The following is a 57,671-nucleotide window of genomic DNA, read 5'->3' on the forward strand; positions in this document are numbered from 1 at the left end:
GGGGGGGGGGGGGGAACCTGCCGCGACGTCGTCGGGCAAGGTGCCTCCGGACTGTTGTCGAGTGGGCGCATCGCAGACCCGGCCATCGCACCGAACGGCAGCGTAACCGAGCGCCGTCGACCTCCCGCCGGAAGAACGCACCACCCCGTTAGGCTGATCCCGTGACCGATCCCACGACCCGCGAGACGCTCGTCAACCGCCTCTTTCGCATCCCCACCAAGGTGACCACGGCGGCCTTCGTCGTGGCGATTCTCGTGGGGCTCGTCGTCGGTGGGCCGGTCGGATGGGTGTTGCTCGGAGCCTCGGTGATCGTCTTCGCCGCGATGCTCGCGCTCATGTGGCCTGATCTGTCGACGGTCGAACGCATGCTGCGCCTCGCGGTGCTCGTGTTCCTCGTCGCCGTCTCGGTCGTGCGTCTCGTCCCCGCGACCTGACCGGGCCGCAATCGCCTTCGGACGCGAGGGGCCGACCGCACGAATCGATCGTCGCGGTCGGCCCCTCGTCGCCGTCGACGGGATATCAGTCGTTGCCGGCCTCCATGGCGGCGTAGTCGAGGTGCAGGTCGTCCGACGGGGGCACGGAGGTCGCGATGGCCTTGGCCCCACCCGGCTCGAGCTCGCCCACGAGGTGGGTGCTCGCCCGGCCGACCTGGAACTCCTCGCCCGCGGTGCCGAGCATCCCCATGCCGACGTACTGCTCCAGACGGCTGCGGGAGTCGGCGATGTCGAGGTTGCGCATGGTGAGCTGGCCGATGCGATCGGTCGGGCCGAACGGCGCACCCTCGGTGCGCTCCATCGACAACTTGTCGGGATGGTAGCTGAAGTTCTCCCCCGTCGTGTCGAGGATCGAGTAGTCGTCGCCGCGACGCAGCCGCAGCGTGACCGTGCCTGTGACCGCGGTGCTCACCCACCGCTGCAGCGACTCGCGCAGCATGAGCGACTGCGGCTCGAGCCAGCGGCCTTCGTACAGCAGCCGACCCAGGCGGCGGCCCTCGTTGTGGTAGTTGGCGAGGGTGTCCTCGTTGTGAATCGCGTTGAGCAGCCGCTCGTAGGCGATGAAGAGCAGCATCATGCCCGGCGCCTCGTAGATGCCGCGGCTCTTGGCCTCGATGACGCGGTTCTCGATCTGGTCGGCCATGCCGAGCCCGTGGCGGCCACCGACGCGATTGGCCTCGAGCACGAGCCCCACCGGGTCCTGGTCATAGCGCACGCCGTTGATCGCGACGGGACGTCCGTACTCGAACGTCACGCTGACCACTTCGGGCGCGATCTCGACCTCGGGATCCCAGAACCGCACACCCATGATCGGATCGACGAGTTCGATGCCCGCGTCGAGGTGCTCGAGCTTCTTGGCCTCGTGGGTGGCGCCCCAGATGTTGGCGTCGGTGGAGTACGCCTTCTCCTTGCTCGCCCGGTAGGGCAGGTCGCGCTCGGTGAGCCACTGGCTCATCTCGTCGCGACCGCCGAGCTGCTCGACGAACTCCTCGTCGAGCCACGGCTTGTAGATGCGCAGCTTGGGGTTGGTGAGCAGGCCGTAACGGTAGAACCGCTCGATGTCGTTGCCCTTGAACGTGGAGCCGTCGCCCCAGATCTGGACGTCGTCCTCCATCATCGCGCGGATGAGCAGGGTGCCCGTGACCGCGCGACCGAGCGGGGTGGTGTTGAAGTAGGTCTTACCGCCGGAGCGCAGGTGGAACGCGCCACATCCGAGAGCGACGAAGCCCTCCTCGACCAGCGCTCGTCGGCAGTCGACGAGGCGCGCGATCTCGGCGCCGTACTCCTTGGCACGGCCCGGCACCGACTCGATGTCGGGCTCGTCGGCCTGACCGAGGTCGGCCGTGTACGTGCAGGGGATGGCGCCGTTCTCGCGCATCCACGCGACGGCCACGGAGGTGTCGAGGCCGCCGGAGAACGCGATACCGACTTTCTCGCCGGAGGGGAGGCTGGTGAGGACCTTGGACATGGCCCCACCTTATGCATGGTCATGCATGATCATGCATGACGTCTCAGGTCGTGGACATCGGATTCACCACTCCCCCACGCGCTCCGGCCGGTCGGGCGCGGGGCCACCTTTCACACTCGCGCTCCTACATCCCGTTCCCGTCCGCACGACCGTCGCGCCCGCCGCCGACACGGCGGCCTCACGCCTCCTGGGCCTCGGCGCTCCCCATCGCGAGTCCCCGGACGATCTGCCAGGCGCGCAGCCTCGCGAGCATGACCCACGGGACGAGCGGGCCGACGATTCGCCAGAGCGGGCCTCCCCACCGGCGATTCGCGACCGTCACCGTCACCTCCGCACCGCCGGGTGCGGGTGAGATCGAGATGTCGGTGTAACTGTTGAGAACCGCCTCCAGGCGCCGCTTCCCGCCGTCGAACCGGCACCCCCACAGCACGTGATGCCCCTCGGGCGTCGTCTCGGCGGCAAGGCGATCCGGCCAGTAGCGGTACCCCCTCTTCTCGCCTCGCCCGACGAACTCGGCAGCGAACTCCTCGCCGGCGGCGACGTCCGCGACGAGCTGCGGCGGGGCGGAGACGAACCGCTGAACCTGCACGCCCCTGCTCACCGGGCCGTCGCCCAGAAGGTCCCGCCGCACCGGCACGATCCGCCATCCACGGCGACGGTCGTCGGTGGCGTCGAGCACACGACTCAGCACCTCGACATCGGCACCGGTCTCGGCGAGGACCTCGCGGCCGCGACCGCTGGGCTCGTCGATCACCGCCCGCAGCAAGGCGGTTCCCGACGTGAACGCCGACCCCTTCGTCAGCACCTTGAACCGCTCGGACATCGGGATGTCGCCCGTCGCATCGTGGTGCAGGTCCTCGAGGGGCCGCGGAGACGCACTCGGCAGATCACGGGGATCCACCCCGAGCGTTGCCAGGTGCCGGTCGCGGACACGTCGAGTCGCGGCCCTGATTCCCGCCAGCGTGACGCCCGCCTGGCCGAGGATGCGCGCGGCCTCGCCACCGTTGGCGGCGATCCCGGCGAGCACATGCTCGACGTCGATCTGCGACGCCCGCGCCCGCGCGGCCTCCGACCACGACGCGTTCGACAGCGCCGCACCCTCCGACATCGATCCCCTACCCATCAACGTTCCCCTCTCGCGCGCAGCAGTTCCGGAGGCATGCGCTTGCGGAACTTCTTGTGGACGGCCTGTCGCGTCACCCCGAGCGCCTCGGCGATCTCGGACCAGGAGAGCCCGGCTCGCAGGCCGGCCTCGACCTGGGCGAGCTCGAGCTCGTCGGTGACGCGACGCAACGTCGCGACGGCACGCAGCCCGCTGACGGGATCGGTGACGTCGCTCGCTTTCTCGGCGAGTTCTCCGTAGGCCATGACAGCAACCTAGGTTGACGCGGGGTGCTTGTCAACCAGAGTTGCTCAAGTGCTCCCCGCACCGGCCCCCATTCCGTATCCCACCCCTGTTCCGTATCCCGCTCTCCAGTCCCGGACCCCACCCCGACACGGAAGATGGGATGGCAGCGAAACGGGGGTGATCACCCCACTTGCGCTGCCATCCCGTCTTCCACGTCGAATCCGAGGGGTGATCGACGAATCACCTACCTGTGGATGACGGGATCCAGGTCCTGCGCGTCGGTGCCACGATCGAGAGGTGAGCGCTCTCCAGACCCTTCCTCACGCCGCGCGTGACCTGCCACCTTCTCTTCATCGTCTCTACCGGGAGCAGCAGCGGCTGTTCACGCGAGAGCAGCTTCTCGACGCCGGGGTGACGCAGGAGCGTCTGCGATGGCGGCTCGGTCGCACGTGGAGCAGCCCGTTTCCCGGCGTCGTCCTCATCGGCGACGCCGAACTCGACGAGACCCAGCGGCTACGCGCCGCGCTCCTCTACGCCGGTCCCCGCGCGCTCCTCGCCGGGAGCACCGCCGCAGCGCTTCACGGGGTGAGGCGAGCCGCGTCGAGAACGGTGCACGTGCTCGTTCCGCGCGACTGCTCCGCCCGGAGACACCGGTGGGTGCACGTCCATCGCTCCGCCGTCGCCGATCTGCGCGCCACCACACGGGACTCACTCGCGGTGACGTCGGTGCGACGCGCGGTCGTCGACGCGGCCCGCTGGTGCGGCGACGACCGCGAGGCCGAGGCTCTCGTCATCGAGGCGTGCCAGCGGCGTCTCACCACGACCGATCGCGCTCCTGCCCCCGCCGATGCTCAACCCCGAGGTGCGCACCGCCACCGGCGGACGCCTCACCTCTCCCGACCTGTGGTTCGACGACGTCGCCCTCGCGGTGATGGTGCACTCCAAGGAGCACCACCTGATCGGTGACGACTGGGAGCGCACGATCACCTCCGACGCCGATCTCAGCATCGCCGGCGCGGCGGTCATCGGTATCGCACCGACGACGATCTCCCGCGATCCGGCTTCTGCGCTCCGCCGCGTCGAGCAGGCGTACGCCGCGGCCCGAAGTCGCCCACGCACCACGAACATCGTCGTCACCCCGCGCCGGTTCTGAGGTCTCCGGCCCCGACGCGTGGCACGCCGCTCATCCCACCGAGCTCGGCGTCCGGGTGCCGGGCCTCAGGTGGCCGTCGGGGTGTCGACGGCGCCTCCGTAGCGGCGATCGCGCCGGGCGTAGGTGTCGAGGGCCTGCCAGAGGTGGCGGCGGTCGAAGTCGGGCCACAGCGTGTCGAGGAACACCATCTCGGCGTAGGCGCTCTGCCAGAGCAGGAAATTGGAGGTGCGCTGCTCCCCGGAGCTGCGCACGAACAGGTCGACGTCGGGCATGTCGGACTCGGGCAGGTAGCGGGCGACGGTCTTCTCGTCGACCGATCCCGGTTTGAGTCGCCCGGCCGCCACGGCCTCGGCGATGGCGCGAGCCGCGTCGCCGATCTCGGCGCGTCCGCCGTAGTTGACGCAGAAGTACAGCGTGAGGCGGTCGTTGTCCTTCGTCAGTTCCTGGGCGATCTCGAGCTCGTCGATGACCGACTTCCACAGCCGCGGGCGCCGCCCCACCCACCGCATCCGGACTCCCCACGAGTGCAGCTGATCGCGTCGTCGCCGGATGACGTCGCGGTTGAACCCCATGAGGAACCGCACCTCGGCGGGCGAACGCTTCCAATTCTCCGTGGAGAACGCGTACGCCGACAGGTTGGGCACGCCCGCCTCGATCGCACCCGCGACGACGTCGAGCAGCGCCGCCTCTCCCGCCTCGTGGCCCTTGGTGCGTGGCAGGCCCCGCTGGTTGGCCCAGCGGCCGTTGCCGTCCATGACGATCGCGACATGCTCGGGCCTCAGCGCCGCCGGGATCGGGGGCGGGGTCGCCCCGCTCGGGTGCGGGAACGGATCGTCGTATCGGGAGGTCACGGCCACGCGTCGAGCCTACCGGCGCAGCCTGCGCCCGAGCTGGGGTCAGGCGCGTTCGACGAGCCGGAGCGAGCGCACACCGCGTTCGAGATGCCACTGGAGGAACGCGGTGACCAGACCGCTGCCCTCGCGGCGATGCTGCGGTTCGCTCGCGTCGGCCACGGGCCAGTCACCCTCCATGAGCGCCCCGAGCAGGAGGAAGGTCGCGGGCGCGGGCGCGACCGACCCCGGAGTGCGGCACGCCGGGCACACGCATCCGCCGGAGGCGAGGTTGAACGCCCGGTGCGGCCCGGGTTCACCGCAACGCGCGCAGTCGTGGAAGCTCGGAGCCCATCCCGCGGTCGCGACGGCCCGCAACAGATAGGCGTCGAGCACGAGAGAGGCATCGTGCTCCCGCCCGGCGAGGCTCGCGAGCGCACCGGCCAACAGCGTGAACTGGGACGATCCGGTGTCCTGCCCCTCGGTGAGACGTTCGGCGGTCTCGAGCATCGCGACCATCGCCGTCCACGCGACGTAGTCGCGGGTGATCTGCTCACCGTAGGGGGCGAGTACGTCGACCTGGGTCACGGTGTCGAGCGAGCGGCCCTCGTAGAGCTGGGCGTCGATGACCATGCCCGGCTCGAGTCGTGCCCCGAACTTGCTCTTCGTGCGCCGGACCCCCTTGCCGACGGCACGAACGATGCCCCGGCCGCGCGTGAGCAGGGTGATGATGCGGTCGGCCTCCCCCAGCTTCTGGGTGCGCAGCACGATGGCGGCGTCGCGATAGAGAGGCATTGCGCCATTCTGCGCCATGCCGGTGACAGGGCCTCATCGCCCCGCCGGGTGGCGGTCGCCGGTGTCACCCGGCGACGACGAGATCGACGACGTCGGACGCGCACCCCCACGACAACGTCATCCCGGAGCCACCGTGGCCGTAGCAATGGACGACGCGCACCCCGTCCACCACCTCCTCGTCGAGACGCACCGACGGCCGTTCGGGCCGCAGACCCACGCGGTGGGCGACGATCCGCGCCCGTCGCAGCCGGTCCGCCATCGCGGGGGCTCCCGTACGCAGCAGCAGATCGTGCGCGCGGTCCAGCAGACCGGCCGAGAGCTCGGCGTCGGGTTGCACCGACCACTCGTCCTCCTCCGCCGTGCCGCCGACGACGACCGTGTGCTCACGGGGCACGACGTAGGTCGGCACGGAGTCGTCGAGCGACCATTCGGTGAGTCCGAACTGTTCGACGACGACGACCTGCCCCCGCAACGGCCGCACCGTGGCGTCGGCCGCCAGGAGCCTCGCCCCGAGGCCGGAGGTGTCGACGACCACCCCGTCCTGCGGCGCAGGGAGTTGCGCGAGGGCCATGCGCGTGAGGGTGCCGCTGAGCTCGTGCAGACGATGCCGCAACCACGGCAGGTAGATGCCCATGTCGGCGACGGGAGTGCGGAACCGCCGCCCCGCGACGTACGGCTCGGGCACGTCGTCGAGGCGGGCGTACTCGAGCACGTCGGCGAGCCACTCCGGGTTGCCGGTGTCGACGCGCATGAGCTCGGTGCCGCTGCGCAGCCGCACGCCGGCCTCCTCGTGCTGCGCGGCGATGTCGACGTAGTCGAGGAACGAGCGTCGTGCCCACGCGCGCACCCGATCGGGCGGCGCCGCTCGGTACGGGTACCACATGGCGGCGGAGACGGCCGAGGTCGTCTCGTCGGGGAGATCTCGCGCGAGGACGTGCACCTCGCACCCGGCTTCGAGCAGGCGGACGGCGCAGGAGAGTCCGATGACACCGGCGCCGACGACGATGACGCGTTCCATGGCCCCAGCTTGCCCGAGCCCGACACCCGTTGCCCGGGAACACGGCGACGAATGCCCTGGTCGTCTCGCGGACGGCGGCGCCCTCGCCCGCCGGTCAGCGCTGGACGGTGACGTTCTCGCCCGTGGCGTGGACGGCGAACCCCGCGTCGGTCACCGCCACCCGGGTGAGTGACATGCCGGCCGGCAGACCCGGCACCGGGCGACGGATGGCGGGCAGCCGCTCCACGGCACCGCCGACGAGGTCGCCGCCCCCGACGACCCGGACCGGGTCGACGGCGATCCGGTCACCCTCGGCGGTCACCCGGGCGACGGCCGAGAGGTCGATCGTGCGGCCGAGCACGCCCAACGGCATCGTCACGGCGACCATGCCGTCCGCCGCCGGCGCGAGCCGGAGCCCGCGCCCCACCTCCTGCTCGACGGCGGCGAACGGCACGACGGCGTCGAGCTCGAGACGGTCGGCGGTGATCGTGCCGTCCTTCGCGACGCGCGCACCGTTGCCGGTCACGTGGACGTCGCGCAGATCCCGACCGTCGGAGAACAGCCGGGCCGATCTCAGGTCGACCCCGGGCAGCCACGCCTCCCCGCTCGCGAGGTCGCTCGGAGGCGCGGCGTTCTGGGCGTCGGTGGTTCCGGGTGCCGCGGTGGACGTGGCGGGAGACGGGGCCGCGGGCGTGACCTCCCCGGAGCCGGGCCGGGAGAGCAGGAGGAACGCGACGAGACCTGCGACGAGCACGACGACGAACAGTCCACCGAGGATCGCCAGTGCGCGCACGAGGCAGCCTGGTCGCCGCGTCGCGGCATTCTCCGGAGTCCTCACCCCGGCAGTGTCGCATCCCGCTGGTCTCGCGCCGATCCGCGCCGATCCGCGCCGGTCGCCCCGTCAATCCGATCAGTCGACCGGTACCCGTTGTCCGTGCGCGCGCCTAGGCTCGAGCAGGACGGCCCGGCCCCGTGCCGGACGATGCACTCGCCCAGGGGGAGACATGGCCACCGACCTGCCCGGACGCCCCATCTGGATGGACCTCATGACGGACGACGTCGAGGGGGCGAAGGCCTTCCACGGCGAGCTGTTCGATTGGACCCTCGACGACCAGGGCGAGGAGTTCGGCCATTACACGATCATCTCCAAGGGCGACATGGTCGTCGCCGGGCTCATGTCCACACTCATGTCTCCGGAGGGCCCCACGACCGAGCCGACGCCTCCGACGACGTGGAGCGTGTACCTGCACACCCTGGATCTCGACGATGCGCTCTCGGCCGCGCCCGCCACGGGTGCCAAGGTCGTCTTCGGCCCAATGGACGTCGCCGACCAGGGGCGGCAGGGGTTCGTCGTCGATCCCGCGGGCGCGGCGGTCGGTCTCTGGCAGCCCGTGAAGATGCACGGGTTCGACGTGCGCCCCGGCGCTCTCGGCGTTGCGGTGTGGTTCGAGTGCCTCCGCCCCTCCGATCCGGGTGTGCACGCACGAACACCCGTGCGATACTCGTACGCATGTTCGGTATGCAGGGCTCACTCCTCGACGACATCGACGAGATCGGCCTGCGACCTCTCGAACCGACTCGGACGCCGCTGGCCGACGGGGCATGGGTCGACGTCTGTCCCGGTTGGCTCACGGGCGTCGGCGACGTCTTCGCCCACCTGTCGCAGGCGGTGGAATGGCGAGCCGAGCGGCGGTGGATGTACGAGCGCGAGGTCGATACCCCACGCCTGCTGCGATTCTACGCCGAGGGCGAGGCACTCCCCCATCCGGTCCTCGAACACGCGCGCGACGCGCTGAGTCGCCACTACACCCGCGAGCTCGGCGAACCCTTCACCACCGCCGGCATGTGCCTCTACCGCGACGGCAACGACTCCGTCGCCTGGCACGGTGACACCCTCGGTCGCTCCTCGACCCACGACACGATGGTCGCCATCGTCTCGCTCGGCGCTCCCCGCCCCCTCCTGCTGCGACCGGCCTCCGAACGGGCCAAGCGTGAACACCAGAGGTCCGGGCACGGCGGCAGCCTGCGATTCCACGTCGGCCACGGTGACCTCGTCGTCATGGGCGGCTCGTGCCAACGCACCTGGCAGCACGCGGTGCCCAAGCTCACCGGGTCGGTGGGTCCGCGCATCAGCGTGCAGTTCCGTCCGCACGACGTGCGTTGAGCGCCCGTCCGCGCGCCCGAGCCCCGCCGTGGATGCGTCGGCTCGGGGTGGCGGCGGCGCGGGGCGCGGGCGCGTCAGCGCGGGTGCACCGAGAACGCGTAGTCGGCTGTGCTCGTCGAGGTGACCATCGGCGGGTGCAGGTCACGCATCCCGAAGCGCTGCTTGCGGTGGACGAGCGTGACGATGATCGCGAGGGAGACCGCGAGGATGCCCGCGAGCACGCCCAGCGCGGCCCAGTAGTGGGAGGCCTGACCGCCGGAGATCGCGACGCGGAAGGCATCGACGCTGTACTTCATCGGCGAGACCACCGACAACGCCTGATAGAAGTCGTTGAGCATCGTCACCGGGAAGATCCCACCGCACGCGGGGAGCTGGAGGATGAGCACGACCAGGAACACCGCGGTCTGTGGCGAGCCGAGGATGAGCCTCACCCAGTACCCGAGTGCCATGAAGGCGAGCGCCGCGACGACGAGCAGCAGCGCGAACTTCCACGGGTGCACGGGGTCGAGACCGAGGAAGAGCCACACGCCCCCACCCATGAGCAGGGCCCCGAGGGTGCCCACGAGTCCCGGCGGGCCGAACCCGAGCAGGGCGCGCCGCCACGGCCCCGCCCGCCCGGTGATAGCGCGCCCGGAGATCGTGCGGAGGACGAGGAACGTCGACACGCACGCGATCCACAGGGCGATGGAGAAGAACATCGGCGCGAGACCGCGACCGTAGTACTTGGCGTCGTGGTCGACCCGCTGGTGGATGTCCACCGGCTGCGCCATGACCGAGCTGAGATCCGCGCGTTGCTCGTCGGACAGTTCGGGCACCTGCGCGACGCCCTTGGCGAGCCCGTTCGAGAGTTCGTGGGCGCCGCTGGAGAGCTGCGGCATCGCCGTGTCGAGCCGGCCGAGCGCATCGCTCAGCTCGACGAGACCCGACAGCGCGTTCGTCGCCTTGTCGGTCATCCCTCGTCCCGCGGCCGCGAGCTCCCGGCCACCGGCGCGGAGGTCGTCGATCCCGTCCTGCGACTGGGACAGCCCGGTCTGCACCTGGGCGAGACCGGAGTCGAGCTGCCCCGCCCGCTGGTCCGCCGCGTTGACGGCGGACCTCACCGCGGCGCCAGCGGCCTGCAGCCCCTTGGGATCCAGCTGGGCGTTGATGCCACCGGAGAGGCGGGCGACGACTCCGAGGTTGCTCTCGACGGTCGTCGTCGAGGTGGCGGCGCCCTCGAGGGAGCGGGTGAGGGCGACGAAGTCGGCGTCGTCGGCGAGTTCGGGGTGGGCGGCCAGCAGGCTCCGCATGGCGTCGCGGCTCGTGTCGAGCTGCCGGCGGACCGTGAGGATCGAGCCGTCGCCCGGCCCGGTGATCGAACCGGTGACGTTGACGAGGTCCTTGCTCTGCTTGAGCAGCGCAGGGATGTCGCGCTCGGCGAAGTCGACAAGCGGGACGGCGGCCTCGTTGACGCGACGGACGTCGGCGATCGCGCCACGCGCCGCGCCGGTGAGCGCCTCGGCGCCCTTCCCGGCGGTCCCCACCCCGGCGGCGATGCGGTCACTGCCCTTCTGCACGTCGGCCAGACCGCGCTCGGCCTCGGCCACCGAGCTCTGGACTCCCTTGTTGTCCGAGACCGCAGCCTTGACCGAGGTGTCGATCTGGTGCACGCCGTCTTTGGCCTTGGCGAGGTTGACGTCGAGCTTCTTCGCCCCGTCGGCGGCCGAGACGAGCCCCTCCCGCATCTTGTCGACGTTGAGGAACAGCGCCTCGAAGTAGGTCTCCGACACCGTGGAGTCGAGGGTCTTGCCCAGGGCGTCGTCGGCCTTGCCCGTGAGCGTGCCGATGATGAAGCCGTTCGCGTCGTCGCGGCGCAGTTCGAGGCCGGCGCGCTTGGGTGTGAGGTCGCCGGCGCTCACGAGGTTGGCGGAGAAATCCTCCGGGATGGTGATGACCATGTAGTACTCACCGCTGCGGAGGCCGTCGAGTGCCCGCTCGTCGTCCTCGCCGAGGAACTGCCAGTCGAACGTCGGCCGATCCTTGAGGGCTTGGACGAAGTCCTTGCCGCCGGTGACCTTCTTGTCGCCGAACGTCGCATCACGGTCATGGTTGACGACCGCGACCTTGATGTCCTCGATGTGACCGTAGAGGTCCCAGTTGGCGTGCAGGTAGATCCCGCCGTACAGCAGCGGGATGAGCAGCACGAAGATCAGCGCCAGCCGGGATCGGCCACGAAATCTCGTGAACTCGTGTCGGACGAGGATGAGGAAGCGCTTCAGAAGCATGGACGGTTCCTCACTGTTCCGAGCGGGTGGAGGTGTCGGTCTGGGCGGGGGTCTCGGGGGGCGCACCGCCCTCGTCGGCCGTCGGTGGCGAGGTGGAGACGGGCGGCCCCGCGTCGGCGTCCGGCGCGGGGCCTTCGGGTTCGACCTCCCTAAGCCGACCGGGGGCATGACGTCGGTGACCGCCCTGGGCGGCTGCCGTGTGGAGATGGGGCTCGGGATCGGTGAAGCTCGCCGTCTCGGGTCCGCTCTCCTCCTCGGTCGGGCTGTCAGGGTCGGTCTCGACGGGGGCGGTGTCGAGGTTCCGCTCGAGATGGAGGACCACGGACCCCTCGGGGACGAAGTCGTCATCGGCGACGGACATGACGAGCGCGGCCCCGTCGATCGCGAGGAGGCGCCGCAGCGCCGAGTAGAGCCGCGGGAGGTCGCGGTGGCGGATGCGCAGGTCCGCGTCGTCGAGCGCGATGACGCTCGCGGGCCGGACCAGCGCGAGCGCGACGGCGACGACGGCCCGATCGAGGCTGTCCATCTTCTCGAGCTGGGCCTTGACGTCGACACGGACGCCGAGCTCCTCGGCCATGAGGTCCGCGCGCTTAAGCGCCGTGTCGGGGGAGATGCCTTCGATGTAGGCACGGTCGAGGATCGACTCCCGCAGGGTGAGGCGGTCCTCAGGCCCCACGTATTCACCGAGCCGCGCGATGCTCGTGTGCTTGAGCGCGTCGTAGGGGTTCGCCGTCGCGTCGATCCCGCACAGTTCGAGGGAGCCCCTCGCCGGCCTGAACCGACCGCAGAGCGCGAGGAGGAGGGAGGACTTCCCCGAGCCCGCAGGCCCGGCCACGACACACATCTGCTCCGGATACAACGTGACGTCGACTGGGCCGAAGATCCTCCCCTGGGATCCGTCGGCCACCAGGTCGCGAGCAATGAGAATCGGGTCGCCCATCACACCTCCATGCCGAGTCGCCGCTCACCCTACCGCCCGGCAACGACACCGGGACGGCAGGTCGAAGCGGGCGAACCGGTCGCAGGGGCCTGACCGCAACACCGTCGGCGCCGCATCAGGGGCCACCGCCGGGGCGGCTGATCCGCTCCCCCGGCTCCGCACTCCCGGCGCGGTCGCGCTCGGCTCTGTTGACTGCCGAGAGGATCGCCGAGATCGACGCCCGCACGATGGAGTTGTGGATGCCCACGCCCCACAGCACACGATCGCCGATGGCGCACTCGACGTAGGCGGCCGCGCGAGAATCCTGACCGGTCGTCATCGCGTGCTCGGCGTAGTCGAGCACCCGCACATCGACGCCGATCCGCTCGAGCCCGTCGACGAACGCCGCGATCGGGCCGTTGCCGGTGCCCTCGATCTCGATCTCTCGGTCACCGTCGAGAACCGTGGCCCACAGGTGGTCCTGCCCGTCGGAGTCGCTCGTGCTGCGCGCCGACAGCGGGGTGAACCGACCCCAGGCCCTCTCGCCCTCGCCGGTGCCGGGCAGGTACTCGTCGCTGAAGACCTCCCACAGCGCGGCCGCGCCCATCTCGCCGCCCTCGCTGTCGGTGCGACGCTGGACGACGCCCGAGAGCTCGATCTGCAGGCGACGTGGCAGGTCGAGCTGGTGCTCGTTGCGCATGAGGTAGGCGACGCCGCCCTTGCCGGACTGGCTGTTGACGCGGACGACGGCCTCGTAGGAACGGCCGAGGTCGTGTGGGTCGACCGGCAGGTAGGGCACGCCCCAGACGAGTTCGTCGACGGTCTTGCCGGTGGCCGCCGCCTGGCGGTCCATGTCGTCGAAGCCCTTCTTGATCGCGTCCTGGTGCGAGCCGGAGAACGCCGTGAACACGAGGTCGCCGCCGTACGGGTGACGCTCGTGCACGGGCAGCTGGTTGCAGTACTCGACCGTGCGTCGTACCTCGTCGATGTCGGAGAAGTCGATCATCGGGTCGACGCCCTGGCTGAACAGGTTGAGGCCCAGGGTGACGAGGCAGACGTTGCCGGTGCGCTCGCCGTTGCCGAACAGGCAGCCCTCGATGCGGTCGGCGCCCGCCATGTATCCGAGTTCGGCCGCAGCAACGCCGGTGCCACGGTCGTTGTGCGGGTGCAGCGACAGGACGATCGAGTCGCGTCGCGTGAGGTAGCGGCCCATCCACTCGATCGAGTCCGCGTAGACGTTCGGCGTCGCCATCTCGACGGTGGCCGGCAGGTTGACGATCATCGGGTTGTCGGGCGTCGGGTCGAAGACCTCGGCGACCTCGTTGCACACTCGCACGGCGAACTCGAGCTCGGTCCCGGTGTAGGACTCCGGCGAGTACTCGTAGGTGATGTGCGTGTCGGGGATGGTCTCCTCGAGCTTCTTGCACAGCTTGGCGCCCTGCAGGGCGATGTCGAGGATGCCGTCCTGGTCCTTGTCGAACACGACGCGCCGCTGCAGCACGGAGGTCGAGTTGTAGAGGTGCACGATCGCGCTCTTCGCGCCGTCGATCGCGTCGTAGGTGCGCTCGATGAGGTGGTCGCGGGCCTGGGTGAGCACCTGGATCGTCACGTCGTCGGGGATGTGGCCCTCGTCGATGAGCTGGCGGCAGAAGTCGTAGTCGGTCTGGCTCGCGCTGGGGAACCCGACCTCGATCTCCTTGTAGCCCATCTTGACGAGCAGTTGGAACATGCGCAGTTTGCGCTCGGCGTTCATCGGGTCGATGAGGGCCTGGTTTCCGTCGCGCAGATCGACCGCGCACCAGCGCGGCGCCTTGGTGATGACTTTCTCGGGCCAGGTGCGGTCGGGCAGCTCGACGTGGATCTGTTCGTGGAACGGCACATACTTGCCGATCGGCATGCCCGAGGGCTTCTGGTTGTCCTGCGCGTAGGGAACTTTCGCCATGGTGGTCTCCTGCAGACTCGTCGCGGCTGGAAGGTCAGGCCGAGCAGCACGGACTCCGCGACGGGGGAGGCCTGTCAGTGGGCCCCGTCGCGGCGGCTAAGGAGTCGACCGGGCCGGGCGGCCCGACGGATCGCACCAGTCATGCCCGACATCGTAACCCCCTCGCTCGCCTGGCTGCTCGGGCACTCCGGCGCCGGACCTCGCAGTCGGCGCGGTCGCCGAAGTCGCCCGGGCCCTCCTCAGAATCCGAGGCGGCGCAGCTGCTTGGGATCGCGCTGCCAGTCCTTGGCGACCTTGACGTGCAGGTCGAGGAACACGCGCTGACCGAGGAGCGCCTCGATGCCGGCGCGGGCGCGGCTGCCGACGTCGCGCAGACGCGAGCCGCCCTTGCCGATGACGATCGCCTTCTGGCTGTCGCGTTCGACGAAGACGTTGACCCGCACGTCGAGCAGCGGGGAGTCCTCGGGCCGGTCCTCGCGCGGCACGATCTCCTCGACGACCACGGCGAGGCTGTGCGGCAGCTCGTCACGCACGCCCTCCAACGCGGCCTCGCGCACGAGCTCGGCGATCATGACGATCTCGGGCTCGTCGGTGACGACGTCGTCGGGGTAGAGCTTGGGCGAGGGCGGCAGCAGCCGGGTGAGCTCGTCGGCGACGACGTCGACCTGGTCACCTCGGGTGGCCGAGCACGGCACGATCGAGTCCCACTCCCCCAGCCGGTCGATGGCGAGGAGGTGTTCGGCGAGGCGCTGCTTGTCGACGAGATCGCTCTTGGTGGCGATCGCGACGACGGGCGTACGGCGGGCCCGACGCAGGTCGGCGAGTTCGGTCGCGATGAACGTGTCGCCGGGGCCTACGCGCTGGTCGGCGGGCAGGCAGAACCCGACGACGTCGACGTCGAGCAGCGTCTCGCGCACGAGGTCGTTGAGCCGTTGCCCGAGCAGGGTGCGGGGCTTGTGCAGGCCCGGGGTGTCGACGAGCACGAGCTGGGAGTGCTCGGCGGTGCGGATCCCGCGGATCGTGTGCCGCGTGGTCTGCGGTTTGCTCGAGGTGATGGCGACCTTGTCGCCGACGAGGGCGTTGGTCAGCGTCGACTTGCCCGCGTTGGGTCGGCCGACGAGGCAGGCGAACCCGGCTCGGAACTCGGGGACGTCCACGTCCTGCTCGCTCATGGGGTCTCCTGCTGCTCGGATTCGACGTGGGCGTGTGACCCGTGGGCCTGGGGGATGTGCTGAACGGCGGCGGGCTCGTGGGGCTCCTCGTTCTCCTCGTCGTCGCCGTCCTCGACGCGCGAGACGATGACGCTCGCGAGGCGGTGTCGGCGCCCGGCCATGCGTTCGGCCGTGAGGGTGAGGCCCTCGACCGTGCCGCTCGAGCCGAGGATGGGGACGCGCCCGAGCGCCTTGGTCAGCAGCCCACCGACGGTGTCGACGTCGTCGTCGTCGAGTTCGATGCCGAACAGCTCGCCGAGGTCGTCGACGTGCATCGTCGCCGGCACCCGCACCGAGCCGTCCTCGAGCGGCTCGACGCCCGGCAGCTCGGGGTCGTACTCGTCGGAGATCTCGCCGACGATCTCCTCGAGGATGTCCTCGATCGTCACGAGGCCGGCCGTGCCGCCGTACTCGTCGACGACGATCGCGATGTGCGTGGCCTGGGCCTGCATCTCGCGCATGAGAGCGTCGACGGGTTTGCTGTCGGGCACGAACGTGACCGGGCGCATGATCGACTCGACGTCGGACAGCGACGTGCGAGGGTTGCCGTGGATCTGCGCGGCGACGTCCTTGAAGTAGAGGATGCCGATGGGGTCGTCGGCCCCCTCGCCGACCACGGGGAGCCGGGAGAATCCGCTGCGCAGGAACAGCGACATCGCCTGACGCAGCGAGCGGTCGCGTTCGATCGAGATCATGTCGGGGCGCGGCACCATGACCTCACGGGCCACGGTGTCGCCGAGCTCGAACACCGAGTGGATCATCTCGCGTTCGTCGGCCTCGATGACGCGGGACTCCCCGGCGAGGTCGACGAGGTCGCGCAGTTCGGCCTCGGAGGCGAACGGCCCGTCGCGGTATCCCTTGCCGGGCGTGACGGCGTTGCCGACGAGGATGAGCAGGTAGGCGACGGGACCGAGGATGCGCCGCAGCAGCACGAGAGCCGGTGCGGCCTGCAATGCGATCGACTCGGCGTGCTGGCGGCCGAGGGTGCGGGGGCTGACGCCGACGATGACGAACGAGGCGAGGATCATCACGCCGATCGCGATGAGCATGGGCTGGGTCGTGCCAGGGATGAGTTCGTCGGCCGCCACGGCCGCGAGCACCGCGGCCGTGGTCTCGGCCGCGACTCGCAGGAACGTCGTGACGGCGATGTAGCCGGAGGTGTCCTGAACGACCTTGACGAGGGCCTTCGATCCGCGCCGGCCGGCCTCGAGGCATTCGGCCGCCCCCGAGTGCGAGATGCGCGAGATCGCCGCCTCGCCGGCAGTCAACAGGAATGCGATGACGAGGCAGAGCGCGAAGCCCACCCCGAGTTGGACCATCACGTGCGCGGTCGCCCCCGACCGGCGAGGAAGGTCAGCAGCAGCGTGCGCTGACGCTCGAACATGTCCTTCTCGTCCTCGGGCTCGGCGTGGTCGAAGCCGAGAAGGTGCAGGATGCCGTGAGTGACGAGGAGCAGCATCTCCTCGGCGGGCGTGTGCCCGGCGCCCGCGGCCTGACGCTGCGCCACCTGCGGGCAGATCACGACGTCACCGAGCACCCCCTCCAGGCTCGTCGAGCCCTCGCTGCCGGGGCGCAGCTCGTCCATGGGGAAGCTCATGACGTCGGTGGGGCCGGGCAGGTCCATCCACTTGACGTGGAGCACCTCCATCGCGGCCTCGTCGACGCACGTGACGCAGAGCTCGGCGCGCGGGTGCACGCGCATCTCCGTCATGACGTACCGCGCGCAGTCGAGCAACTCCTCGGTGTCGACCTCGGTGCCGGACTCGTTGAGGACCTCGATGCTCACGTCTCGTCCCTTTCGCCGTTCTCGTGCGCGCGGCGTGCCGGGCGCGGGTGCCGTCCGCCCGGCGCGTCAGGCCGGCGGTGGCGCGCCTCGTCCCAGCGCCCATAGGCGTCGACGATGTCGCCGACGAGCCGGTGCCGGACGACGTCGTCGCTGGTCAGGTAGGAGAAGTGGATGTCGTCGACGCCGCCGAGGATGTCCTGCACCACGCGCAGACCCGACTGGGTGCCCCCGGGCAGGTCGACCTGGGTCACGTCACCGGTGACGACGATCGTGCTGCCGAACCCGAGGCGGGTGAGGAACATCTTCATCTGCTCGGGCGAGGTGTTCTGCGCCTCGTCGAGAATGATGAACGCGTCGTTGAGGGTGTTGTGGGTGACGAGGAAGTCGTCGGTGACGTAGAGCGAGTCGGCGGCCGCCACCTGGATGCACATCGTCTCGGCCTCCCCGGCCGGCTCGATGGACTCGATGTGCCGTACCGGGGCGGCGCCGTCGTTCGGCAGGCGCAGGTCGACGACGAAACCGTCTCCGTCGGGGTGAGGACGCGACGATGCGAGGCCGCCCAGGGACCGCACGAGGAACAGCACGTCGTCGCGCAGACGGGCCGACGACGTGCCGAAGCCGATCGGCCCGTGCGGGTCCGAACCCGTGGCACCGCTGCCCACGAGCAGCCCCCGGAGCACGGCCGAGCGGACCTCCACCGAGTTGTGCAGGTAGGACTCCGGAAGGCCGACGGGCGGCGCCGCCTTCGTGCCGAGCGTCGTCGTCACCTCGCTCGCCGAAGTCGCGGTAGGCATGTCACCGCGCGGGGTGGCCGACGCCGCGGCCATGGCGGCGGGGCGCCCCTCGCCGAGGGCGAGACCGAGGGCGTAAGGGTCCGTCGGCACGGGCGCGTCGGGGAACGCGACGGCGTGCACCACCGGCAGCTCGTACCGCTGTTCGCGCCCGATGAGCTCCGCGGTCTCGAGCGTGACCCACCGGCCGGACTTCGCGTCGTCGGCGCCGCCCACCGGAGCGACCGTCCACAGGTGCTCGCCGCAGCACAGGGTGGATGCACCGTCGGTGGCCGTGACGCGGTAGACCGGCTTGCGTCCCTGCGGGTACACGCCGAGGACCGGGGTGGGGGTGCCGTCGGACCCGACGACGAGGTCACCGACCTGCAACGACCCGAACTCGCGGAATCCCTCGGGGGTGAGCACCCGACTGTCGAGGGGCTGAGCGCGCCCGCGCATGTACGCCAGGGGGGCGACCTCGACGGTGCCGGTGGCCATGAGTCGCGGGATGGAGTCGGGGTCGACCATGTCGTGCAGCGCGTCGTAGAGCGGACGCAGGTAGGGGTCGATCTTGTCGGTGAGCGTGCCCGGAAGGAACCCGAGCCGCTCCCCCGCCTCGACGGCCGGCCGCGTGAGGATGATGCGGTTGACCTCCTTGGCCTGCAGCGCGGCGACGGCCTTGGCCATCGCGAGGTAGGTCTTGCCGGTGCCGGCGGGGCCGATGCCGAAGACGATCGTGTGCCGGTCGATGGCGTCGACGTAGCGCTTCTGGCCGAGGGTCTTGGGGCGGATCGAGCGCCCGCGGGAGGAGAGGATGTTCTGGGTGAGCACCTCGGCCGGACGCTCGCGGGTGCGCGAGGCCAGCATGCGGATGGAGCGTTCGACGGCGTCGCGGTCGATGCGCTGGCCGGCGGCGGCCACGAGGATGAGCTCGTCGAAGAGCTGCTCGCCGAGGTCGACGTCGGCCGGGCTGCCCTCGAGACGGATCTCGTTGCCGCGGACATACACCTCGAGGCGCGGCAGAGCACGCTCGACGACGGTGAGGAGCTGATCGTTGGGGCCGAGCAGCGCGACCATCGACGTGCCTGCGGGGATGACGATGGTGCGTGAGGCCTGGCCGGACGGGGCGCCGGCCTGAGCGTCAGCGGCGCCGGAGGCCGGGAACGGGGTCTGGGCGTCGGCCGAAGGGCCGGTGGGGTTATCGGTCATGTCACCCACGAGTCTAAGACGCACCACCGACAACCGCCCCGAGCGCCGCACGGGACACGGTCGCCGCTATCGCCCGGTCGCCGCCATCGGCCGGTCACCGCTATCGCCCTGTCACCGCCATCGCCCGGCGGCGTTGAGCACGGCGAGGGCGGCCGGTCCGGCACTGGACGACCGCAGCACGGTGGGTCCGAGTCGTACCGCGCGGGCCCCGGCGGACACCAGCGTGTCGAGTTCCTCGGGCGCGATGCCTCCCTCGGGGCCCACGACGACCAGCACGTCTCCCGCCGCCGGGAGTTCCAGCGCGGCGAGCGGCTCGACGGCGTCCTCGTGGAGGGCGAGAGTGAGCGCGGCCGCGTCGACCCGCCGTGCGAGGCCGGCGGTCGAGAGCGGTCCCTCGACCTCCGGGGTCGTGGCCCGCCGCGACTGTTTGGCCGCGGCAGCCGCCACCGCCTGCCACTTGGCGAGGGGCTTCTCGGCGCGTTCGGCCTTCCACCGCACGATGCTTCGCGCGGCCTGCCAGGCGAGGACGGCGTCGACGCCGAGCTCGGTGGCGGCCTCGACGGCCTGCTCGTCGCGTCCCCCCTTGGCGAGGGCCTGGACGAGGACGAAGCGCGGCCCGGTGGGACGCGAGTCCTCCACGCTGCGGATCTCGACGCGAGCCATGCCGGTTGCGACCTCGCTGATGCGACCGCTCGCCACCAGCCCCGATCCGTCGGCGAGGAGGACGACCTCCCCCACCTGCGCGCGTTTTACGGTCACCGCGTGGTGCCCCTCGGCACCGTCGAGCACGACCTCGGCGCCGGGCGCGAGGGCGGCGAGCGCGCCGGACGGCAGGTGGTAGAGCGCGGCCGTCATCGGAGGGAGCCGGCGTTCGTCACTTGCCGAGGAAGGCGTCGCGCAACCGGCCGAAGAACCCGCCGTGCTCCACGTGGCTGACGCGCGCCGAGGGGTTCTGCTCGTCGCGCAGCTCGGCGAGTCGTCGGATGAGGTCCTCCTGCTCGGAGGTGAGCCGGGTGGGGGTGACGACCCGCAGGGTGACCAGCAGGTCTCCGCGTCCGGAGCCGCGAAGGTGGGTGACGCCGTGGTCGCGGATCGTCGTGACCTCGCCGGACTGCGCGCCTGGCCTGACCGTGAGTTCGGTGGGCCCGTCGAGCGTGTCGAACTCGAGCACCGTGCCCAGGGTGGCGGCCGTCATCGGCACCTCGACGACGCAGTGCAGGTCGTCACCGCGCCGCTGGAACTTCTCGTGGGGCAGGACCTCGACCTCGACGTAAAGATCGCCGGGCGTACCGCCACCGGGGCCCACCTCGCCCTCGCCGGCCAGTTGGATACGGGTGCCGGTGTCGACGCCGGCCGGGATCTTCAACGACAGGGTGCGGCGGGTGCGCACGCGTCCTTGACCGGAGCACTCGAAACAGGGGTCGGTGATGACCTCGCCGAACCCGTGGCAGGCGGCGCACGGCCGCGAGGTCATGACCTGGCCGAGGAAGCTGCGCTGAACCTGCTGGACCTCGCCGCGCCCTCCACAGATGTCACACGTGCGAGTGCCGGTGCCGGGTCGACGGCCGTCGCCGTGGCACGTCTCGCAGAGCACGGCCGTGTCGACGACGACGTCCTTCTCTCCTCCGAAGACTGCGGTCGGCAGGTCGATGTCGACGCGGATGAGTGCGTCCTGGCCCCGCTGCACCCGCGAACGCGGACCGCGCGCCGCTCCGGCCGCACCGCCGAAGAACGCGTCCATGATGTCGCTGAACGAGAAGCCCTGCCCGAAGTTGCCGGTCGCCCCGCCGTAGGGGTCGGCGCCCATGTCGTACGCCCGCTTCTTGGCCGGGTCCGACAGCACGTCGTAGGCCTGGCTGATCTTCTTGAACTCCGCCTCGGCCTCGGGGCCGGGGTTGACGTCCGGGTGCAGCTTGCGGGCCTTGCGGCGGTAGGCCTTCTTGATCTCCTCGGTGCTGGCCTCGCGGCTCACACCCAGGTAGGCGTAGTAGTCGTTCACAACACGTCCTTCGACGGGATCTCACGCACGGTCGTGCGCGAGGGCAACTCGGATCGGGGTCCGGGGGCGAGCGGCGCGGGTACTGGCGCCGCCGGGAGCAACGCGCGTCACGGCGCGAGCATTTCCGAGACGTACCGGGCGACGGCGCGCACCGCCGCCATCGTGCGTGGGTAGTCCATGCGGGTGGGGCCCAGCACCGCGAGTCCCCCGACGACATCGTCCCCGGCACCGTACCCGGCCGAGATGACCGACGTCTCCGCGAGATCGGCATGCGGGTTCTCGTGGCCGATGGTCACGGCGAGTTCGCCGCTGTCGGGTTCCTCGGCGAGGCTGCCGAAGAGGCGCAGGAGGACCACGTGCTCCTCGAGGGCCGAGAGCACCGGCACGATCGAGAGCGGGAAGTCGCGGCCGAATCGGGCGAGGTTGCTCCGGCCGGCGAGGACGACCCGTTCCTCGCTCTCCTCGACGAGGGCCCCGGCCAGGGCGTCGACGATGGTGCGGACGAGCTCGCGGTCCTCCTCCGGCAGGCCCTCGGGCAGGCCCACCAGGCGCGTGGCGACGTCGACCAGAGGGACGTCACGGGCCTCGGCGTTGAGGCGGGCGCGGATGTCGGCGAGCAGGGAGGCGCCCTCGATGCTCGTGAGATCGCGGTCGACGGCGATGATGCGCTGCTCGACGCGGCCCGTGGTGAGGATGAGGACGACCATGACCCGCCCTGCCGCGACCGGCACGAGCTCGATGTGCTGCACCCGCGAACGGCTGAGCGAGGGGTACTGCACCATCGCGACCTGCTGGGTGAGCGAGGAGAGCAGGCGCACCGTGCGGTCCACGACGTCGTCGAGGTCGACGGCCCCCTCAAGGAAGCGTGCGATGGCCACTCGCTGGGCGGAGGTGAGCGGGCGAATCTCGCCGAGTCGGTCGACGAAGAGGCGATACCCGGCGTCGGTCGGGACGCGCCCGGCGCTCGTGTGCGGCGCGGTGATGAGACCGGCGTCCTCGAGTGCGGCCATGTCGTTGCGGATCGTCGCGGCCGACACCCCGAGGCGATGCCGTTCGAGCAGTGCCTTGGACGCGACCGGTTCGGAGGTGCTCACGTAGTCCTGCACGATGGCCCGCAGGACCACGAGACGTCGTTCTTCGCTCATCACGCACTCCTTCCACGTCGACGTCATCGTGCGTCGGCCCCGTTCGAGAGCGGTGCGTTGACACGCCGCGGCTGGCACTCGGGGGGCCGGAGTGCCAAGTCTACGATGCTCGCGTGAATGTACGTAGGAACGCTCCCGCCGGTGACCGGTACGGCCGCGATGTCCTCGGTGGCGACTGGAAGGCGCCCCGCGGGGGTCGCGCGACCCCGATCGAGGCCGACACCGGGCTCGTCGTCGAGGACGTCGAGACGGGTTGGTGCGGCGCGGTGGTCGCGGTCGAGAAGGCGGGCGGCATGCAGGTCGTCCACCTCGAGGACCGTCGTGGCCGGGTCAAGGGGTTTCCGCTCGGGCCGGGATTCCTCGTCGACGGACGCCCGGTCGTCCTCACCGCGCCGGCGGCTCGCCGCAAGGCCGACCTCGCGGCGGCACGCAAGGCCTCATCGCGGACGGCGAGCGGCTCGGTCGCCGCGCCCCGCACTCCGGCGCGAGTCGCGCGGGCGTCGCGGTTGTTCGTCGAGGGCCGGCACGACGCCGAACTGGTCGAGAAGGTGTGGGGCGACGACCTGCGCGTCGAGGGAGTGGTCGTCGAGATGCTCGACGGCGTCGACGATCTCGCCGCGCTCATCCGCGACTTCGCTCCGACCCCGACCCGGCGGATGGGCGTGCTCGTCGACCACCTCGTGCCCGGCACGAAGGAGTGGCGCATCGTCGAGGAGGCGCGGCGGGTGCGTCCGTACGCCGACGACGTGTGCATCGTCGGGCACCCTTACGTCGACGTGTGGCAGTCGGTGCGTCCGGAGCGGCTCGGGCTCGAGGCGTGGCCCGTCATCGAGCGGGGCACGTCGTGGAAGCACGGCATCCTCGCGCACCTGGGGTGGCCGCACCGCACTCAGGCCGACGTCGCGCAGGGGTGGAAGCGCATCCTCGGCACGGTGCGCACCTACGCCGACCTGCAGCCCGAGCTGCTCGGGCGTGTCGAGGAGCTCATCGACTTCGTCACCGTCGGCGGCGCGGGAGGATCGGACGCATGAACGCAGCCCGTGCCGACCTCGTCGCCAGTGAGCTCGTCGCTGTCGTCGTCGCCGTCACGGCGGGCGGCCCGCAGGTGCTCACGGTCGGGGATCCGGCCGGGGTGCCTCGTCTGCCTTCGGGACCGCTGCGTGCAGATCACCGCAGTCTGCAGACGAGCCTGCGCATGTGGGTCGAGCGGCAGACGGGGGTCGAGCTCGGGTACGTCGAGCAGCTCTACACCTTCGCCGACCGGGAGCGCGTGGGCCCGCACCATCACCTGCTCAGCGTGAGCTACCTGGGCCTGACCCGCGTGGACGACGCGGCTGCCGCGCATGCCGGTCGGCGCCGGCCGGGGTTCGCGTGGCGGTCGTGGTCGGAGTTCGTGCCGTGGGAGGACCGGCGCGATCCGCAGTCGTGTGCTCTCGCCGAGGAGCTGCGCGAACGGCTGACGGCCTGGGCCGCGGAGTCCCCCGCCGGGGAGGTGCGCGCCGACCGGATGGCACGTGTCGAAGGCACCTTCGGTGATCCGTGGGTTAGCGAACTGACCCTGCAGCGTTACCAACTGCTCTTCGAGGCGGGCCTGGTCGCGGAGGCAGGCGCGGGCCCTCGTCGGGAAGGCCATCCGGCGTCCGCTCTCGGGGCCGTCGACGACGCCCGGACGGGGATGCGCATGCTGCACGATCACCGTCGGATCCTCGCCACCGGCATCTCGCGGTTGCGCGCGAAGATCCAGTACCGCCCGGTCGTCTTCGAGCTCGTCCCACCGGAGTTCACGCTCGGGCAGCTTCAGACGACGGTCGAGGACATCGCCGGCACCGACGTCCACACCCAGAACTTCCGCCGCCTCGTCCAGCAGCAGCACCTCGTCGAGCCGACCGGCGGGCGCGAATCCGCCACCGGCGGTCGCCCCGCTCGCCTCTACCGGTTCCGTCGCGAGGTCGAGCTCGAACGCTACGCCGCCGGAACGAAACTCCCCCTCTCCCGCGGCATGTGACGACGAGGAACGCGGACGCCTGCGAAGGTGTTGCCGGCTCCTCGGCCGGCACGAGGAGCGCGACACGCAGCTGCGATGTCGACAGGGCCCGCCCCACCTCGTCCTGACGCGTCGAGTCGCGTCTCCCGAACGAGACACGCCCCCTCAGTGCGGGCGACGGCAAGGAACGGGCCCTCCGACAAGCACCTCGGGCGACACGACGAGAACGCTCCGCAGCCCGGTGCGAGCAGAACCAACCCCGCCTCGTCTTGGACGACCTCGAGACGTGCCGCTGGAGCTCCCGGAGGAGATCAGAAAGGCGGCGGGCCCGGGTCGCGCCGTTCCCAGCGCCTGGGTTCGGGCTTCGGCCTCCTCGCGGGTTTCGGGGGTCGGATGAACAGCGACTGCGGGTCCTGTGCGTCCTCGATGAGTGCGGCGAGGCCGCGTTCGTACTCGCTGTCGAGGGAAACCCCCTCCGCCGGCTGGGGCGCGTCCTTGCTGGAGTCATCCGCAGTGGATTCACCAGCCTGGCGGGCGGGAATGTCATTGAGGTCGAGATCGTGCAGCACCCAGGCGTCCTCGCCCCAGTCGGCCGGGTCGATCGCGTCACCGTCGGGCAGCGCAGCGTGAATCGGGTGCGTCGGCGCCGGTCTCACCTCGCTGCGGTCGGAGGAGTTCTCATCCTGTTCGGCCGGGGCGTCGCACGTCGCGTCGAAGGAGCGCGAGTCGACCGCGCCACCGACAGCGATGCCGGCCCAGGCCGAGCCGGGCGGCCAGGTCTGTGAGCTGGGAGGACCGCTGCGTCTGGGGTCGCCGGTGTCTTCCTCGGCGAGGAGGTCCTCTTCGGTCCAGTAGCGCCGTCGTTCGCGTGCGAGGTTGGCCCGCATCTGCTCCACGGTCGGCGGGTCAGGGTCGCGGTAGTCCCACGGACTCGTCACGTACACCCGGCCCGCGGGCGTGGTCCAGAAGATGTCCCCGCCCACCACCGGCTCGCGCCGCACCCGCCACGTACGGCGGGTCTTGTGGTTGTGCCCGCGACGATCCTTGGCCGACAGATTCGACTCACTCGATGCTCCCCCGAGGGCGTAGGCCACGTCGTGATCCAGGTCGCACGAACGCGCCGGCCGCATCGACCCCGGCACCCGCGACACCCGATCCCGCGCCAGGACGCGTTCTCGCAGATCACCGGCGACCTGATAGCCCTTCACGTGCAGATCCACCAGATGCCCGGTCACCGGATCAGTCACCAAACGCCGCCACGTCGACCCGGCCGTGAACGCGACCTCCCGCACGAACCGCGCCGCCACCCACTCCTGCCGACCCCCACACGCCGCCGACCCCGGCTCCTCACTGGCCCCCATCAACGCCGCCAACGACACCACCACATCCACCCGCGCCGGCGGCAACGCACCCGAGAACGTCGCGTACGCCGCGAACGGGCCAGGGCCACGATCGCCGACCGCGCAGTCAGCGGCGCCATCTCCACCGACCTCGGCAGACATTCCTGCGGCCCCACCGCCAAGACGCCCGGCCCGCGCGCCGTTGGCATACAGCGCCATCCGGCCGGCGCCGAAAATCCCGGACTCGACAGCACCAGAAGCCAATGCCGCGCTCTGAGCCGCCAACTCGGCCCCCACGCCGGTCTTGCCCGTGTGCGGATCCCACTGCCCCGCCTGGGCCGGCAACTGCCCGAACAACATCAGATCCAAGGCGATGTCCGAGCGCAGTTGCGCCAACGTGCGCGCATCCCCCTCACGGCGCAGCCGGCGAGCGATCTCATCCACCCGCTCATGCGCCCCGATCACCCGAGCCGCATGACCGGACACCGTGAACTCACCCATACCGTTCTCGACCGTCAGCACCGCCGACGTGCACCGATTCGCCAGCCCCTGCTCCACCCGCTCGACCGGAGTGGTGACCCGCGCCATCGCATACCGCAACCGGGAAGTGAACACCTCCTGCGGCACCAACAACCCGCCCCTCCCGTCAGGGCCCCGCATCGGATACGGCGCCGTCACCCGACCCACGATCCCCGCGACCGCCTCCGCCGGCGCCTCCTGCGTGACCCGCAACAGCACCACCGAAGACGAGGCACCCGGCGCCCCCGACTCACCGTTCGACACCACGCCCACCCTCGTTCGAAAGTCGCTGCCCGACGATGGGTCAATTCTACCCCGAGATCGAGCTATGTGGACTGCTAAAGCCACAGGCGGTAGGATCTATGTACGACATCAGAACGAAATGAGAAGCCGTCACAGGACGCCGCCGCCCTGCCCTGCCCTGCCCCGTCTTGATGCCCAACTCCGACGCCTCTCCGATCCGACTCATCGTTGTCCATGCCTGCAGCACCCGTAGCGACGTACCCACGCCGGGGTCGAGGTAGCCAGGGTCATCTCGGTGACGTACCCCTTTTGCTCACCCACGCCATAAACCACTATGCTCATCTTCGCCAGAAGGATCCGAGCATCGGAGAGCACCATGAGCGACGTCCTGAGCACCCCCGCCGGCCTCGATGCCGCCGCACGTCCGAGCGATCTCGCCTACGAGCGCGTCCGTCACCTCGTCCCCGAGGTCGAGTGGGCGGCCTTCGCCGACGACATCGACGCGATCGCGCGACTCAAGGCCGAGAAGAACGCCGTCGTGCTCGCGCACAACTACCAGACGCCGGAGATCTTCCACGGCGTCGCCGACATCGTCGGTGACTCCCTCGCGCTCGCCCGGCACGCGCAGGACGTCGAGGCCGACGTGCTCGTGCTCGCCGGCGTGCACTTCATGGCCGAGACCGCCAAGTTGCTCAACCCCGGCCTCACTGTGCTCGTCCCCGACCTGCTGGCCGGATGCTCCCTCGCCGAGAGCGTGACCCCCAAGGACGTCCGGGCCCTGCGCGCTGCCCACCCGGGCCTGCCGGTCGTCACCTACGTCAACACCTCCGCCGCGGTGAAGGCCGAATCCGACATCTGCTGCACCTCCGGCAACGCGGTGCGCATCCTGCAGCACGTCACCCGCGAGTGGGGCGTGGACAAGGCGATCATGATCCCCGACGAGCACCTGGCCAGGAACATCTCGGCGGAGTCCGGCATCGAGGTCGTCACCCACCCCGGTCGCTGCGAGGTGCACGACCGCTTCACGCCGCGCGACATCACCCAGATCCGCGACGGCCACCCCGGTGTCGTCGTCGTGGCCCACCCCGAGTGCCCGCCCGAGGTCGTCGCCGCCGCCGACTTCGCCGGATCCACGGCGCAGATGCAGGCCTACGTCAAGAACAAGGCCCCCCGCCGCCTCGCCCTCATCACCGAGTGCTCGATGAGCGACAACATCGCGGCCGACAACCCCGGCGTCGAGATGATCCGCCCGTGCAACCTGTGCCCGCACATGAAGCGCAACAGCCTCGCCAAGATCCGCCGCAGCCTCGAGACGATGACGTTCGAGATCACCCTCGACGAAGCCGTCGCCGACCGGGCGCGACTCGCCGTCGACCGCATGCTCGCGATCGGCTGAGGCCATGACCGCCCACACCGCGCCGCGCGTCGCGCCCTCGGCCCCCTCAGCGGACGTCGTCGTCGTGGGTACCGGCCTCGCCGGCTCGACCACCGCACTGCGCCTGGCCGAGCGAGGCCTCCGGGTGCTCGCCCTCTCCCCCGACCCCGATCCCCGGCCGGGAGTCTCGACGTCCAGCGCCCTCGCTCAGGGGGGTCTCGCGGCCGCCGTCGGCTCCGACGACCACCCCACCCTGCACGCCGCCGACACGGTGGCGGCCGGCGCCGGACTCACCGATCCCCGCATCGCCGAACGCATCACGGCCGCAGCACCCGGCGTCGTCCGAGCACTGCTCGACCTCGGCGCGGCGCTCGACCGCACGCCCACGGGTGAGCTCGATCTCGGCCTCGAGGGTGCTCACGGGCGGCATCGCATCGTTCACGCCCACGGCGACGGCAGCGGCGCCGAGTTCCTCCGCGCCGTCCTCGCCGCCGCGTACGCCCACCCTCGCGTCGACGTGCGGGGCAGCACGCGTGTCACCCGCCTCCTCACGAGCGACTCCCCCACCCACCGCGTCACCGGCGTCGAGATGCTCGACCTCACCACCGGTGAGGTCCACCACGTACGGGCCGGCAGCGTCGTTCTCGCCACCGGCGGCATCGGCGGGCTGTTCGCCCACACCACCAACCCCGTGACGTCGTGGGGCTCGGGTCTCGCGCTCGGCGTGCGCGCCGGAGCCCGGGTGCGCGACCTCGAACTCGTCCAGTTCCACCCCACGGCGCTCGACGTCGAGTCCGCACTCGGCGGCGGACTCTCGACGCCCGGCGCCCGGATGCCGCTGGTCAGCGAGGCGGTCCGCGGTGAGGGTGTCGCGCTCGTTCTCGACGACGGCACCCCGTTGCCGGATCCGCTCGCCGGCCGCGACGTCGTCGCCCGGGCCGTCTGGAGGGCTCTGCGGGCCGGGCGCAAGGTCTACCTCGACGTACCGAACAGCCCGCTCGCCCGCGACTTCGAGAGCCACTTCCCCACGGTTCACGCCGCCTGTGTCGCGGCGGGTCTCGAGCCGCGTCGCGATCGCATCCCCGTGCGCCCGGCCGCGCACTACCACATGGGCGGACTCGCGGTCGACGCCACCGGATGCACCGACATGCCCGGCCTGCGCGCCGTCGGTGAGGTCGCGAGCACCGGCCTTCACGGCGCCAACCGCCTCGCGAGCAACAGCCTCCTCGAGGCCGTGGCCTGCGCCGATACGCTCGCCGACGACCTCGCGGGGCGGTTCGGCGCAGCCCCTGTGCGGCCGGCCGAGACGACCCCTGCCCCTCGGCCCGGCCACGCGCGCCCCCACGAGGGGCCCACGCTCGCCGATCGCCTTCTGCTCGAGGACGCCGCCGGCCTGTACCGCGACGGCGCCACCTTGGCCCACGCCGCCGAAGAGCTGCGCGACGGCGCCGACACCGACGACACCCGCCTCGTCGCCTGCCTGCTCACCCACGCAGCGTTGCAGCGGGCCGAGAGCCGCGGCGCTCACCAGCGCGTCGACCACCCCTCCACCACCGCAGCGCGGCACACCTTCGTCGGGATCGCCGACCTCCGCGATCCCGGCCGCACCGCGGCCCACCTCACCAGGAGTGCGTCATGACCACCACCGACCCGCTCACCGGCGCCACGGCCCGGCACACCGACTTCCCCCCGCTCCCGGATCTGCTCATCGAGCCCGTCGTGCGCGCCGCCCTCGCCGAGGATCTCGGGCGCGCAGGCGACCTCACCACCGCCGCGACGATCGACCCCGGCCTGACCGGCACGGTCGCCCTCGTCGCACGCGAGGCCGGTGTCGTCGCCGGGTTGCGGGCCGGGCTCATGTCATGGCGTCTGCTCGATCCGGCCGTGGACGTCCGAGCGCTGTTGCCCGACGGCTCACCGGTGCAGCCGGGCGACGAGATCGCGCTGGTCACCGGCCCGGTGCACGTCCTGCTCACCGGGGAACGCGTGGCGCTCAACCTCGTGTCGCACCTCTCGGGGGTCGCCTCGGCCACGGCCGAACTCGTCGAGGCGGTCGCAGGCACGACCGCGCGGATCTGCTGCACCCGCAAGACCACCCCCGGCCTGCGCGCCCTGGAGAAGGACGCGGTGCGCGCCGGCGGCGGCTCCAATCACCGCTTCGGCCTCGACGACGCCGTGCTCGTCAAGGACAACCACATCGCCTTCGCCGGCGGCATCTCCCCTGCGCTCGCACGCCTGCGCGAGCGCGTCGGACACCTCGTCCGGGTCGAGGTGGAGGTCGACACCCTCGACCAGCTCCGCGACGTCCTCGAACTCGGGGTCGCGCCGGGCATCGTCGACGCCGTGCTGCTCGACAACATGACCCCGGACGTGCTGACCGAGGCGGTCGCGCTCATCGACGGCCGGTGTCTCACCGACGCGTCGGGACGCATCACGGCGACGACCGTGCGGCCCGTCGCCGAGTCCGGTGTCGATCTCATCTCCGTCGGCTGGATCACCCACAGCGCGCCCATCCTCGACATCGGCCTCGACCACCGCTGACGGCGTCCGCCACATGCGTCGGACCGCTCAGCGGGCGGCGGTGCCGAACGCCTCGTCGTAGGCCCGGCGGATGGCGGGTTCGGCGAAGCGGGCGTCGTAGAACTCCCGTGCCCCCTGAGACTCCCTCGCTCGCACCTGCGGGTCCGCCAGTTCGGCGAGCGCCTGCCCGGCCTCCGCGGCGTCGGCGACGAGCCGGACGCCCGGAACCGAGGTCGTCGTGATGCCTTCGATGCCGAAAGCGGTCGCCACGATGGGGATCCCCCGCGCCAGGGAGTCGAGGGTCTTGATCTTGACTCCGGACCCGAAGCGCAGCGGGTTGACGAGGGCACACCGCGTCATCAGCGCCTCGTCGAGGTCCTCGACGTAGCCGTGGACGACGACGTGGTCACCGTGGCGGGCGGCCTCCGCGAGCAACTCCTCCGAGGCGTCCCGGCCGATGATGTGCAGGCGCGCGTCGGGCCGGCGGGCCAGCAGGTGGCTCAGGCCGTGCCGCAGGAACCACATGACGCCGTCGTGATTGTGCGGGAGCGACAACAGGCCCATGAAGACGTACTCGGGTCGCCCGTCCCACTCGTGAGCGGATGCCGGGCGCTGTGGAACCCACGGCGGCAGGACGGCGACGTCACCACCGGTCTGTCGCCGCAGCCCGGCAGCCTCGTCCTCGTTGAGCAGGATCGACAGCTCTGCCTCGGTGGCCGCCTCGCGCTCGGAACGGGCGACCCGGCGCGATTCGAGCTGGAGCAGCATCCGGCGGGTGACGGGAACGCGCGTCAGACCACGCAGCGGAGCCGGGATGTTCCTGCCGAACTGCCCGAGCGGGTCGAACCCGCTGACGTCGACGCCGGAATCGATGACGTCGAGCATGCGCCGGTACCGCACGCTGAACAGGTCGTCGAGGTAGAGGACGCGCCGCCTCCGGGCCGGCGGTGGCCCGACGTGCTGCAACATGCGGACGGTGTCGACGATCTCGAGATCGGCGTCGAGCCCGGCGAGGACACGGCGCACGCACCCGGCGACGTGCGGGGAGGAGAGAAATGTCTCCTGCAGGCTCCGGCGGCGCAGGCCGGCCTCGACGACGACGGCGCGTAACCGCTCTGCGGCGCGCGGTCCGCCGACCTCGTGGACGGTGACGCCCTCGAAGGGCGTGAGGTCGGCGACGGGCCTGCCACCGACGTGGATGTAGTGGACGTTCTCCGGCCCCAGCCGATCGCGCAGGTGACGCAGAAAACCGGTGAGCACCACGCTCTTTCCGCTGTCCGCGGGGTAGGGATCGACGGCGCTGACGACGACGGCGCTGCGCACCTGTCGTCGCGCGGCTGTGCTCACGTGTCCTCGTCCCCTTCCCATTTTCCCGGCTGAGGCACCTCGGTATGCCCTCCGCGGAGACTTGACGCGGCGGGAGAGTTTGCACGCTACCTCACGCGCCCCTTCACGCTCACACTCATGGACGAGTGTCCGGCTCGCCCCTTAGGGTGGAGCACGGCCGCTCGAGGGGCGGTTCTTCGTCTCGGCGGTCGTCGGGGCGTCGACCGACGACCTGCAGGAGGATTTCTTCGTGCCCGCGAGCGCGCAGTCCGCCCACGGAAGCGGAGCGGCCCCGGCAGCAGGCGGTCGGCTCGAGTGGATCGACATGGCGCGCGGATTCTGCGTCATCGCCGTGGTGCTTCTCCACGTCGCGCTCTTCCACGTCTTCCCCCTCACCCCGGACGACCACGGTCGTCCGCTCGCGCGAGCGTGGGTCCTGTTCAACACGGCGGTGCTCGGCAGTCTGCGCATGCCGCTGCTTCTGCTGCTCTCCGGGTTTCTCGCGAGGCGCAAGATCCGCGAGGGGCTCCGCTTTGCGCGCACCCGGCTCGCGATCGCCACCAACTTGCATCTCTACCTCGTGTGGACCCTCCTCTACTTCGCGGTCGGCATCCTCTTCTACCCCTATGTCGACCGGGCGAAGTTCGAGATGCACTCGTGGTCGGGCCTCGGGCTGAGCCTGCTCTACCCGCAGGTCGGGCCCCTGTGGTTCGTCTACGTGCTCTCCGTGTCGTTGTTCGTGCTCGCCCTCACCCGTCGCGTTCCCCCTGCCCTGGTCCTGGTCGGCTTCTTCGCCGCCGGCTGGGCGATCATGGCACTCACTCGCGACGCCGCGGGCCTACCGCGGGCGATCTTCTTCGCCGCGGGGGCGCTCGTCGGAGAGCAACTCATCGCGCTGACGCGTTCATGGATCGCGTCCGGTCTCGCGTTCGTCGTCTACGTCGCCGGCGCGGCCGTGGCGGAGAAGATCGACCTCGTTCTCGGCTATCCCCTCGAGGTTGCCGCCGGGTTGTGCGCCGCGGTCGCTTTCCTCGCCCTGGCACAGCTCGTCGCCAAGGCTCGCTGGTTTCGCGTCCCCGGCGCCTGGGTGGGGCGTCGCACGCTCGGCGTCTACGTGCTCCACTGGCCCTTCGTGGCCGCACTCACGTGGTTCGGGGTGCAGCGACCAGAACTCTTCCGCGGCTGGCTGAGCGGGCAGATGGCCGAGATCGCGTACCCGATCGCCGTCGCCGCCCTCATCGTCATTCTTTGTATCGGCCTCGAACGGCTGCTCAAGGCCGTCGGCCTCGGCGTGCTCTTCGACCTGCCAGGCTCCGTCAAACGCCGCCTTGTCCGTGGCGCCGCGACGCAGGCCGGCGTCGCGGCGAGCCCGCCGCCGTCGCCGACCGTCAGGGCAGCAGACGCCGCAGCACCGTATCGACGAGCAGGCGTCCGCGCGGACTGAGCACGAGCCGGTCTCCAGCGCCACCCTCGCCCTCCGAGCTCTCCGCCCGCGAGGCGCCCCGAACCACCTCCGCAAGACCGTCGGCGACGACCGAATCGACCGCCGCACGCCCCTCCGGCCGCAGACGCGCCGTGGCCAGCCCCTCCGCGAGCCGGATGCGCAGGAGCACGTCCTCCTCGTACCGCTGATCCTCGGTGAGCAGCTCCCGCGCCTGAGCCGGGGATGTACCGCTCGCGAGACGCGAGGCGTAGGCCGCCGGGTGGCGCACGTTCCACCAACGCACTCCTCCGACGTGGCTGTGGGCGCCGGGTCCGAACCCCCACCAGTCATCGCTGCGCCAGTACCCCTCGTTGTGGCGGCAGATCCCCCGTTCCCCGCGGGTCCAGTTGCTCACCTCGTACCAGCGGTGACCCGCGGCGCCGAGCAGGTCCTCGGCCAGCTCGTACTTGTCGGCCTCGTCGTCGTCGTCGGGGGCCGCGACCTCGCCGCGCCTCACCTGGGCCGCAAGTCGGGTGCCCTCCTCGACGACGAGCGCGTACGCCGACACGTGATCGGGCTCGAGCGCGATCGCCGCCTCGAGGGAGGTCCGCCAATCGTCGAGCGATTCCCCCGGGGTGCCGTAGATGAGGTCGACGCTCGTCGCGAGCCCCGCCTGGCGGGCGGCTCGCACGGCCGCGCCGACGGCCTCCTGGTCGTGGGTGCGGTCGAGCGTCGCGAGCACGTGAGGAACGGCCGATTGCATGCCGAGACTGATGCGCGTGACCCCCGCCTCGGCGAGCCGGGCGATGTGACCCGGGCCGTCGGCGGCATCGCGTCGCGGGTCGACGGTGTCGGGGTTCGCCTCGGTCGTGATCTCGACATCCGGAGCGAACCCGAACGCCGACTCGAGGGCACCGAGCAACGCCGCGAGGCGATCGGGTGGCAGCAGCGTCGGCGTGCCGCCGCCGAGGAACACCGTGTCGAGCGGCCGCCGGGGCAGGACCCGGGCCGCGAGAGCGATCTCCGCCATCGCGGCGTCGAGGTAGGACTCCATCGGCGTGGAGACGCCGCTCTCCCCCAGCTCACCGGGGGTGTAGGTGTTGAAGTCGCAGTAGCCGCAGCGCCGCAGACAGAACGGCACGTGCACGTACGCTCCGAACGCACGTGACCCCGAGCCGAACTCGGCCAAAGCCGTCGGCGGCAGCTCACCGGTCGTCGGGGCGGGATCACCGTCCGGGGGTCGTGCGGGCATGGCCAGCAGTCTGCCACTGCGTCCGGGGGCGATCCGTGGCAGGATGGCACCGACGCGGGGACCGATGACCGATGACCGATACTCGAAACCCGGTGTGCTTCAGGGGGTCTCAACGTTGTCCAAGCGATCGTTCGGACGATCGCGGCGGCGCTGAGCCTGTCGCCCTCCCGACGGGCTCAGCGTCGCCTCGGTCGCCTGACGTACGCCAGATCGCGGATCTCGCGGCCCGAGGCGGCTCCCTTGCGCTCATACCGCGTCTCGACGCGTTCCTCGAAGCGAGGCGCCCACGCCGTGCCGGGATGCGCGGACGCGAGTTCCGGTTCGGCCTCGCAGACCGCTCGCATGACGTCGGCGTAGTCCTGCCAGTCGGTCGCGAGCCGCAGCACACCCCCCGGCCGGAGCACCCGGGCGACATCGGCGACGAAGCCCGCGTCGACCAGCCGACGCTTGTGGTGGCGAGCCTTCGGCCACGGGTCGGGGAAGAAGACGCGCACCTCGGTGACCGACTCCGGCGGCAGACCGTGCTCGACGAGAGCCCGCGCGTCGGCGATCAACATGCGCACGTTGTCCAGCCCCAGCCGGTCGGCGCCGACGATCGTGCGGGCGAGCCCCGGCCGATACACCTCGACCGCGAGATGGTCCCTCTCCGGATGCGCGCGGGCCGACGCGAGGACGACATCGCCGTCACCCGAACCGATCTCGACGACCAGCGGCGCGCAACGACCGAACGCGGCGGAGGCATCGAAGACCCAATCACCTGCGAGCGACGTCGAACGCGCCTCCCTCATCGGCTCGACGACGTACCGCGCATGGTGCTCGTCCCACGCCTGCTGATGCCGGTGCGACAGCCGCCCGTCGCGACGCGCGAACGAGACGACCTCGCGGCGAATCCGCTCCGAGGGCACCGGCCGCCCTACTTCTTCTTCGTCTCTACGGCCTCGTTCGACAACGCCGCGATGAAGGCCTCCTGCGGCACTTCGACGGTACCCACCATCTTCATGCGCTTCTTGCCCTCCTTCTGCTTCTCCAGCAGCTTGCGCTTACGGCTGATGTCACCGCCGTAGCACTTGGCGAGCACGTCCTTGCGGATCGCCCGGATCGTCTCGCGGGCGATGACCCGGCTGCCGATCGCCGCCTGAATCGGCACCTCGAACTGCTGCCGCGGAATGAGCTCACGCAATTTGGAGGCCATGCGCACCCCGTAGGCGTACGCGGCGTCCTTGTGCACGATCGCGCTGAACGCATCGACCTGATCGCCCTGCAGAAGGATGTCGACCTTGACGAGATCGGCCTCCTGACTGCCGTCGGGTTCGTAATCGAGCGAGGCATAACCTCGCGTCCGACTCTTCAGGGAGTCGAAGAAGTCGAAGACGATCTCGGCGAGCGGCAACGTGTACCGCATCTCGACGCGGTCCTCCGACAGATAGTCCATCCCCCGCAACGAACCACGCCGGCTCTGACACAACTCCATCACCGCACCGATGAACTCACTCGGCACGAGAATCGTCGCCCGCACGACCGGCTCGGTGACCGAACGGATCTTCCCCGACGGGAACTCACTCGGGTTCGTCACCTCGACGTGCGAACCGTCCTCCATCACCACCTCGTACTCCACGTTCGGCAACGTCGAGATGAGGTCGAGATCGAACTCCCGCTCCAACCGCTCCCGCACGATCTCCAGGTGCAACATCCCCAGAAAACCCACCCGGAACCCGAACCCCAGCGCGGCAGACGTCTCCGGCTCGTAGACCAGCGCGGCGTCGTTCAACTTGAGCTTGTCCAATGCGTCACGCAACACCGGATAATCCGAGCCATCGATCGGATACAGCCCCGAGAACACCATGGGACGCGGATCCCGATACCCACCCAGCGGCTCCGCCGCCGGCTTACGAAGATTCGTGATCGTGTCACCCACGCGCGACTGCCGCACATCCTTCACCCCGGTGATGAGGTAACCCACCTCACCCACCCCCAGGCCATCACTCGGCACCGGCTCAGGCGAGATCACGCCGATCTCGAGAAGCTCATGCGACGCCTTCGTCGACATCATCTCGATCCGCTCCCGCGGCGACAGATGCCCGTCCACGACCCGCACATACGTCACGACACCCCGATACGTGTCGTACACCGAATCGAAGATCATCGCCCGTGCCGGGGCATCCGGATCACCCGTCGGCGGCGGAATCACCTCGACAATACGGTCCAAGAGCGCCTCGACGCCCTCACCCGTCTTACCCGACACCCGCATCACGTCATCCGGATCGCACCCGATCAACCCGGCGATCTCCGCCGCATACTTCTCCGGCTGCGCCGCAGGCAAATCGATCTTGTTCAACACCGGAATGATCTCGAGATCATTCTCCATCGCCAAATACAGATTCGCCAACGTCTGCGCCTCGATACCCTGAGCCGCATCGACCAACAACACCGCGCCCTCACACGCCGCCAACGACCGCGACACCTCATACGTGAAATCCACGTGCCCCGGAGTGTCGATCATGTTGAGGCAATAACTACTCACGGGGGGCTCCGCCCCCCGTGGGCCCCCCGAAAGGCTCGAAGCTCGCTGCGCTCGCACGTCTTCTTGTTCCGCCGAAACAGGACTCGCTTCGCTCGTCGTTTCGACGGACCACGGCATCCTCACCGCCTGCGACTTGATCGTGATGCCGCGCTCCCGCTCGATATCCATACGGTCGAGGTACTGGGCTCGCATCAGCCGGTCCTCGACGATGCCGGTGAGCTGCAACATGCGATCCGCCAACGTCGACTTGCCGTGATCGATGTGCGCGATGATGCAGAAATTACGGATCAGCTCCGGTGGCGTCGCGTGGGGCTTCAACGCGGAACGGGCCATGGGAGACACGGGGCGATTACCTCATCGATGCAGGGGACAAGAGCAACGCCCCAGTCTCCCACACCCCCGCGCACGCACCGACCCCCAGCGATGACGCCCGCAGGACCGCAGACATCCCACCCTCGGTGGCCCTTTCCGACGACACATCCGTCGTAGCCTGGCCGGGTGATGCTCACTCGACTCCTCAACGACCTCGGCCGCGCCGTCGCCCGCGGCGTCCAGCAGGAGATCTCTGCACGCGGACGCGGATCCACCCACCGACGTCCCCGCACCGGGCACCGCACCTCCACGCCCGCCGGCGCCTACCCCGGCGACTACCTCGGACCCCTCGCCGCCGTCTACGCCCCCACCGCCGACGGGCGCCCCGACCCCGGCGAAGTGTGCTGGGCCTGGATCCCCTTCGAAGAGAACCACGAGCGCGGCAAGGACCGTCCCGCCCTCATCATCGGCCAGGACGGCCCCTGGCTCCTCGGGCTCCCCCTCACCAGCAAGGACCACGACCGCGACGAACGTTCCGAAGCAGCCGCCGGCCGGCACTGGATGGACATCGGCTCCGGTGCCTGGGACACCTCCGGCCGCCCCAGCGAAGCCCGCCTCGACCGCATCGTGCGCCTCTCCCCCGCCACCGTCCGCCGCGAAGGCGCCGCCCTCGACCGCGTCACCTTCGACGAGGTCATCGAAGCCGCCGGCCGCCTGCGCTAGCACCTCCGGTCACGCGCGAACGCCGGCTCCCCCGGTCACTCGGGAACAGGGACGCCACATCCAGTCCACGACGGCGGCGAAGCGCGGCCGAGAGCGACCCCCACGAATCACGCGTCGCCACCGACCCGCACGATCCCGACCCGCACGTCACGCCGGGCCCGACGAAGGGGCGGGGCCGGGGGTTCCGCAGACCAAGAACGCTTTTCCCGTCTGCAGGGCCCCGGCCCCGCCCCTTCGCCCATCCACACACCGGTGGCGGGCCCGAGGACGCCTCAGTCGAGGTAGTCCCGAAGCACCTGAGAGCGGGAGGGGTGGCGCAGCTTCGACATCGTCTTGGACTCGATCTGACGGATGCGTTCGCGGGTGACGCCGTACACCTTGCCGATCTCGTCGAGGGTCTTGGGCTGGCCGTCGGTGAGGCCGAAGCGCATCGAGACCACGCCGGCCTCCCGCTCGGAGAGGGTGTCGAGCACCGAGTGGAGCTGCTCCTGCAAGAGGGTGAAGCTCACCGCGTCGGCGGGCACGACGGCCTCGGAGTCCTCGATGAGGTCGCCGAACTCGCTGTCGCCGTCCTCGCCGAGCGGGGTGTGCAGCGAGATGGGCTCGCGGCCGTACTTCTGGACCTCGACGACCTTCTCCGGGGTCATGTCGAGTTCCTTGGCGAGCTCCTCGGGGGTGGGCTCGCGGCCCAGGTCCTGGAGCATCTGACGCTGCACGCGGGCGAGCTTGTTGATGACCTCGACCATGTGCACGGGGATGCGGATGGTGCGGGCCTGGTCGGCCATCGCGCGGGTGATGGCCTGACGGATCCACCACGTGGCGTACGTCGAGAACTTGAAGCCCTTGGTGTAGTCGAACTTCTCGACCGCACGGATGAGGCCGAGGTTGCCCTCCTGGATGAGGTCGAGGAAGAGCATGCCGCGACCGGTGTAGCGCTTGGCGAGCGAGACGACGAGTCGCAGGTTGGCCTCGAGGAGGTGGTTCTTGGCGTTCTTGCCGTCCTGGGCGATCCACCACAGGTCGCGCTTGAGGGTGGGCTCGAACTCCTCGTCGGACTTGAGTTTCTCCTCGGCGAACAGGCCCGCCTCGATGCGCTTGGCGAGTTCGACCTCCTGTTCGGCGTTGAGGAGGGCGACCTTGCCGATCTGCTTGAGGTAGTCCTTGACCGGGTCGGCGGTGGCGCCGGCGGTGACGACCTGCTGGGCGGGGGCGTCGTCCTCGTCGTCCTCACGCAGGACGAATCCGGACTCCTCGGTGCCCTCGGTGGCGGCCTCCTCGGGCTTCTTGGCCTTACGGGCGCGACCCTTGCGGGCGGTCTTACCGTCGGTGGCGTCGTCGTCGCCATCGTCATCGGTGGCGTCCTCGTCGCCCTCGGCGTCGGGCTCGGCGGCTCCGGCCTCGATGTCGACGTCGTCGGCCGCGCCTTCGAGGTCCTCCGCACCGGGCTCGACCGCGGTGTCGTCGAGCTCGGGCTCGTCGATGGCGTCGGGGTCGACGTTCTCGGCGCCGGTCTTCTCGGCGGCCGTCTTCTTGGCGGCGGCCTTCTTGGCCGTCGTCTTCCTCGCCGTCGTCTTCTTGGCCGCGGTCTTGGCGGTCGACTTGGCCGCCGCCTTGCGGGCGGTCGTCTTCTTGGCGGTGGTGGCCGAACCAGTCTCCTCCTCGTCGGAGGCGTCCTGGCCGGTGGGTGCGGCTGCAGCGCTCTTCGACGCGGTCTTGGCGGTGGACCTCGTCGTGGCCTTCTTGGCCGTCGTCTTTCGGGCGGCGCGCTTGCGACTGCCGACGGCCTGGGCCGCGTGCTCGGTGTCGAGCGTGACCTGCACACCCTGTTGCTCGAGGGACCGGATGACGGCCTTCTGACGCGCAGGCGTGAGTTCGGCCGCCTCGAGGGCCTGCTTCAGCTCACCGCTGTCGACGGTGCCCCGGGTCATGCCGACCTTGAGGAGGCTCTCGAGCGCGGGATGGGTGAATTCGGCAGGGAGCTTGGCCGGTGTTGCGGCCGACTTGGAGGCGTTCGCCACGGGTTACCCCGACACCTTTCGTTCGTGGGATGACAAAGCGAGAACAAGCTTCGTCCTGGTGGGCGCTCCGCGTGCGGAGCGATCGATCACGGGCGTCGACGCGGGTCCTGGCTCGATCCCGCTCGCCATCGTCGGAGCACCATTATAATTCCACGCCCCCCGTTGTTGCACGACCGACCACCTCTACGCAGGTCGCGAGGCCCCGGCCGGGGTACGGGCGCACACCATGATCGCGTCGGTGTGGAGCCGCCTCGGCCGGCGCCGTCGCGGAGCGGGTCAGGAGGTGGCCTTGACCGCGATGACGGGGCAGCGCGCGTCGAGCAGGATGCGCTGGGCGTTGGAGCCGAGCACGAGCTTGCCGATGGGCGAGCGTCGGCGCAGTCCGATGACGATGCACTGGGCATCCACCTCTTCGGCGACGTCGATGAGGTCCTCGGCAGGGTCCTGACCGCGGGCGAGACTGCGCTCGACGAACGAGATCTGCTGGTTCTCGAGGTCGGAACGCACCTCGGCGAGCGACTCCTCGAACTTGCGGGCGGCCTCGGCCTCGGGGTCGCGGCCGCTGCGCGTGGAGTTGACGAGGATGAGGTCGCATCCTCGCAGCTTGGCCTCACTTGCGGCATGCTCGAGGGCTGCGCGGCCCTCCTTGGTCGGGATGTATCCCACGACGACGGACACTCGCGCCTCCTCGAGGACGGCCTGGGCGGGCCTGGTGATGAACGTCGGGCATCGGCCCACTTCTCAATGAGCCACCGTAGCCCAATCACCCCCCGAGCCGCAGGAGGAGACGGACGCTCGTTCACACCTCACACCGGGGTCGAATGCCGAACTGCACCAGCCGCGCGACGACACCCGCGAGCGTGCATGAGGGGTCCTCCTGCAACGCCAGCGCGGTCGCCACCGACGCCAGGGCTCCGTCACCGGCGTCCCAGGCCCAGGCGCCGAGGATCGTCAAGGTGGTCGCGCGCCACCCCGGAGGCGAGGCTCGGACGAGCCGGATCAGCGCGGCTCGAACCGCCGATCGTCGCGCGAGCGGGTCGACGTGACGCGTGTGGTCACCCTCCCCACCGTCGCAGCGGCCGTAGAGGCCGTCATCGGCGACTCCCAGCGGGACGAGGCGGGACAGCAGGGCGTCGCGACCACGGACATGTCCGACGAACGCGAGCGTGGTGAACAGGTCCTCTCCCCCGGACTCGCGCGACTCCCCGGCCACGAGGCGCTCCCACGCGAGGAGCCCTTCCACGGGCGTCGGCCGGAGTCGGCCGGCCGCGGTCGCCGCCGCCCTGACCAGGAGGGGGTCGGGCGCCAGCGCGGCGACGAGGGCGTGGCGGTCGGGCAGCGGGCTGACTCCCCGGCCGACGTACTCGGCCACGATCGGCACGTCGGCGGGATCCGGCAGGTCTTGCCACGGTCCGTGCGGGGGTTCGCGCCACCGGTCTCGGCCGACCACCGCGACCCGGGCGATCTCCGGATCGCCGCCGAACGTATCGGCCATGGCGCCGACCAGATGGGCCAGGGCCGGCTCGGGGTCGAGATCGTCGGCGTAGGCGACGACGAGCAGGGACGACGCACGACGGTTCGACACTCCGAGAAGCATGCGGGCGATGCACTCCGGGTCGAGAACACCGCGGGGCGGGATGTCGACGCGTTCGACGAGATCGACCCGGGCGCCGTCGAGCGCGACGACGACCAGCGCGTCGATGAGACGGAAACCGACGTGGTAGGGCAGAAAGACGAGCAGATCGGCGAACGAGCAGGGCGGCGCGAGGGTCATGCGTCGACGGTGACTCGGCACGACGGTCCCGCGGAGGCCCCATCTCCGCCCTGGGGACAACCCGAGCGTGTTGAGAAGGGGTTGGGGACGACACGGGCCCCGGGCCGAGGAGTCGGCGCGGGGCCCGCGTCGGGCAGAACGCGAGGATCAGCTGGTGGGCGTCGTGGGCAGCGAGGTGAGCGTGGCCTTGACCGGGAACTGCTGGCGCACGTGGTCGGCGATCTTCTTGAGCAGGTAGGAGTCGAGGCCGGCGCCGATGACACCACCGAGGAACGGCACCCCTCGCCCTGCGCGCGCGAAGGTCGAGCGGCCGAGCTTGGTGATAAGCCGGAACCCGACACCCTTGTTGATCGCCATGAGCACGGCCCCCGGGAGTCGCTCCGCCGCGAGGTTGGCCAGGCGCCCCGTGCTCGAGTAGCCGACCTTCTTGAGCAGGTCGTCGGCGTCCGCGCCCACGAGCGCGAGCAGGAGCGCCGAGCGCACCGATGGGTCCTCGATGTCGTAGCCACGAACCGCGGCGATGGCGGCGGCCATGCGCGTCGCGACGATGTAGAAGCCCGCGACGTTCGCCGGGAGCGCCACGGGCAGCGTGACGAACCCGCCCAGGCCGGTGACGAACCCGTTGGCCGCGGCGAGGCGCAGGTGGGCGGAAACGATGTCGTCGATGACGCGCTCGGGGTCGCTGCGACGGCGGCGGGCGTCGTCGGCGATCTTCTGCGCCGAGTCGAAGGTGCCCTTGCCGTCGATGCCGACCTCGAGAATCCGCTCGACGAGTCTGGCGGCCTGACCGCCGAGCGCACCCATGTCCTCGGTCGCGACGGGCGTCTGGGCGGGCTCGTTCTTCTTCTTGCGGTCGAAGATCCCCATGGTGTCCTCCTGGTCGAGGGATGTCGGGTCGAAGTGCTGCGGTGATGCCCGGCTGCTCCGGACGTCTCCATGCCCATCCGCGGAGGTGGTCAAACACGGGCGCCTGCCGCGGGCGGGATCGAACGTGGGTCGAGGCGAGCCTCGTCGGCACCATGACTCGCGTGTCATGTCGCCGACGAGGTCGGCTCAGTGTCCTCCGCGCCGGATCTCGTCGAGGAACGCCTCGAGCTCGGCGCCGAGCTGGTCACCGGTGGGCAGCGAGGCTGCGTCGAACCCGGCCGCCGGGCCGTCGGATTCGTCGTCCTCGGCCGTTGCCGTGATCCCAGACTCCAACCGCGCGAGCCGGGTGTCGTACTGCACCTCGAGGGCACGCACGATCTCGGCCGCTTCGGGTGATTCGGCAACCTCCGCCGCGATGGCGTGTGCGCTGTCGGCCGCGGCGAGCTCGAGCGCAGCGGGCGGCAGGTCGAGGTTCGCCACTCCGGCGAGCTTCTCGAGTCCGTGCGCAGCGCCGGCCGGGAAGTCGCCCTGGGCGAGGTAGTGCGGAACGTGCACCGCGAATCCGACGGCCGACCCGCCCTGTTCGGCCAGCCGCAGCTCGAGCAGCGCCGACAGCGAACCCGGCATCGTGATCGTGCCGAAGACGGGGGTGGCGCCGTCGCGCAACGCGTCGGTGGTGCCGTGCACGGTGGAGGTGATGGGCCGAGAGTGCGGCACGGCCATCGGGATGCCGTACACCGAGACGAACAGCTCGACCGAGAGTGCTCGGGCGAGGCCGATGACCGCCGCGGCGACGCGCTCCCACTGGTAGTCCGGCTCCGGGCCCCAGAGCAGGAAGAACGGGGTTCCGGAGTCGTCCACGAGCCGGTAGAGCGCGAGCGAGGGGTCGGTGTACTCGGTGTAGCGATCCTTGGAGAAGGTCATGACCGGACGCCGAGCGCGGTAGTCGAGCAACTGATCGACGTCGAAGGTGGCCACCACCGTGTGGTCGAGGGTGCGCAGCAGGTGCTCGACGAGCAGCCGCTGCGTGTGCCCGGCGTCGAGGAATCCACCGAGGGCGACGATCAGCGTGGAGGCACGCAGATCGGCGACATCGGTGTCGGTCTCGAGCCGATAGAGCGTCGTGGGATCCTGCACCGGGTCTCCTTCCGTAGGCTCCCTGAGTTCATGAGGAGATCGGGTCCCCCGTTTCATCAGATGAACGTCTCACGGGGTCCCACGATTCCCGAGGCGGCGCGCAGGGCCCCGGGTGACGCGCCCGCCTAGGTCGGGGGGTACGACGGGCTCCGACCCGGCGCCGGATCATCGGGCGTGGGCGTCCTCGACGGCGTCCATCGCCTTGTAGATGCGCTTCTCCGAGACGGGATGGGCCGTGCCGAGCGACTGGGCGAAGAGGCTGACCCGCAGCTCCTGGATCATCCAGCGCAATGCGCGCACGTCGTCGGCGCTGCGCTCGATCTCGGGCAACGCGTCGACGAGCTTCGTCCGCTCGGCCTCGACCGTGCGGACGATCTCGAGGCGCTGCGCGTCGCGCCACGGCTCCGCTGGTGCCTTGTCGAGGCGGACGAGCATGCCCTGCAGGTACCGCGGCAGGTGACGCAGGTGGGCGTGGCCGGTCTCGGCGACGAAACCGGGGTGGACGAGGTCGGTGAGCTGAGCCGCCAGGTCGTCCTTGAGCGCTGCGAGTTCGGGGGTTCGCGGCGTCATGCCGTCGAGGGCGAGCCGCACTGCGAGTGCCCGGTCGAGCACCGGGTGGACCCATTCGACGATCTCGATGACGGTCGGTACGAGTTCGCGCTTCACCGCGGCGAGCGCGGCGTCGAACTGCTCGGGGGTGCGGATGAGTTCGGCACCGGTCGCGGCGAGGGTGCGGGCGGCGATCGCGTCGACGGCCGCCGCGAGGATGTCGTCGAGCAGTGCGGGCATCGAACCGTGCGGGTTGTTGCCGAGGGCGAGCTTCTGTGTGTTGGTCAGCAGGCCGAGGATGCGCTTCCACGGCACCTGAAGGTTGAGCAGCAACAATCGCCGCAGGCCGAGACGGGTGGCCGCGACCTGCTCGGCGCGGGCGGCGAGCACCTGGACGGCGACGGAGTCTCCCTGATCGACGAGGGCCGGGAACCCCTGGACGTCGCGCTTGCCGACCCGCCGCTCGAAGACCGCGGGAAGCTCCGTCAGGTCGAAGGTCGTGAGGCCGGTGCGCTCGACGTCACCGGCGGCCCTGGCCATCGTCGTCCGGACCTGCGGGGCGAGGCGGGCCTGCAGTTCGGCGAGGTCCTTGCCCTCCCCCAGCCTGCGACCGCGGGGGTCCTCGACCCGGAACGTCATCCGCAGGTGATCCGGGACGCGGGTGACGTCCCACTCCCCCGCGGGCACGCGGTGGCCGGTGCGGATGTACAAGGCCCGGCCCAGCTCCTCGACCAACGGCGTACCGGCTGCCATCTCGGCCTCGTCGGCCTCGGCGAGCGCGGCCTGCGCGTGGTCGGGGGTGGGGACGAAGTGCTTGCGGGTGGCCTTGGGCAGGCTCTTGAGCAGCGCCGTCGCGAGCTCGGGGCGCAGGCCGGGAACCTGCCAGTCGAAGCCCTCCTCGCTGACTTGGTTGAGCTGCTCGACGGGGATGTGCACGGTGACGCCGTCGGCGTCGGTGCCCGGCTCGAACTGGTACGTCAGGCGCAGTCGCAGGTCGCCCTGGACCCATTCGTGTGGATAGTGGGTCGCGTCGATCTCGTCGGCGTCGTCGGAGACGAGGAAGTCCTCGGTGAACGTGAGCAGGTCGGGACGGCGCCGTCGCTCCTTCTTCCACCAGGCGTCGAAGTGCGCGCCGGAGACCACCGTCGCGGGGATGCGGTGGTCGTAGAACTCGAAGAGCGTCTCCTCGTCGACGAGGATGTCGCGGCGCCGGGCGCGCGACTCCAGGTCGGCCAGCTTGGCGACGAGTTTGCGGTTGTCGTGGAAGAACCGGTGCGGGGTGTCCCAGTCACCCTCGACGAGGGCGTGGCGGATGAAGAGGTCGCGGCTCGCCTCGGGGTCGATCGCGCCGTAACTCACGGGGCGGTCCGTGACGATCGGGACGCCGTAGAGCGTGACCTTCTCGTTCGCGACCACCCCGGCGCGCTTACGGCTCCAGTGCGGCTCGGAGTAGCTGCGCCGCAGCAGGTGGGCGCCGAGTTCCTCGATGGCTCGGGGGTCGGTGGCGGCGTTCGTGCGGGCCCACAGGCGGGTCGTCTCGACGAGCTCGGCACTCATCAGCCATTCGGGGTTCGTCCGGCGCAACGCGGACCCCGGCTGGATGGCGAACCGGGCTCCGCGGGCGCCGAGGTACTCGCGCTTGTCGCGGTCGTAGAGGCCGATCTGGGAGAGCAGTCCGGTGAGCAGCGCGCGGTGGACCTTCTCGGGTGTCGACGGGTGCTGGTTGGGCTGGAGGTCGAGCTCACGCATCGTCGTCGTGAGCTGGCCCACGAGGTCCTGCCATTCGCGGATGCGCAGGTAGTGGAGGAACTCGTTCTTGCACATGCGGCGGAAGGCGCTGCCGCTGAGGTCCTTCTGCTGCTTGCGCAGGTACTTCCAGAGGTTGAGCAGCGTCGTGAAGTCGGACTTCTCGTCCTTGAATCGCGCGTGCTGCTGGTCGGCCTGGGCCTGCTGGTTCAGCGGGCGTTCCCGCACGTCCTGGATGGAGAGCGCCGCGACGATGACCATGACCTCACGCAGGCAGCCCTCGTCGGCGGCGGCGAGCAGCATCCGGGCGAGCCGGGGGTCGACGGGGATCCGCGCGATCCGGCGGCCGACGTCGGTGAGGCGCCGGCGTGGGTCCTGCTGGTCGGGGTCGATCGCCCCGAGCTCGTGCAGGAGGCGCAGACCGTCGGTGACCATCCGTGAGTCGGGAGCCTGGACGAACGGGAACCGCGCGATGTCGCCGAGGCCCAGCGCGGTCATCTGGAGGATGACGCTCGCGAGGTTGGTCCGCAGGATCTCGGGGTCGGTGAACTCGGGGCGGTTCTCGTAGTCGTCCTCGGCGTACAGCCGGATCGCGATGCCGTCGGAGACGCGACCACATCGGCCGGAGCGCTGGTTGGCACTCGCCCGACTGATCGGTTCGATGGGAAGGCGCTGCACCTTGGTGCGCTGGCTGTACCGGCTGATGCGGGCGGTGCCGGCGTCGACGACGTACCGGATTCCGGGCACGGTGAGGGAGGTCTCGGCGACGTTGGTGGCGAGCACGACCCGGCGACCGGTGTGGCGGGAGAACACCCGGTGCTGCTCGGCCGCGGAGAGACGCCCGAACAGCGGGAGGATCTCGGTGCCGGGGAGGTTCATGCCCTCGAGCGCGTCTGCGGCATCACGGATCTCGCGTTCGCCGGAGAGGAACACGAGGATGTCCTCGCCGCCGCCGTCACGGGCCCGCTCGGCCGAACCGCCCTCGGTCCAGAGCTCCTCGACGGCCTCGCAGATGCCGGTGATCTGGTCGATCTCGGTCTCGATGTCAGGCTTGCCGGGGGTCTTGCTCGGCTCGACGCGCACGAGCGGCCGGTACCGGACCTCGACCGGGTACGTGCGTCCGGAGACCTCGATGATCGGGGCCGGTCTGCCGTTCCGGTCGGCGAAGTGGGCGGCGAAGCGTTCGGGGTCGATCGTCGCCGAGGTGACGATCACCTTGAGGTCGGGACGCCGGGGCAGGAGCTGCTTGAGGTACCCGAGGACGAAGTCGATGTTGAGGCTGCGCTCGTGGGCCTCGTCGATGATGATCGTGTCGTATCGCCGCAGGTCACGGTCGCGTTGGAGTTCGTTGAGCAGGATGCCGTCGGTCATCACCTTGACGAGCGTGTCGCGGGAGGACTCGTCGGTGAACCGCACCTGGTAGCCGACCTGCGCACCGAGATCGACGCCGAGCTCGTCCGCGAGGCGCTCGGCGACGGAACGGGCGGCGATGCGGCGGGGCTGGGTGTGACCGATCTGACCGGCGATGCCCCGGCCGAGTTCGAGGCAGATCTTGGGGATCTGCGTCGTCTTTCCCGAACCGGTCTCACCGGCGATGATGACGACCTGGTTCTCGCGAATGGCCTCCGCGATCTCGTCCTTGACCGCGCTGACCGGCAGGTCGGGGTAGGTGATCTCGGGGACCGAGGCCGCCCGCTTCGCCTGCCGTTCCTCGGCCCGACGGCGGCGTTCCTCGCGCTCCTCGGGGGTCAGCGGTGGGCGTTGTTCCCGGCCGCGACGCGAGCCACGCCTGTCCGGTCGCTCGCCCTGGGCCGCTCTCGGCCCGGCAGAGCGCCCGCCGCGCCGGCCACGGTTGCGCTTCGCTTCGGTCTTGCCGCTCGCGGTGGGCTCGGAGGTCGATGACCGCCCGTCACTGGATGCCTCCGGCGCACTGTCGACCACCGCACGGTCGGCGACGGCCGGCCGTGGCGGACGAGGACGAGGGGTTTCGGGCACGCTCTTCAGAATACGGAGGGCGTCGAGTTCATTCCCGGAGCCGGAGGACGACGGTTGCACTCGCCCGGGTGGAGCGATCGTAGGGTGCGCTCCATGGCGGACTGGGACGAGGTGCTCGATGCGCTTCGACTCGCGCTCGAGGGAGGCGATGCCCCGGCGATCCGCGCCGGGCTCGAGGACTGCTGGGACGCAACGGCCCCCACCGATGCGGCGCAACGCTGTGTCCTTGCGCACTACCTCGCCGACGTCCAACCCGACGTCGCCGACGAGGTCGCGTGGGACGAGCGCGCGCTGGAGGCGTACACGCGCGTCGGCGACACCGATCTCATGCCCGTGGGCGTCGCCTCGGCGGCCGGGTTCGCACCGAGCCTCCACCTCAACCTCGGCGACGGCTATCGCCGCCTCGGCCGCCTCGACGAGGCCCGGGCCCAGCTCGAGGCAGGCACCGCCGCGGCCGACACGCTCTCCGACGACGGCTACGGGGCGATGATCCGCGCCGGGCTCGATCGCCTCGCCGCCCGGCTCGACGGCACCTCCCGCTGAGACCGCTTCCGGACCGCTGCGCCCCGAGCCGGAAACTCGGTGGCGGCGGCGACGTGAGGTCGGGACGATGACGGCGTGATGCACGAGGGACAGGTCGACGTGCGGGCTCCTGCTCTACAGGCCGCCATCGCGCGCCAATTCCCGCGCCTGGCAGGCGAGGGCGTCGTCCCTGTGCCGTCGGCCGGGACCGTCATCGCCCCTTTTCGGGTCGGCGACTCGCTGTTGGCGCGCGTCCCGCTCGTCCCCGACGAGTCCCCGGCGTTCGTCGACCGCGTGCGCGCCGAGGGCCGGCACGCCCGCCACCTGGCCGAGAACGTGGACGTGAGCGTGCCGCAGCTCGTCGCGATCGGTGCGCCGTTCGAGGGATACGCGGGAGCGTGGTCGCTGTGGACCTGGTTGGCCGGCCGCTCCCTCGACCGCGTTCTCGACGCCTCCCCCGCCGATGTCGACCTCGGTCTCCTTGCTGCCGACCTGGGCGCGCTGTTGTCGTCGATCCGCGCGGTTCCTGTCGAGCACGCGACGTGGAACGGCAACGGGCGCGGCGGGGTGCCCCTGGCCGACTCCGACTGGGTGCGCACCTCGATCGAACGCAGTCGTCATCTCATCGATCCGAGCGCCGCGACGCGGGTGTGGGAGGAGTCGCTCACCGCGCCGCCACACGCCGGAGCACCCGTGGCGATCCACGGCGATCCGATGCCGGGAAACCTGCTCGTCACCGAGCGCCGACTCAGCGGGCTCATCGACGTCTCACTGCCCGTCGTCGGCGATCCCGCCGCCGACCTGCAGCCCGCGTGGGTGATCTTCGACGAACCCGAGCGCACCGCCTTCCGCTCGGCCATGGGGCTCGACGACTCCGCCTGGCAGCGGGGACGCGGCTGGGCGTTCGAGATGGCCATCGGCGGCCTGCACTACTACGAACACACCAACCCGGTCTTCTTCCGGACGGCCCGTCGCACCCTCGATCGACTCCTCGCCTGCGCCGATCCGCCCCCAGCAGGACTCTGACGCACCTGTACTCGTGGGCCTCGTCCCACCCCGACGGCCGGAGCAGAGGCGCCGGTGCCTCGTGCGTCAGCGGCGCGGGAGGATTGCGATGGCGTCGCCGACGGGGCGCTCGCCGGTGGCGTCGGAGGGGCTGGTGGCCAAGGCGCCGCTCGCGACGAGCGTCGTCGAGCCGCCGCCGTCGAGATTCATCGCCTCGCGCATGCCGAGGGCCTTGGCCACGGCCGCGGTCTCGGGGATCAAGAGGCCGAGGTGGCCGGTCTGCCGGCCGTCGGCGGCGACGATCATCGTGCGGCCGCGCCGGTCGGTGCCGATGAACGTGCGCGGGTTGCGCTGCAGCACCCAGCCGTAGTCGAAGCTCGGGTTGCCGGTGACGGCCTGGTTCATGCCGTCGCGCTTCTGGGTGATGTGCGTGCGACCCGCACGCAACAGCAGCGGGCCGCCGTTGATGACGCTCTGATCCTTGCGCAGGTGCATCGGGCGTCCGGAGCCCCTGGTCATCGTCGCCGTCACGGGCACCCGGTCTCCGACGCGCAGCGACGCGAGGGCGCCGGCGGCGTCACCGGTGGCCTGGATCGAGCGCTGCCCCGCTGTGAGGGCGATCCCGCGCTCGGTGGGGGTGGTGACCACCCGGCCGCGGCGGTCGAGCACGACCTCGCGACCCGGCCCCGCGGGCGTGGTGGCACCGAACGCCGGCGTGAAGAGGACGAGTTCGTCGGCGTCGGTGCACGTGACGTCGTGCCGAGGCAGGTCGGTCGGCGTGTCGCCCGTGCCGCCGCAGTTGCGGATGAGGCCGGGGACGCGGTTCGTGCCGTCGAGCACGTGGGTGCGACCCCCGGTTCGGAATGTGCCGGCCCAGCCCGGACGCAGGATCCGCGTCTGGCGGGCACGGGCGTCGAGAAGCACGGCCGGACGATCACCCACGGCCTCCGAGACGACCCGCCCGTCGTACGCGGCGATCCCGGCCGGGTCACCCTCGACGCCGGCCTTGGGGTCCATGACGAAGAAGCCGGCGTTTGCTGCCGCGGTCGCGCCGAGCCGGGCGGCGAGCTGCGAGGTCGTCTCACGCTTCTCGAGATCGGGACCATAGGTACCGACGAGGCGCCCATCGAACCGTTTCGGGTCGATGGTGAGCACCGACATCGTCCACGGTCCGCTCGCCGGCGTGCCCCCGTCCCAGCCGGAGTACCAGCTGCGGGCCGTGAAGCCGGCCGCCTTGAGCCGCGCGACGGCCCCGTCGGCGGCGGCCTGGTCGACGAACGTCTCCACGAGCCGGACCCGCCGGCCGATGACGCCGTCGGGCACGTCCGCGGCACCGAGCTGCCGTACGTCGGTCGCCTGCGCCGCGAAACCCGCACCGGAGAGCTTCGCGACGAACGCGCCTGCGGACTCCGCGTCCTGCACCGCGCGGGCGGGCGCGTCGGGGTCCGGGCTGGACGTCGTGCTCGGGATGGACAGCTCGACGACCCACCGGGACGACCCGTCGGCCACGCCGCGGGTGATCTTCGTCAGGGTGGCGCCCGGCTGCAGCGTCGTCGTCGCCCGCATCTCCGCGAGATCGGCACGGCCCAGCGGCAGCTCGTCGCGGGCGTACCCCTCGCGCGGATCACCAGGGTCCGGCCGCGAGGTGGCCGCGCCGGCCGGTACGACGGCTGAGACGGCCAGGACCGCTGCGAGAGCGGCGGGAACGGCGGCGAACGCGCGGCGTCGAGAGGCGATCATGCGCGAGAACCTAGGCCGCGCACGTCGACCCGCCCGGCGCCGCGCGGTGAACATCGGCCGACACCCGAGAGAACTTCTCGCCCTTGACCAGTGAGGCGCCCCCCCAGGACGCCCACGAGTCCGTCTGAGAGGGTGAGGGCTGACCCCCATCCCCCCGAGGAGGACGCATGATTCTCATCAACGTCAAGTTCTCGGTGAAGCCGGAGTTCGCGGAGGACTGGCCCTCGATCACCGAGGACTTCACCCGGGCGACGCTCGCCGAGCCGAAGAACCTGTGGTTCGAATGGTCACGCTCGATCGCCGAGCCGAACACGTACGTCCTCATCGAGGCGTTCGAGGACGACGGCGCCGAGGCCCACGTGAACTCCGAGCACTTCGCCGAGATGCAGCGGGAGTTCCCCAAGTACCTCGCCTGCACGCCCGACATCGTCAACGGGCAGATCCCCGCCACCGGCTGGGACAAGATGGCGGAGATCACCGTCGACTGACCCATTGCGTCGAGACAGCCGTCGTTTGCGGCTCTGGGCCGGAAACGACGGCTGTCTCGGCGTTCTCAGACTCCGGCGAGGAGGGCTCCGGGGCGTTCGACGCAGTCGGCGACGTAGCGCAGGAAGCCGCCCGCCACTCCCCCGTCGCAGACCCGGTGGTCGAACGTCAGCGAGAGCTGCGTCACCGGACGCACCGCGAGCTCGCCGTCGACGACCCACGGCTTGTCGACGATCCGCCCCACCCCGAGCATCCCCGCCTCGGGATGGTTGATGATCGGCGTCGACCCGTCGACCCCGTACACGCCGTAGTTGTTCAGCGTGAACGTGCCTCCGGTCATCTCCGCCGGGGTGAGCGTGCCTGCGCGGGCACGCTCGGTGAGGTCACGGATCGTCGCCGAGAGTTGTTCCGTCGTCTGGTCGCTCGCCCCGTGCACCACCGGCACGACCAGTCCTCGCGGGCCTTGCGCCGCGAACGACAGGTTCACCGTCCCGATCCGCACGATCTCGTTCGCCGCCGTGTCGACCTGGGCGTTGAGCTCGGGGAAGCGCACGAGCCCCGCCACGACGATGCGCGCGACCAGTGCGAGGTACCCGATTCTCGCCTCCGGGAGCGCGGCGGCGAGGTCCTGTTTCATCGACCGCAGCCCCGTGGCGTCGACGTCGACCCAGGTCGTCGCATCGGGGATCTCGGTGCGCGAACGCGTGAGGCGATCGGCGATCGTTCGCCGGCTGCCGGTGAGAGGAATGCGTTCATCGACGAGCCCGGCATGCGATGACGCTTGCGTCTGCGGTGCGCGCTCTTGTGTCGCTACATCCTGTTGTACTGATACATGTGCATGTCGCGCTTCGCGCGCCTGCTCGACGTCGCGTCGCGTGATGATCCCGCCGGGCGCGCTGGGAGTCACCGAGAACAGGTCGATGCCGTGGTCGTGCGCCAGTCTGCGCACGAGCGGGCTGATGACCCGCACGGCCTGCCCAGGGCGCGAACTCGGTTCGCTCTGCGGGGCACTCGTCGCCGATGACGGCGTGCCCTCCACCCTCGCAGCGGGGCGACGACCGACCCGCCGGCGTCGTCCGCGCTTCGCCTCCGACGTGCCGTACCCGATGAGCACGTTGCCCGACCCCGCGCGCTCCTCGTCCATGCGCTCCTCGGTCGCACTCGAGCGCTGGGTCGCGTCCTCCACGAGAGCGGAGCCGTCCGCAGCGCCGCTACCGGTGTCGACGCTGATGAGCGGCTTGCCGACGTCGACCACCTGTCCGGCGTCGGCGTGCAGGGCGACGACGGTTCCGGCGAACGGGGAGGGCAGGTCGACCTGGGCCTTCGCGGTCTCGACGACCGCGACGATCTCGTCGACCGCGACCGTGTCACCGACCGACACCTGCCACGAGACGACCTCCCCCTCGGTGAGCCCCTCGCCGAGGTCGGGAAGCATGAACGTTCGCGTGCTCATCGCGCGACCTCCTTCGCGTCGGACGCGGCCGAGGCTCCGACGGCCAGGTGTCGCTCGTCCGGCTCGTCGTCCCACTGCAGCCGTGCGACGGCGTCGAGGACCCGGTCGACCCCGGGCAGGTGGAAGCGCTCGAGCTTGGGCGGCGGATAGGGGATGTCGAGCCCCGCGACGCGCAGCACGGGAGCGGCCAGGCTGTGGAACGCCCGCTCCTGCACACGAGCGGCGATCTCGGCGCCGACTCCCGCGAACCCCTGGGCCTCCTGAACGACGACACAACGGCCGGTCTTGCGCACCGACGCGACGACCGTCTCGTCGTCATAGGGATCGATCGTCCGCAGGTCGACGACCTCGCAGCTCCACCCCTCCTCGGCTGCTGCCTCGGCCGCCTCCATCGCCACCGGCACGCTGGGCCCGTAGGCGACGAGCGTGACGTCGGCACCCTCTCGCCGGACGCATGCCGTGCCCGGCGGCAGCCCGCCTCCCGGCGCGAGGGCGTCGAGGTCGACGTCGTCCTTCGACCAGTACAGGCGTTTGGGCTCCATGAACACGACCGGATCCGGGTCGTCGATCGCCGCGCGCAGCAGCACGTACGCGTCCTCGACCGTGGCCGGGGTGTAGACCCGCAGCCCGGGCGTGTGGGCGTAGTAGGCCTCGGAGGAATCGCAGTGGTGCTCCACGCCCCCGATGCCCCCGGCGAACGGAATCCGGATGACCATCGGCATCGGCAGCGCCCCGTTCGTGCGGTTGCGCATCTTCGCGACGTGGCTCGCGATCTGCTCGAACGCGGGGTAGGCGAACGCGTCGAACTGCATCTCGACCACGGGCCGCATCCCCGACATGCACAGCCCCACGGCGAACCCGACGATGCCGGACTCGGCGAGCGGGGTGTCGAAGCAGCGGTCGTCGCCGAAATCGCGGGCGAGGCCGTCGGTGATGCGGAACACGCCGCCGGCGACACCGACGTCCTCACCGAAGACGAGGACGTTCTCGTCCGCCGAGATCGAGTCGCGCAGCGCGTGATTGAGGGCCGCGGCGAAGGTGGTGGATCGCTGGGCCATGTCAGGCGTCCTTTCCCGCGAGGGCGTCACGTTCGGCGTCGATCTCGTCGAGCACCATCTGCCGCTGGTCGGCGAGCTGCGCGGTGGGGCGCGCGTAGACGTGCTCGAACATCGAGGACGCCTGCGGATCGGTGTCCTCGTTCATACGCCGACGCAGTTCGGCCGCGGCGTCCTCGGCCTCCTGCGCGTACGTGGCGGCGAGTTCGTCGTCGAGCCTGCCCACCGAGCGCAAGTAGGTCTCGAGGCGTTCCATCGGATCCTTGAGCCGCCACGCCTCGACCTCCTCGGAGGTGCGGTAGCGGGTCTCGTCGTCGGCGTTGGTGTGCGCCTCCATGCGGTAGGTGTGCAACTCGACGAGCACAGGCCCCCGGCCGGCGCGCGCCCACGCGACCGCCTTGCCGACGACCGCGAGCACGGCGAGCGCGTCGTTGCCGTCGACCTGCTCGCAGACGACGCCGTAGCCGATGCCCTTGTAGGCCAGGCTCGGCGCAGCGGTCTGCTTCTCCAGGGGCACCGAGATCGCCCACCCGTTGTTCTGCACGACGAACACGACCGGGGCCCGGAACACGGCGGCGAAGTTGAGGGCCTCGTGGAAGTCGCCCTCGCTCGTCGCGCCGTCGCCGATGAACGCGAGCGCCACGGAATCCCGCCCCTGTCGCCGCTCGCCGTACGCGACGCCCGCCGCGTGCAGGAGCTGGGTCGCGAGCGGCGTGCACTGTGCCGCGGTGCGGGTCGCGGCGGGGTCGTAGCCGCAGTGGGCGTCACCGCGCAGCAGCGTGAGCACCTCGACCGGATCGATGCCCCGCGACACGAGCGCCACGGAGTCGCGGTAGGTCGGGAAGAACCAGTCGTCCGGCCGGATGCACATCACCGAGCCGACCTGGCACGCCTCCTGGCCCCGGGAGCTCGGATACACCGCGAGGCGGCCCTGCTTGGTCAGCGCCGTCGCCTGGGTGTCGAACCGTCGACCGACGACCATGCGCCGGTAGCACTCGAGGACGTCGTCGTCGCTCGGCGCGTCGTAGTCGTCGGTCACCGGCTCGACACGGTGGCCGTGCTCGTCGAGAAAGCACACCGGCGAGGCGGCGGGGATGAGGCCGCGCTGGAACGGCGCCTCGACGTGCTCGGGTGCTGCCTGCGCGGCGGCCTTCGACGCCCGCGCGTCTGCGGCCTTGCGGGTGGGGGCCATGCGGTCTCCTGCCGACGACGCCGACGACGGTGTCGGCGAGAGGTGCGTAGGTGTGCGCCCGATACTCCCTTCCGACGTACGCTCTGCTCAAGGAATCCGCGTAACGGCAGACGTTCGGCTTCCCGGGAGGGTATTCATGATCAATCCGTCCGACGGCACCGCGGACCTCGACGAGATCGACCGACGGATGGTCGCCGCCCTCGTGAGCGACGGGCGGCTCTCGGTACGCGCGCTCGCCGAGCGGGTCCATATCAGCCGCGCGAGCGCCTACTCACGACTCGACCGGTTGCTCTCGTCCGGCGTGATCACCGGATTCTCGGCCCGAGTCGATCCGGCGAGGGCCGGCCTGGCCACGAGCGCCTACGTCGCGCTGTCGGTCGAGCAGGACGCCTGGCGGGAGATCAGTACTCGCCTGCGCACCGCGCGCTACGTCGAGCGCGTCTCGCTGCTCGCCGCCGACTTCGACGTGCTCGTGCTCGTCCACGCCCCCGACAACGCCACCCTGCGCGACGTCGTCCTCGAGGAGCTCCAGGCGATTCCCGGAGTGCGCTCCACCCGCACGTGGCTCGTGTTCGCCGACGAGGCCGGCCCGGGGGCGTGGATGGGCGAGCACCTCCCCTGATTGCCGCGCGACTGACCGCGCACGGCGGAAACGGCGGCTGTCTCGGCGGGTTTACATAGATAGCCGATCTATGTATCGTCCTCGTGTGACGACACGCTCCTCCGACGCTGAACGCCTGCTCACGACGCTGGCCCGCTTCAACCGCTGGGCCACGCGAAGCGCCCAGGTCGAGCACGACATCGTCGTCGCGCGGTTGCTGTCCCTCGTCGACGAGTTGCAGCCCGTGCGGATCTCCACGCTGGCCGCTGCCGATCACACGACTCAGCCCACGATGACGGCCCACGTTCGGCGGCTCGAGGACACCGGGTTCCTTCGGCGCGAAGCCGACCCGAGCGACGCCCGCGCGAGCCTCATCAGCCTCAGCGAGGCGGGCACCCGCGCCCTCACCGACATCCGAACGGCCCGGACCGCGGCCCTCCTCCCCCATCTGGACGCACTGACCGACGCCGACGTCGCCACCCTCACCGCGGCCGCCGACGTGCTCGACAGGATCCTCGGCCGCTCGGCCGCGAGCGCCTGAGCCGGTCACGTCCCACGCACCACCGAAAGGTCCTTCATGCCACGCCAATCCACGACGGTCTGGGCCGTCGCGTTCGCCTGTGTCATCTCCTTCATGGGCATCGGACTCGTCGACCCGATCCTCAAGCCCATCGCCGACTCCCTCGGGGCCACCCCCAGCCAGGTGTCGCTGCTGTTCACCAGCTACATGGCCGTCACCGGGGTCGCCATGCTCGGCACCGGATGGGTGTCGAGCCGGATGGGGGCCAAGTGGACCCTCATCCTCGGACTCGCGATCATCGTCGTCGGCGCCGGCCTGGCGGGCATGCAGGACTCGGTCGGCGGCATCGTCTGGGCCCGCGCCCTCTGGGGCCTGGGCAACGCGCTGTTCATCTCCACGGCGCTCGCGACGATCGTCAGCGCCGCCGCCGGCTCCGTGGGTCAGGCCATCGTCCTCTACGAGGCCGCGCTCGGCATCGGCATCGCGATCGGCCCCCTCGTCGGGGGCGAGCTGGGTCGGATCGGCTGGCGGTTCCCGTTCTTCGGTGTCGCCGTGCTCATGCTGATCGCCCTCCTCGCAACCCTCGTCGCCCTCCCGAAAGCGCCTCGCCCGCAGCCGTCCAGGCTGTCCGAGCCGATTCGTGCACTCGCCCACCCCGGCCTGCTGTCGGTGGCGATCACCGCGCTGCTCTACAACTTCGGCTTCTTCACGCTGCTCGCCTTCACGCCGTTCCCGCTGAACATGGATGCCCGTGGTGTCGGCCTCGTGTTCTTCGGCTGGGGCGTGATGCTCGCGATCACTTCCGTCTGGGTCGCCCCCTGGCTCCAACGCCGGTGGGGCACCGTGCCCTCGATCATCGCGGCACTGTTCGGCTTCGCCGTGGTCCTCGCGGTCATGGCCGCCTTCACCGCCGACCGGGATGTGCTCATCGGGTGCGTCGTGCTCGCAGGAGGTTTCCTCGGCGTCAACAACACCCTTG

The 57,671-nt window shown here is 70.6% G+C and carries 47 protein-coding genes and 3 pseudogenes (1 of these 50 running past the window's edge); 17 read left to right on the forward strand and 33 right to left on the reverse strand.

Annotated features, from left to right (window positions below; all coding sequences use genetic code 11):
- Positions 1-161 precede the first annotated feature (161 nt).
- Positions 162-434 carry a hypothetical protein gene (locus BN1197_RS15715; RefSeq protein ID WP_040161733.1) on the forward strand — a complete coding sequence of 91 codons (273 nt, stop codon included), beginning with the start codon at positions 162-164 and terminating at the stop codon, positions 432-434.
- 85 nt (positions 435-519) lie between these two features.
- Here the strand turns inward: BN1197_RS15715 and argG are convergent, their stop codons facing one another.
- The 3 genes from argG to BN1197_RS15730 form a co-directional block, all read right to left on the reverse strand.
- Complete coding sequence (gene argG, locus BN1197_RS15720; RefSeq protein ID WP_040161735.1) at positions 520-1,962, reverse strand: argininosuccinate synthase; 1,443 nt, start codon at positions 1,960-1,962, stop codon at positions 520-522.
- 178 nt (positions 1,963-2,140) lie between these two features.
- On the reverse strand, positions 2,141-3,085 hold the full coding sequence (locus BN1197_RS15725) for a Clp protease N-terminal domain-containing protein (RefSeq protein WP_082043987.1): 945 nt from the start codon (positions 3,083-3,085) through the stop codon (positions 2,141-2,143).
- Positions 3,085-3,330, reverse strand: coding sequence for a hypothetical protein (locus tag BN1197_RS15730; protein WP_040161739.1), 246 nt, complete (start codon positions 3,328-3,330; stop codon positions 3,085-3,087). Before BN1197_RS15730 ends, BN1197_RS15725 begins: the two co-directional genes overlap by 1 nt.
- Before the next feature lie 827 nt (positions 3,331-4,157).
- Here BN1197_RS15730 and BN1197_RS15740 point away from each other — a divergent pair.
- Entirely contained in the window at positions 4,158-4,463 is a 306-nt protein-coding gene (locus BN1197_RS15740) for a hypothetical protein (RefSeq protein ID WP_040161742.1), read from the forward strand.
- A gap of 65 nt (positions 4,464-4,528) precedes the next feature.
- On the opposite strand, the gene BN1197_RS15745 is transcribed toward BN1197_RS15740, so the two are convergent.
- From BN1197_RS15745 to BN1197_RS15760, 4 genes are all read right to left on the reverse strand, one after another.
- Positions 4,529-5,320 (reverse strand): isoprenyl transferase, encoded by a 792-nt coding sequence (locus BN1197_RS15745; RefSeq protein ID WP_040161743.1) that lies wholly within the window; start codon positions 5,318-5,320, stop codon positions 4,529-4,531.
- A 39-nt stretch (positions 5,321-5,359) separates the two neighbouring features.
- Positions 5,360-6,088 carry a DNA repair protein RecO gene (recO, locus tag BN1197_RS15750; protein WP_040161744.1) on the reverse strand — a complete coding sequence of 243 codons (729 nt, stop codon included), beginning with the start codon at positions 6,086-6,088 and terminating at the stop codon, positions 5,360-5,362.
- Between the two features lie 64 nt (positions 6,089-6,152).
- A complete protein-coding gene (locus BN1197_RS15755) occupies positions 6,153-7,106 on the reverse strand; it encodes an FAD-dependent oxidoreductase (protein WP_040161746.1) in 954 nt (317 codons plus the stop codon).
- A 94-nt stretch (positions 7,107-7,200) separates the two neighbouring features.
- Positions 7,201-7,878 (reverse strand): LmeA family phospholipid-binding protein, encoded by a 678-nt coding sequence (locus BN1197_RS15760; protein WP_040161748.1) that lies wholly within the window; start codon positions 7,876-7,878, stop codon positions 7,201-7,203.
- Between the two features lie 253 nt (positions 7,879-8,131).
- Between BN1197_RS15760 and BN1197_RS18045 the strand changes: the two are divergent.
- Positions 8,132-8,449, forward strand: a pseudogene (locus tag BN1197_RS18045) (VOC family protein); the annotation flags it as partial.
- A 146-nt stretch (positions 8,450-8,595) separates the two neighbouring features.
- The gene (locus BN1197_RS15765) at positions 8,596-9,249 is read left to right on the forward strand and encodes an alpha-ketoglutarate-dependent dioxygenase AlkB (protein WP_040161767.1); all 654 of its coding nucleotides are present in this window, start codon (positions 8,596-8,598) and stop codon (positions 9,247-9,249) included.
- A gap of 74 nt (positions 9,250-9,323) precedes the next feature.
- Here BN1197_RS15765 and BN1197_RS15770 read toward each other — a convergent pair whose 3' ends face one another.
- The 11 genes and pseudogenes from BN1197_RS15770 to hrcA all read right to left on the reverse strand — a co-directional run bounded on the left by BN1197_RS15770 (position 9,324) and on the right by hrcA (position 22,494).
- On the reverse strand, positions 9,324-11,513 hold the full coding sequence (locus BN1197_RS15770) for a YhgE/Pip domain-containing protein (RefSeq protein WP_040161770.1): 2,190 nt from the start codon (positions 11,511-11,513) through the stop codon (positions 9,324-9,326).
- A 10-nt stretch (positions 11,514-11,523) separates the two neighbouring features.
- Positions 11,524-12,453: an ATP-binding cassette domain-containing protein gene (locus BN1197_RS15775; protein WP_052466851.1), complete on the reverse strand. Its 930-nt coding sequence runs from the start codon at positions 12,451-12,453 to the stop codon at positions 11,524-11,526.
- A gap of 115 nt (positions 12,454-12,568) precedes the next feature.
- The gene (gene leuA, locus BN1197_RS15780) at positions 12,569-14,374 is read right to left on the reverse strand and encodes a 2-isopropylmalate synthase (RefSeq protein WP_040161773.1); all 1,806 of its coding nucleotides are present in this window, start codon (positions 14,372-14,374) and stop codon (positions 12,569-12,571) included.
- A 239-nt stretch (positions 14,375-14,613) separates the two neighbouring features.
- Positions 14,614-15,546 carry a GTPase Era gene (era, locus tag BN1197_RS15785; protein WP_040161775.1) on the reverse strand — a complete coding sequence of 311 codons (933 nt, stop codon included), beginning with the start codon at positions 15,544-15,546 and terminating at the stop codon, positions 14,614-14,616.
- The gene (locus BN1197_RS15790; RefSeq protein ID WP_082043989.1) at positions 15,543-16,904 is read right to left on the reverse strand and encodes a hemolysin family protein; all 1,362 of its coding nucleotides are present in this window, start codon (positions 16,902-16,904) and stop codon (positions 15,543-15,545) included. Before BN1197_RS15790 ends, era begins: the two co-directional genes overlap by 4 nt.
- Positions 16,904-17,371: an rRNA maturation RNase YbeY gene (ybeY, locus tag BN1197_RS15795; RefSeq protein ID WP_040161777.1), complete on the reverse strand. Its 468-nt coding sequence runs from the start codon at positions 17,369-17,371 to the stop codon at positions 16,904-16,906. Before ybeY ends, BN1197_RS15790 begins: the two co-directional genes overlap by 1 nt.
- Positions 17,368-17,736 (reverse strand): annotated as a pseudogene (locus BN1197_RS17585) (PhoH family protein); the annotation flags it as partial. The pseudogene BN1197_RS17585 and the gene ybeY, both read right to left, overlap by 4 nt.
- 852 nt (positions 17,737-18,588) lie before the next feature.
- Positions 18,589-19,350 (reverse strand): annotated as a pseudogene (locus tag BN1197_RS17590) (PhoH family protein); the annotation flags it as partial.
- A 111-nt stretch (positions 19,351-19,461) separates the two neighbouring features.
- Positions 19,462-20,205, reverse strand: coding sequence for a 16S rRNA (uracil(1498)-N(3))-methyltransferase (locus BN1197_RS15805; protein WP_040161783.1), 744 nt, complete (start codon positions 20,203-20,205; stop codon positions 19,462-19,464).
- 19 nt (positions 20,206-20,224) lie between these two features.
- Positions 20,225-21,349, reverse strand: coding sequence for a molecular chaperone DnaJ (gene dnaJ, locus BN1197_RS15810; RefSeq protein WP_040161785.1), 1,125 nt, complete (start codon positions 21,347-21,349; stop codon positions 20,225-20,227).
- 107 nt (positions 21,350-21,456) lie between these two features.
- A complete protein-coding gene (gene hrcA / locus BN1197_RS15815; RefSeq protein ID WP_040162144.1) occupies positions 21,457-22,494 on the reverse strand; it encodes a heat-inducible transcriptional repressor HrcA in 1,038 nt (345 codons plus the stop codon).
- Between the two features lie 113 nt (positions 22,495-22,607).
- Between hrcA and BN1197_RS15820 the strand changes: the two genes are divergently transcribed.
- Both BN1197_RS15820 and BN1197_RS15825 read left to right on the forward strand, forming a co-directional pair.
- Positions 22,608-23,525 (forward strand): DUF3097 domain-containing protein, encoded by a 918-nt coding sequence (locus BN1197_RS15820; RefSeq protein WP_040161787.1) that lies wholly within the window; start codon positions 22,608-22,610, stop codon positions 23,523-23,525.
- Entirely contained in the window at positions 23,522-24,499 is a 978-nt protein-coding gene (locus tag BN1197_RS15825; RefSeq protein WP_052466852.1) for an NUDIX hydrolase, read from the forward strand. The genes BN1197_RS15820 and BN1197_RS15825 overlap by 4 nt, the downstream gene beginning before the upstream one ends.
- Before the next feature lie 290 nt (positions 24,500-24,789).
- Here BN1197_RS15825 and BN1197_RS15830 read toward each other — a convergent pair whose 3' ends face one another.
- Positions 24,790-26,556 carry an HNH endonuclease signature motif containing protein gene (locus tag BN1197_RS15830; protein WP_141397312.1) on the reverse strand — a complete coding sequence of 589 codons (1,767 nt, stop codon included), beginning with the start codon at positions 26,554-26,556 and terminating at the stop codon, positions 24,790-24,792.
- 400 nt (positions 26,557-26,956) lie between these two features.
- Here BN1197_RS15830 and nadA point away from each other — a divergent pair, with 400 nt between their 5' ends.
- The 3 genes from nadA to nadC are packed head-to-tail and all read left to right on the forward strand — an operon-like array spanning position 26,957 to position 30,496.
- Positions 26,957-27,976, forward strand: coding sequence for a quinolinate synthase NadA (gene nadA, locus BN1197_RS15835; RefSeq protein WP_040161789.1), 1,020 nt, complete (start codon positions 26,957-26,959; stop codon positions 27,974-27,976).
- A 4-nt stretch (positions 27,977-27,980) separates the two neighbouring features.
- Complete coding sequence (locus tag BN1197_RS15840; RefSeq protein WP_052466854.1) at positions 27,981-29,594, forward strand: L-aspartate oxidase; 1,614 nt, start codon at positions 27,981-27,983, stop codon at positions 29,592-29,594.
- Positions 29,591-30,496: a carboxylating nicotinate-nucleotide diphosphorylase gene (gene nadC, locus BN1197_RS15845; RefSeq protein WP_052466855.1), complete on the forward strand. Its 906-nt coding sequence runs from the start codon at positions 29,591-29,593 to the stop codon at positions 30,494-30,496. The genes BN1197_RS15840 and nadC overlap by 4 nt, the downstream gene beginning before the upstream one ends.
- 27 nt (positions 30,497-30,523) lie before the next feature.
- On the opposite strand, the gene BN1197_RS15850 is transcribed toward nadC, so the two are convergent.
- Positions 30,524-31,822, reverse strand: a complete 1,299-nt coding sequence (locus BN1197_RS15850) for a glycosyltransferase (RefSeq protein WP_141397313.1) — start codon at positions 31,820-31,822, stop codon at positions 30,524-30,526.
- A gap of 229 nt (positions 31,823-32,051) precedes the next feature.
- On the opposite strand from BN1197_RS15850, the gene BN1197_RS15855 reads away from it, so the two are divergent.
- Positions 32,052-33,245 carry an acyltransferase family protein gene (locus BN1197_RS15855; RefSeq protein WP_141397314.1) on the forward strand — a complete coding sequence of 398 codons (1,194 nt, stop codon included), beginning with the start codon at positions 32,052-32,054 and terminating at the stop codon, positions 33,243-33,245.
- Here BN1197_RS15855 and hemW read toward each other — a convergent pair.
- From hemW to lepA, 3 genes are all read right to left on the reverse strand, one after another.
- Positions 33,190-34,476: a radical SAM family heme chaperone HemW gene (gene hemW / locus BN1197_RS15860; protein WP_040161798.1), complete on the reverse strand. Its 1,287-nt coding sequence runs from the start codon at positions 34,474-34,476 to the stop codon at positions 33,190-33,192. The genes BN1197_RS15855 and hemW overlap by 56 nt on opposite strands.
- Before the next feature lie 176 nt (positions 34,477-34,652).
- The gene (trmB, locus tag BN1197_RS15865) at positions 34,653-35,381 is read right to left on the reverse strand and encodes a tRNA (guanosine(46)-N7)-methyltransferase TrmB (RefSeq protein WP_040161801.1); all 729 of its coding nucleotides are present in this window, start codon (positions 35,379-35,381) and stop codon (positions 34,653-34,655) included.
- Positions 35,382-35,389: 8 nt separating this feature from the next.
- Positions 35,390-37,330, reverse strand: a complete 1,941-nt coding sequence (gene lepA, locus BN1197_RS15870) for a translation elongation factor 4 (RefSeq protein WP_040161803.1) — start codon at positions 37,328-37,330, stop codon at positions 35,390-35,392.
- Positions 37,331-37,498: 168 nt separating this feature from the next.
- Here lepA and BN1197_RS15875 point away from each other — a divergent pair, with 168 nt between their 5' ends.
- A complete protein-coding gene (locus BN1197_RS15875; RefSeq protein ID WP_040161806.1) occupies positions 37,499-38,032 on the forward strand; it encodes a type II toxin-antitoxin system PemK/MazF family toxin in 534 nt (177 codons plus the stop codon).
- A gap of 272 nt (positions 38,033-38,304) precedes the next feature.
- Here BN1197_RS15875 and BN1197_RS15880 read toward each other — a convergent pair whose 3' ends face one another.
- The 6 genes from BN1197_RS15880 to hrpA form a co-directional block, all read right to left on the reverse strand.
- Positions 38,305-40,050: an RNA polymerase sigma factor gene (locus BN1197_RS15880; protein WP_040161809.1), complete on the reverse strand. Its 1,746-nt coding sequence runs from the start codon at positions 40,048-40,050 to the stop codon at positions 38,305-38,307.
- A gap of 276 nt (positions 40,051-40,326) precedes the next feature.
- Positions 40,327-40,728, reverse strand: coding sequence for a universal stress protein (locus tag BN1197_RS15885; protein ID WP_040162166.1), 402 nt, complete (start codon positions 40,726-40,728; stop codon positions 40,327-40,329).
- A 121-nt stretch (positions 40,729-40,849) separates the two neighbouring features.
- Positions 40,850-41,824 (reverse strand): DUF4192 domain-containing protein, encoded by a 975-nt coding sequence (locus BN1197_RS15890; RefSeq protein WP_040161811.1) that lies wholly within the window; start codon positions 41,822-41,824, stop codon positions 40,850-40,852.
- A gap of 147 nt (positions 41,825-41,971) precedes the next feature.
- Positions 41,972-42,691, reverse strand: coding sequence for an EcsC family protein (locus tag BN1197_RS15895; protein WP_040161812.1), 720 nt, complete (start codon positions 42,689-42,691; stop codon positions 41,972-41,974).
- 186 nt (positions 42,692-42,877) lie between these two features.
- Positions 42,878-43,828, reverse strand: coding sequence for a PAC2 family protein (locus BN1197_RS15900; RefSeq protein ID WP_040161814.1), 951 nt, complete (start codon positions 43,826-43,828; stop codon positions 42,878-42,880).
- A 165-nt stretch (positions 43,829-43,993) separates the two neighbouring features.
- Complete coding sequence (gene hrpA, locus BN1197_RS15905; RefSeq protein ID WP_245851980.1) at positions 43,994-48,118, reverse strand: ATP-dependent RNA helicase HrpA; 4,125 nt, start codon at positions 48,116-48,118, stop codon at positions 43,994-43,996.
- A gap of 93 nt (positions 48,119-48,211) precedes the next feature.
- Between hrpA and BN1197_RS15910 the strand changes: the two genes are divergently transcribed.
- The gene (locus BN1197_RS15910) at positions 48,212-48,661 is read left to right on the forward strand and encodes a hypothetical protein (protein ID WP_052466856.1); all 450 of its coding nucleotides are present in this window, start codon (positions 48,212-48,214) and stop codon (positions 48,659-48,661) included.
- Positions 48,662-48,739: 78 nt separating this feature from the next.
- Complete coding sequence (locus BN1197_RS15915) at positions 48,740-49,666, forward strand: phosphotransferase (RefSeq protein ID WP_040162169.1); 927 nt, start codon at positions 48,740-48,742, stop codon at positions 49,664-49,666.
- Between the two features lie 66 nt (positions 49,667-49,732).
- Here BN1197_RS15915 and BN1197_RS15920 read toward each other — a convergent pair whose 3' ends face one another.
- Entirely contained in the window at positions 49,733-51,385 is a 1,653-nt protein-coding gene (locus tag BN1197_RS15920; RefSeq protein WP_040161819.1) for a phosphodiester glycosidase family protein, read from the reverse strand.
- Positions 51,386-51,552: 167 nt separating this feature from the next.
- Between BN1197_RS15920 and BN1197_RS15925 the strand changes: the two genes are divergently transcribed.
- Positions 51,553-51,873 (forward strand): putative quinol monooxygenase, encoded by a 321-nt coding sequence (locus BN1197_RS15925; protein WP_040161821.1) that lies wholly within the window; start codon positions 51,553-51,555, stop codon positions 51,871-51,873.
- A gap of 65 nt (positions 51,874-51,938) precedes the next feature.
- On the opposite strand, the gene BN1197_RS15930 is transcribed toward BN1197_RS15925, so the two are convergent.
- Genes BN1197_RS15930 through pdhA form a run of 3 tightly spaced genes read right to left on the reverse strand, consistent with a single transcriptional unit; the run spans position 51,939 to position 55,571 of the window.
- Positions 51,939-53,324 carry a dihydrolipoamide acetyltransferase family protein gene (locus BN1197_RS15930; protein ID WP_040161824.1) on the reverse strand — a complete coding sequence of 462 codons (1,386 nt, stop codon included), beginning with the start codon at positions 53,322-53,324 and terminating at the stop codon, positions 51,939-51,941.
- A complete protein-coding gene (locus BN1197_RS15935; RefSeq protein WP_040161827.1) occupies positions 53,321-54,382 on the reverse strand; it encodes an alpha-ketoacid dehydrogenase subunit beta in 1,062 nt (353 codons plus the stop codon). Before BN1197_RS15935 ends, BN1197_RS15930 begins: the two co-directional genes overlap by 4 nt.
- Position 54,383: 1 nt before the next feature.
- Positions 54,384-55,571, reverse strand: coding sequence for a pyruvate dehydrogenase (acetyl-transferring) E1 component subunit alpha (pdhA, locus tag BN1197_RS15940; RefSeq protein ID WP_040161829.1), 1,188 nt, complete (start codon positions 55,569-55,571; stop codon positions 54,384-54,386).
- 136 nt (positions 55,572-55,707) lie between these two features.
- Here pdhA and BN1197_RS15945 point away from each other — a divergent pair, with 136 nt between their 5' ends.
- From BN1197_RS15945 to BN1197_RS15955, 3 genes are all read left to right on the forward strand, one after another.
- Positions 55,708-56,193, forward strand: a complete 486-nt coding sequence (locus BN1197_RS15945; protein WP_040161831.1) for an Lrp/AsnC family transcriptional regulator — start codon at positions 55,708-55,710, stop codon at positions 56,191-56,193.
- A gap of 85 nt (positions 56,194-56,278) precedes the next feature.
- Positions 56,279-56,713: a MarR family winged helix-turn-helix transcriptional regulator gene (locus BN1197_RS15950; protein ID WP_176489780.1), complete on the forward strand. Its 435-nt coding sequence runs from the start codon at positions 56,279-56,281 to the stop codon at positions 56,711-56,713.
- Between the two features lie 36 nt (positions 56,714-56,749).
- Positions 56,750-57,671, forward strand: partial view of an MFS transporter gene (locus BN1197_RS15955; RefSeq protein ID WP_040161837.1) — the 5' portion only. The gene runs 278 nt beyond the window's last position; only the first 922 of its 1,200 coding nucleotides appear in the window; it begins with the start codon at positions 56,750-56,752; the stop codon falls past the right edge of the window.

Origin of the sequence: Mobilicoccus massiliensis, assembly GCF_000826525.2 — a bacterium.
Taxonomy (GTDB): Bacteria; Actinomycetota; Actinomycetes; order Actinomycetales; family Dermatophilaceae; genus Mobilicoccus; species Mobilicoccus massiliensis.

Coding starts and splice junctions, on each gene's coding strand:
- argG (WP_040161735.1), bottom strand. CDS start 1,962: ATGTCCAAGGTCCTCACCAGCCTCCCCTCCGGCGAGAAAGTCGGTATC.
- BN1197_RS15725 (WP_082043987.1), bottom strand. CDS start 3,085: ATGGGTAGGGGATCGATGTCGGAGGGTGCGGCGCTGTCGAACGCGTCG.
- BN1197_RS15730 (WP_040161739.1), bottom strand. CDS start 3,330: ATGGCCTACGGAGAACTCGCCGAGAAAGCGAGCGACGTCACCGATCCC.
- BN1197_RS15740 (WP_040161742.1), top strand. CDS start 4,158: ATGCTCAACCCCGAGGTGCGCACCGCCACCGGCGGACGCCTCACCTCT.
- recO (WP_040161744.1), bottom strand. CDS start 6,088: ATGCCTCTCTATCGCGACGCCGCCATCGTGCTGCGCACCCAGAAGCTG.
- BN1197_RS15755 (WP_040161746.1), bottom strand. CDS start 7,106: ATGGAACGCGTCATCGTCGTCGGCGCCGGTGTCATCGGACTCTCCTGC.
- BN1197_RS15765 (WP_040161767.1), top strand. CDS start 8,596: ATGTTCGGTATGCAGGGCTCACTCCTCGACGACATCGACGAGATCGGC.
- BN1197_RS15770 (WP_040161770.1), bottom strand. CDS start 11,513: ATGCTTCTGAAGCGCTTCCTCATCCTCGTCCGACACGAGTTCACGAGA.
- BN1197_RS15775 (WP_052466851.1), bottom strand. CDS start 12,453: ATGGGCGACCCGATTCTCATTGCTCGCGACCTGGTGGCCGACGGATCC.
- leuA (WP_040161773.1), bottom strand. CDS start 14,374: ATGGCGAAAGTTCCCTACGCGCAGGACAACCAGAAGCCCTCGGGCATG.
- era (WP_040161775.1), bottom strand. CDS start 15,546: ATGAGCGAGCAGGACGTGGACGTCCCCGAGTTCCGAGCCGGGTTCGCC.
- BN1197_RS15790 (WP_082043989.1), bottom strand. CDS start 16,904: ATGGTCCAACTCGGGGTGGGCTTCGCGCTCTGCCTCGTCATCGCATTC.
- BN1197_RS15805 (WP_040161783.1), bottom strand. CDS start 20,205: ATGACGGCCGCGCTCTACCACCTGCCGTCCGGCGCGCTCGCCGCCCTC.
- hrcA (WP_040162144.1), bottom strand. CDS start 22,494: ATGAGCGAAGAACGACGTCTCGTGGTCCTGCGGGCCATCGTGCAGGAC.
- BN1197_RS15825 (WP_052466852.1), top strand. CDS start 23,522: ATGAACGCAGCCCGTGCCGACCTCGTCGCCAGTGAGCTCGTCGCTGTC.
- nadA (WP_040161789.1), top strand. CDS start 26,957: ATGAGCGACGTCCTGAGCACCCCCGCCGGCCTCGATGCCGCCGCACGT.
- BN1197_RS15840 (WP_052466854.1), top strand. CDS start 27,981: ATGACCGCCCACACCGCGCCGCGCGTCGCGCCCTCGGCCCCCTCAGCG.
- nadC (WP_052466855.1), top strand. CDS start 29,591: ATGACCACCACCGACCCGCTCACCGGCGCCACGGCCCGGCACACCGAC.
- hemW (WP_040161798.1), bottom strand. CDS start 34,476: ATGCCCGCACGACCCCCGGACGGTGATCCCGCCCCGACGACCGGTGAG.
- lepA (WP_040161803.1), bottom strand. CDS start 37,330: ATGGCCCGTTCCGCGTTGAAGCCCCACGCGACGCCACCGGAGCTGATC.
- BN1197_RS15875 (WP_040161806.1), top strand. CDS start 37,499: ATGCTCACTCGACTCCTCAACGACCTCGGCCGCGCCGTCGCCCGCGGC.
- BN1197_RS15890 (WP_040161811.1), bottom strand. CDS start 41,824: ATGACCCTCGCGCCGCCCTGCTCGTTCGCCGATCTGCTCGTCTTTCTG.
- BN1197_RS15895 (WP_040161812.1), bottom strand. CDS start 42,691: ATGGGGATCTTCGACCGCAAGAAGAAGAACGAGCCCGCCCAGACGCCC.
- BN1197_RS15910 (WP_052466856.1), top strand. CDS start 48,212: ATGGCGGACTGGGACGAGGTGCTCGATGCGCTTCGACTCGCGCTCGAG.
- BN1197_RS15915 (WP_040162169.1), top strand. CDS start 48,740: ATGCACGAGGGACAGGTCGACGTGCGGGCTCCTGCTCTACAGGCCGCC.
- BN1197_RS15920 (WP_040161819.1), bottom strand. CDS start 51,385: ATGATCGCCTCTCGACGCCGCGCGTTCGCCGCCGTTCCCGCCGCTCTC.
- BN1197_RS15925 (WP_040161821.1), top strand. CDS start 51,553: ATGATTCTCATCAACGTCAAGTTCTCGGTGAAGCCGGAGTTCGCGGAG.
- BN1197_RS15930 (WP_040161824.1), bottom strand. CDS start 53,324: ATGAGCACGCGAACGTTCATGCTTCCCGACCTCGGCGAGGGGCTCACC.
- BN1197_RS15935 (WP_040161827.1), bottom strand. CDS start 54,382: ATGGCCCAGCGATCCACCACCTTCGCCGCGGCCCTCAATCACGCGCTG.
- pdhA (WP_040161829.1), bottom strand. CDS start 55,571: ATGGCCCCCACCCGCAAGGCCGCAGACGCGCGGGCGTCGAAGGCCGCC.
- BN1197_RS15945 (WP_040161831.1), top strand. CDS start 55,708: ATGATCAATCCGTCCGACGGCACCGCGGACCTCGACGAGATCGACCGA.